Raw genomic sequence first — 57,671 nt, forward strand, 5'->3', positions numbered from 1 at the left:
GTAGGTTGGGCCCTTGGCCTGAGGGATCGACTCGTTTTAAAAAAACTGGACTTGCATCCCATAACGTGATCTCATTGATTCCGACGAAAGACTCAAAGAGGAAATGTGATGCAAGCAAGCGCTATTTTACATGAATTGTTGTCATCATCAATTCATAAAACACGTTTAAAAAGCCTAATTTCTATAGTCAATGCAGTAATAATGAGTAAGACACTTCAATTAAGTAAATTAGGTAGAAGTTTGAATGGTAAAGCGAAGGAGCGCTCAGGCATACGATTAATAGACAGGTTTTTAAGTAATAAATTTTATCAAAGTAAATCTATCTTAATATATCAACACATAAGCAGTCGTGTCCTTAAAAATAATAAAAGCCCTGATATGGTTGTTGATTGGTCAAGTATTCCAAACAGTCAATATCATTGTAAGGGTAAAGAACATTGCATACTTCGTGCAGTACTTCCGACGACAGGACGTGGTATTACTCTGTATGAGGAAGTTCATCCGAAGGCAAAAGAAAATAACCCTAAAATACATCGCGATTTTCTAAAAAATCTAAAATCAGTATTGCCTTCAGGGACTCAACCTTGCCTTATTACTGATGCCGGGTTTAAAAATCCATGGTTTAAAGCGGTATTAGACATGGGTTGGGATTATGTAGGCCGTGTACGAGGGAGCACTCAATATGACCAAGGAAATGGATTTCACCCTATTAAAACGTTATTTCAGAAGGCTACCAACAAAGCACGCTATTTAGGATTTTGGGCTATCGCGAAAACCAATGCGTTATTTCATCATGTGGTTCTATACAAAGGAATATCTAAAGGACGTCATAAAACGACCAAAACAAAAAAACGGGATCAAAGCAAAGATTCTAAGAAGCATCGTGCTGGATGGAAAGAACCTTGGCTTCTGGTCACTTCATTAGCAGAGGCTAGAGAGAATCCTGATATCGTACGTATTAAATATAAACGAAGAATGACTATTGAAGAAAATTTTAGGGACACCAAGTCGACTAAATTTGGTTTAAGTTTCGATAAAAACATCACTATAAAACCAGAGCGTTACGTCGTTTGGTTCATGCTTGGTGCTTTAGCCAGCCTCGTCGCTTGGCTCACTGGTTCCACCGCAGAACGGTTAAACTTGCATTATGATTTTCAAGCAAACTCTTATAAACACCGGCGTGTCTTGTCTTTCTTTTATCTTGGATGCCAGATTATTAGGAAAAAAATAAACTTTGATATTGATTGGGCATTAATTTTAAAGGAGCAATAAACATGCTCCTTATTAAAATGAGTCGATCCCTCAGGCCCTTGGCCCATAGCCGTCAGGCTAAGAAGTAATGATATCCCCTCTCCCCCGCGCGCAGCGTGGGGGAGAGGGTAGGGTGAGGGTTAAAAAATTTATCACGTTAGTGATTCCATTTTGTTGTGGTAATAAAACATCGCCACAGAAATATGATTAATGAATCGCAACGCGACCTTGTTTATAGCCCCTCACCCTAACCCTCACTGCCATTAAGTTAAAGGACTTCTGTCATTCCCGCGAAAGGCGGGAATCTATTTCCTCAATCGGCATTGTGGCTAGCTCATAGATGGATCCCCGCCTTTCGCGGGGATGACAGTTTAATATACAATTGAGCTTAACTTAATGGCAGTGATCCTAACCCTCTCCCCCGCTGCGCGCGGTGGAGAGGGGATCTGATATTCTTAACCTGACCGCTATGGGCCAAGGGCCCAACCTATACGTATTGCAGAGCTCTTAACCTAATGGCAGTGGTTCCTGGCCTCAATAAAGCCAGAGAAGGCCAGGAATTTGTCGGAAATATTAGAGCATTGAATGAAACACACTAACCCGGACGCATGCCTACTTTAATCGGAGCCATTATTTTTTCCATGGATTCATTCTTGGACAAAGCGTCTCGAATCACTCTAAAATTGATATGCCCCGGTTGACTGAATACATTAATAATTTCCTGAGTATTGTTACTATGATTCCTTTCCTTGGAATTATTTATTCTATCTTTTATATGAATAATAGCCGCAGCAATTTCTTTATCATCTGAACAATCAAGATCCTCCATTATATTGCGTATTTCCAGAATGATGTCAGGGATCTTCCCATCTTGTCCTTTCATTAGATCATCATCATGCAATACCGCGTTAACAGCGAAAATGTTTTCTTCTCGCTCGCTGGCAGGAATCTTAATAATATTGCTTCTAACTTTTAACTTATTGGGTAGAGCAGTGGCTACAGCCGGACGGGTAATTTCAATTTGCTCAAGGCTGTTAATGCCTTCTTCAATCTCCTCTAAGTCCCGTGAAAGGTCTGGTAAGTCAACGAATTCTTCTCTTGCTACAATTTGTTCCAGGTTGTTAATTCCCTCTTCTATTTCGGCTAAATCCCGAGAGAGATCTGACAGGTCAACTAATGCTTCTTCGCTTAATTTCTCAGGCGGCTCCATGTCTTTACAAATTTGGGCAATATCTGAAAATCTGGAAGACACTTTGTGGGTATCGATTTTCAAAAATCTGTCCTCAGGCTTTCTGATTTCATCATTATAGTCTTCAAATTCCTTAATAATCTGATCGATGACAAGAGGATTCTGATTAATGTATTGCCTGAATTCAGGAATAGCGATTAGTGTATTTTTTAATAAAGCGGTTCTTTCAATTTTATGTGCAACAAGTTCTTTTCTTAAGCTTTCGGAAGTAATGGTTGCTTTTGCTATTCCAGTGTAATTATCGTCATCAATAAGAATGCGTTTCAGAAAGCTATAGTATTTCTGTGAAATAAACTCTTTATTATGAACTAATTTATCAACATCCAGTAATCGGGGGGGATATATATGGACAAAGCTATCCGGACTTGCATTTTGTAATCTTGGGAAATTAATTATATCATCAGCAGTAATAATGAATTGATTCTGGGCAGAAAAGCCTTTTTTCCGGGCTATAACAGGATAGGTACTTTCGCCATGATCTATTTTAACTGAAATTATTTCATCTTCCTTATTGCGTCCAAACCCGAAATTTTCTGCGTTTAAATCATTTTCTTCTTCGCAATAAGCGGCAACTAAAATTTGCGGAAACCTGAGTTTGATAAACTCCTCTGCACTTATCCCTGTCTTGTTATTTTGTCTATAAAAACTGTGAAAAGAGAGGTATTTAGGTATAAGTTTTGAAATCACCCCAATGGTGACATTTGACTCATCATGAACTCCCCTCACTTTTGCAGCCTGCTCTCCGAGCAACATGCGATAACAGAGGCCATTAAAAGCCTCTATTTCACTCAATCCGGGACCGAGGCCTGCTTTTTTGTATACATAGGAACGATCAGGATGTGCGTTATCCTCTTTTCGCTTCACAAGAGATGCTTCAGAAGTAGATTCTTCTATCTGATCCGATTCCTGTTTCTTTGTGAATAAATTTCCACTCTTGCTTTTGTAAGGCCTCTTTTCATGTGTCATTTTATTCGCACTATCAGCTCTCCATATCTAATTATATTAGCTAATGTTCCCGGGAAAGGATCATACACTCCAGGTCACTGAATAATCGCAATCCAGACGCGGTTCATGGACAACCTCATTCCGTTTGTCAGAGCAGGTGAATAAACTGCTGTGTACCTGCCAGCTTGAGACCGCTGCGCAATTTTTTTGCCAGACCATTTCAATTGAATCTCCCTCAGAACCAGACGCAGGGCGTTTTATTGCTTCAAGTGCAGGTTTAAAAACCAGGCTGGCATAGGCGTGGGTATTATTTTGCCATTGCCCTTTAGCTGTCCATTGGCTTTCCTTCTTCGTTTCACTGATCCTATCCGGTAGTAAGGCCTCGCGGCTTCCCGGCGAAAAATAGGCGGTGACCCTTGAGCCCTCGTACAGGGAGGCGTCAAAGCCTTCTCCTTTGGGTAGTAATGGAGGACGTCCAGGAGAATTGATGCACTGTAATTCTTCATCTGAAACGTATTGTTTACTGCCTCCCAGAGTACCTACCAGATGCTGATGAACCACCCAGGGCTCATCATCCTGATGAGCGCGGACATGGAGTTCACTGCAACTGTAATTATGAGAGTCAGCGGTTAGAATGGTCGCGATGCGATGGTTTCGGCAAAGCTGTATTAATCGCTGCCACTCCTGCCAGTGCGCACGATAATCCTCTGCTGGATCCTTGCCCATTACCAGCGGTAGCGGCGAGATAAGCACTTTATTACTGGCTTTGGAGTTGGCGAGCGACTGTTCCAGCCATTGCCATTGCTCTTCACCTAACAACCAGGCATCAGCATTATTTGTACTGTTGGTATAGCGGTTATGCAGAAAGAAAAACTCGCTTTGGCCGACGCGCTTCTTATAATACGGGCCTGCTCTGCCAATGGGCCCGTCGGGATTATTGTCATCGCGAGGCTGAGATAAAAAGCCTGGCATAAGCAGCATTTCATGGAAAGCTTTCTCCATATTTTCTCTTCGGCGATATTCGCTTGGAGTTACAGGAGGTTTGGCCTTATTTTGCCCGGTATCATGATCATCGGCTACCGCGTAAACACCATAGGCGAGGTGCGCAAGACCATTGCCAGCCGGTTTGCCAAAATCACTGGCCAGATGCTGCCGAAACGCTTTCAATGAGTCGACCCCCACTTCAAAAACGCTTCTTCCTCGACGAAACAGATTACGCCAGGAGAAGAAAAACTCACCATTAAACAGGTCTCCGAGATGAATCATCATTTGATAGGGTTGTGACTCAATCTCATCTTCTGCACTGGCTTCAAAATTACCTTCATCCGCAATATGCTGATACAGCAACTGAGTATGCGACGCATTGTCGAGATCAAAACAGCGGCCTAGTGCCCCGAATTGCTCGTGCCGCTCCTGATCGCCGCCCACGGCGATTTTGACAGGCTGGGGATCTTGCCGGGCCGGTGGTGTTCTGATGACAATTTCCCGGCGAGCCGCCGTTCCTGCGGTGCCATTAATCGCCAGAGGGGTTCCTTTATATAAAAGCTCATATCGATAGTTGGTTTTACAGGTCAGCTCATCAAGGTGAAAATGGAGAAATTTTCCTTTTTTCCTGTCCAGGGAAATACTATCGGCATTATGAGCGGAGAATACTTTCTCTGATTCTTCGGAGAAGGGATTAGTGGGAGTCAGTCGAATTTGAAAATCATCGCAAGGGTATTTTTTGTTCAGACGAATTGCAATGCTGCAGGAGACACGATCATCCTCAATTGCCGGTTCCTCTGGGCCCAGGTCTATATACTCCAGTTCGCCAAATAAAAGATTTTTTATCTGCGGTACTCGCGGTTCTCCCATATCAGTCACACTTCAGGTTAAATAATATCTGAGAGAGATTATATTCCTGGTTGAAGTGGTTTCAATACATTAAGATTAATGGCGAGTGAGTTAATTTATTTGATAATTATTTTATTGCCCCCCTGCAGTTTGCCCTCCTGCAAGGCATGCGCCGCTTCGGTCAGCAGATTGACCGTGTTAAGATGAATTTTTGGATTAAAAAAGACTACTCCAATTGTTGCTGTGGTTCGCACTCGCCCCACACGAGTCAGATGCTGCTCGCTGGCAATATTTTTGCGGATGCGGTTGGCAACCGCGAGTACATCCGGTTGTTCTTCACAGGGAAGCACAATAACAAACTCCTTGCCGCCCCAATACCCAATCGAGTCTTCGCAGCCGCATGAGTTAATCAACGTCTGGGTAATTGCCTTCAATAAATCATTGCCAGCTTCATGCCCGTATTCCGTGACAAAGGCCTGCAGACTATCCACCGATAGCTGAATAATCCCAAATTCACTTTTATTGAATTTGCTTAATTTCCTTTGGTATTCGATTACCTGGGTTATACCTGTTTTATTCCAAAGACGTGTAAGGGGATCCAGTAGTTCTTTTCTTTTTTCTGCGTTTAATTCATGAAGTTTTTTTTCTGGCGGATGAATATGCTGGTGATTTCTTATCTCTGTATCTACTAATGAGGCAATGTCTTTAAGGATTATTTTATCGTGGGAGGAAATTTGTCTGGGACGAGTATCAATAATACATAATGCGCCAATTCGATGCTCATTGACGGTGTGAATGGGACAACCGGCATAAAAGCGAATCGACGGCGACTCGGTCACCAGAGGATTGTCTGAAAAGCGCGGATCTAATTGAGCATCATCGACCACCAGAACATCATCTTTAAGAATGGTATGTCCACAAAAAGAGATATCCCTTGGGGTACTATTGGCATCCAGGCCGATTACCGATTTAAACCACTGAGTTTCCTTGTCAATAAGGCTTATTGCGACAATAGGAACATCAAAAATTTTTTTCGTAAGCCGAGTGATTCGCTCGAAGCCCTGTTCAATAGGAGTATGGAATAAATGGCTGTCGTAAAGGGATTTTAGCCGTTCCGGTTCGTTTTCCGGCATGCCAGGCACTATCATATATCCTCCATTACTATACTTTAATTTTAGAGAACAAAGCCTGATAAAGCAAAATACACACTTAGAAAAAACTGGATTTACACCACACCCTGTGTTAGTCTCATGTGAACGAGGTCTGTTGACATTTGTTTTGACTTCGATTGCTTCGTGTTTTATTTGAAACAAATGTCAACAATCCTCGGCTTAAGTTATATTCAGTAGGCCTATTTACCATTTATGTCAGACAGGATGAGATATTCTTCACAAATGGTATTAAAATAAGTAAACTGATAATATAGCCTGAGTGGCAACAGCTTTCTCAAGCTGACCTTCCGTTTAAATAACCCCGGACATCCAATTCTTTTAACCAATACATCAAGTGAGAAGTATGAATCTTAGAGAACTCAAGCAATTGCCCATTGCCGACCTTGTCAATATCGCTCAAAAAAAGGGAGTCGAAAACGTTTCCAGCAAACGCAAACAGGATATTTTATTCGCTATTTTAAAAGCGCATGCCGGTGAGGGTGAAGATATTCTGGGCGGCGGTGTCCTTGAAGTGTTACCTGATGGTTTCGGTTTCTTGCGTTCTGAAGATGACTCTTACCTGGCGGGGCCGGACGATACCTATGTTTCCCCAAGCCAGATTCGCCGTTTTGGCCTGCGTACAGGCGATACCGTGTATGGAAAAATACGTCCGCCGAAAGATAACGAGCGTTATTTTGCCTTACTGAAAGTAGATCAGATTAACTTTGACGCTCCCGACAGCGCCAAGCGAAAAATTCTGTTTGAAAACCTTACTCCTCTGTTTGCGACCGAACGTCTTGTTATGGAGCAAGGGAATGGTAGTACTGAAGATCTCACGGCTCGTGTTGTCGACCTCTGTGCTCCTTTCGGGCGTGGCCAGCGGGGTCTTATTGTTTCTCCACCCAAAGCTGGAAAAACACTGATGTTACAGAACATCGCCCATTCAATAGCAAAAAGCTATCCAGAATGTTACCTCATTGTATTATTAATCGACGAGCGTCCTGAGGAAGTAACCGAAATGCAGCGCTCTGTTAAGGGTGAAGTGGTTGCCAGTACCTTTGACGAACCAGCTAACCGCCATGTTCAGGTTGCTGAAATGGTTATCGAGAAGGCCAAACGTCTGGTTGAGCACAAGCGCGACGTGGTTATTCTGCTGGACTCTATTACCCGTCTTGCCCGTGCGTATAACACCGTGGTTCCTTCATCAGGCAAAGTACTTACCGGAGGAGTTGATGCCAACGCGCTTCAACGTCCAAAACGTCTCTACGGTGCTGCGCGTAACATCGAAGAAGGCGGCAGCCTGACGATCATCGCCACTGCGCTGGTCGATACAGGCTCAAAGATGGATGAGGTCATTTACGAAGAGTTCAAGGGAACCGGTAATATGGAAATTCATCTTAGCCGAAGCATTGCCGAGCGCCGAACCTTCCCTGCGATTAATATCAATCGCTCTGGTACTCGTCGTGAAGATCTGCTGCTGTCTCCTGAAGATTTGCACCGTACCTGGATTCTGCGTAAAATATTACAATCAATGGATGAATGCGATGCGATTGAGTTTCTGATCGAGCGCATGAAAAACCATAAGACGAATGCGGAATTCTTTGATGCGATGAAGCGTCAGGAATAAAAATTACTCAGGATGCCTTGTGCCTGGGGCACGCTGCTAACCTGCCGTCTTTGCGAACGAAGTAAAGCAATCCAGATCGAAAGTAAGGAACTGGATTGCTTCGCTAACGCTCGCAAAGACAGTTTTTGGTGCACATAACACCGCGCAGGAATGACAAAATTTCCAACCACTACTTCCTGTTAATCGCCTGTGCAATTGCCATAATATTCTCAAGCTGCATTGCAATCTGCTTTGTATTCAACTGTTGTTTAATCTCTTCCCAGACAGTATCCGAGCGAATATATTCCAAAAGATCATATCCAGCCCAGGTGAGCCGTAATAAATGAAAGCCGTGTGGTGAACCCCCCGGTGTTTTGTGAATTTTTCCCTGCAATAGACCGGCTTCTTGCAATATTTCGAGGTGACAGGAAATTTCACTCTGCTTATCTGCATCGAAACTGTCCAGAGTCAGTAAAGCATTCGGGGCAAGTTGTTCGATTTTCAGGAGAATCTCCCGAATCATATCCCAATCTCGTTTCATCCAATTCTTCCGCCTGTTGTTTATAGTCTTGAGTATAAGCGGAATTTAATAAATATCTATAACAATAAACCCATAGCGGTTTAGTTAGCAGTTCTTCGTTCGTATTGCCAATAGGATACTGCATGATTGAGCAGCACTGTGAAAACTGCCACAACAAATGGAACGCCGAATAAATAGCGCCAGGGCATGATAAACGATAGACCCAGTATATTGTTCGCCACGTAGAAATTGATAGCAATGGCGGTGCACACCGCTAAAAGACCCGCATAAAAACCGGTAAAAAAGGCCTCGCTGCTTTTGATCCATAACAGCTGTTTTCTGCGCATCCCCAGGGTTTTTAAAAGCCAGGTTTCCTGCTTTTTGCTCCCGCTTTGGGATAACATGGCCAGAGCGGTTATAATCAGCCCTGTCAGTAAGCCAAAAAACGAGATAAGACTTATCGCCTTACCGACATTATCAAAAATGGATCGCACCCGTTCAAGAGTGGTTGCGATGTCAATTACCGTAATATTCGGGAACTGCTTTACCAGGCTCATTAAAAACTCACGATTTTCCGGAGGTAAATAAAGGCTGGTAATATAGGTTTTGGGGAAGCTGTCAAGAACTCCGGGTTTAAAGAGAATAAAAAAGTTGGGCTTAAAACTGGACCAGTTAAGACGGCGAATGCTGCTTATTTTCCCGCTTATGATTTGATCAGCTATCCTGAAACCGAGCTGGTCGCCGATCTGAACACCTAAGCGATTGGCCAGATCTTCTTCAATGGATATCCCGCTATTCCACTGGCCTGCAATCAGTCGATTCTCATCAGGAAGGGCCTCGGTCCAGGAAAGATTAAGTTCTCTCTGTAAGGCATTAATTTCCTGAGTTTTGTCTCCCAGCACCTGTTCTACAGGCTGTTCATTAATGCGAATCAGGCGGCCGCGAACCATAGGATAAATCGCGGCACTTTTGATTGCGTGCTGCTTTAAAAGCTGCTGTAAGGGTGGAATTTGCTGCGCTTCAATGTTGATGAGAAAATAATTGGCTGCATCAGCCGGTAATTGACGCTGCCAGTCAGAAAGCAATTGCGTTCTAAGCAGGAAGAGACTCAAGAGTGCGGTAAGCGCTAATCCCATACCAATAATCTGCAGCGCACTATTCCCTAAATTACGTGAAATACTGATAAAACCAAAACGCCAGTTTAAATGAATTTGTTTGGCGCTGGCTAACAGGCCAAACCCCACATAGAGAGTGAAGATTACCAGTAGAATAAAAAAGAGACAGCAAAGGACAACCACCAGGGTAACCGTCCATGAACGAGTGTAAAGATAAGCGAGGCCGGCAGAAAGAATAAATGCCAGAATATAACCCTCCAGCATACTGCCCTGTGCCTGGGTGCTTTGTCTTCGGAAGATACTGGCAGGACTCACGTTTTTTAATTTGAGTAAATGAGTAAGACTAAACGCGCCTAGAATCAGGATGCCGGTTGCAAAGCTTAGAAAGGCAGGCCTTAAGCTGAAAGGAGCCTGCATTTCTGGAGTGATTCCGCGCAGCCAGCTCACCAACAGCGGCTGCAGAGCATAGCCCAGGATTATGCCCAAAATACTGGCGAGACTGCCCAGAAAAAGAATGCTTAAAAAATACCAGATGAGAATATGCTTTTGCGACGCCCCAAAACATCGAAGAACGGCCACGTGCTGCTGGTGGCGCTGACTGAAGCGCAGGCTGGCCATACTGATGGCAACGCCTGCAAGAACCAGGCTCATTAAGGTGCCGAGGTTAAGATAAGCCAGGGTGCGGCTGGTGTTTCTTTCCACCGCCCGATTGCCCGATTTGCTGTCAAACCATTGCTGTTGCTCATTTAATTGCGGCCTGAGATACTCATATAACTGTTCCAGAAGAATTGGCTCGCCACTGATAAGCCACTGATAACGGATATTGCTGCCGGTCTGTATCACTGCGGTTTTGTCTATGTCGCTCTGATTCATCAGAATATGAGGAGAAATATTGAACCAGTCACCCACCTGACCGGGCTCCTCAAGAATAATTCCATCGACTACGAATTCAGCGGCCCCAATCTGTACTGTATCCCCTATTTGCACTGCTAAAGTGCTAAAAAGACGCCAGCCCATCCAGATATGGCCGGCTGAGGGTGCGCTATTACTGGTAAATACCTGCGAGTTATCAATGGATTTACTAATCGTCAGGTGGCCATTTAATGGATAGGGGGTCTGTATTGCTTTGACTTGAGCAAGCTGTAAATTCTCGCCATGACTGACCATTGACAGAAAGCTTTGCGCCTCGCTTTGTCTGAGACCCAATGAAGAGGCTTTGGTGAACCATTCTTTTTTCAGCACCATAGCACTGCTAAGCTGGCGATCTGCACCCAGCAACTGGGCGGCTTGACGATCTAGCTGATAATTAATCAGCTCGCCAAGATTATTTAAAGCACTGACACAGGCCATTGAAAAAAATAAGGCAAAAGCCAGAAGGCTCAACTCCCCGCTTTTCCATTCTCGTATAAAGCTTCGGAAAAATGCAGGCAGGGCTAGCATTTCAACTGTCCTTCTGCAAGCGGCCAATGCGTATGGCAGCGTGCCGCAAGAGACTCATCATGAGTTACAATCACCAGCGTACTCCGATGCGCTGAATTCAGCTCGAAAAGTAAGTCAATGATGTGCTGCCCCGTTTTTTTATCCAGATTACCAGTTGGCTCATCAGCAAACAGAATCGAAGGGGTGATTGCAAATGCCCGAGCGATAGCAATGCGCTGCTGTTCTCCCCCGGAAAGCTGGGAAGGAAAATGATGGGCGCGCCTGGCTAATCCGACCTGATCCAGCCATTGCAGAGCAACGGCCATTGCATTTTTTCGATTAGTAATTTCCAGCGGTAACATAATATTTTCGAGAGCAGAAAAATTCGGTAATAATTGAAAGGATTGAAAAATAAAGCCAATGCGTTCAGCTCTCAAACTGGCCCGACTGTCCTCGTCTAATTGGGTGATATCGGTTTCATTATAATAAACCTGCCCAGAGGTGGGTAATTCGAGGCCGGCCATGATATTTAAAAGCGATGTTTTGCCAGATCCTGACACTCCGGTGATAGCAATTGTCATCCCGGAATTGATTCGCAGGTTAATATCCCTGAGAATAAGCAATTGCTCATTTCCACTTTGAACCTGATAATTCAGGTGGTGTAAACTAATCGATTGAATAGGAGATACCATGCCAGGGAAAGTCCTCGCTCTTATATTTTCACTTTTTATGATAGCACCTTTACGAGCCGATACAGTGTTAATTTTAGGTGACAGCCTCAGTGCCGGCTATGGTATTGCCGATCAGAAAAACTGGGTGGCGCTGCTTGATCAGAAATTGCGGGAATATCCTGGTAATTGGCAAACGGTTAATCTTAGTACCAGTGGGGATACGACCAGCAACGGGCTGGCCAAGCTGCCGGCTGCATTAAAAAAATATAAACCCGAGATTGTTGTGATTGAACTGGGGGCGAATGATGGTTTGCGAGGTTTGTCTCTTGCGCAAATGAGCAAAAATCTTGAAACAATGATCAATATGTCACGGCAAAGCAATGCCCGCGTGGTGTTACTAGCGACAAAACTGCCTCCCAATTATGGGCAGCAATTCCTGACTCGCTTTGACAAGGCCTATGAGGATCTGGCGCAAAAATATCAGCTCGTTTTTGTCGCGATGTTTTTAGAAGGTGTTGCCGGTCATCGCGAATACATGCAAAATGATAATATTCATCCTAATATGGCGGCGCAGAGTAAAATTCTCGATAATGTCTGGCCGGTTATTGAACCGCTAATTAAAAGTAATAATTAGCCGTTGTGAGGTATTAATTTAAGGCATGGTTCCTGCTTAATACAAAACCATGAAACTCGGGCTTATCGACAGGTGAGCCAGAATCCTATACAAGGGGAAACACATGAAAAAAGTTGGATTAAAAGCACTGGCCTGTTTGTTGGGCGCCATGACCTCAATGTCTTATGCGAATCAGCAGTCCTGGAATAGCTGGGTGGCTGGTGTGAGGCAGGAAGCATTATCTCAGGGCATTCCGGCTTCATTGTTTGATCAGGCCTTTGCGGATATTCATGAACCCAGCAGGCAGGTTAAAAGTCTTGCTCGCTCACAACCTGAGCATCGCCTGACTTTCACTAAGTATTTAAATACTCGTGCGGATGCCTATCGTATTGCCATGGGTAAAAAGAATTATCAGCGAAATAAAGAACTGCTGGATCAGGTAGGACAAAGTTTTGGTGTCGATCCCTGTTTTATTGTCTCATTCTGGGGAATGGAAACCAGTTATGGTACTTACATGGGCGACTTCCCGGTTATCAAATCTTTAGCCACCTTAGCCTATGATTCAAATCGTCAGGACTTTTTCCGTAAGCAATTAATGCTGGCCTTGCACATTGTCAACGATGGCCATGTAAGCCTGAAGGATTTTAAAGGCGAATGGGCCGGGGCTTCGGGACAGCCGCAATTCCTGCCCTCAAGCTGGGTTGAGTACGCGGTGGATTATGATGGCGATGGCCGAAAAGATATCTGGAAAGCCAAGGCGGATGTCTTTGCCTCTATAGCCAATTACATGAAAAAAAATGGCTGGCAAACTGGTGAGCCCTGGGCTATTCATGTACGCCTGCCTGCCAATTTTGACAAAAATCTGGAAGGTAAAACGACGGTGAAGTCAGTCAGCGAATGGAATGCAATGGGCGTTCGCACCACCGACGGTAAACCGCTGCCCTATCAAAATCTCGAGGCCAGTATTGTACAGCCGAATGGTGGTCCGGTATTTCTCGCTTTCCCTAACTATAAGATGATTTTGCGCTACAATAATTCTATCTACTATGCAGGCGCTATTGGTTACATGGCTGATAAAATTTGTGGCAGAGTGAAATAACTGCCAAGCCAGGAAATGTCGCATTTGACTTGCCTTCCACGCAAGTGGAAGGTCCCTGGCGATAGCCTGGTGCTGCTACATGGTTTAAACTTCCCAGCCAGACCATTTCGCCGCTTTTACAAGGTGAATCATGGACCATTATTTAGATAAAACAGCAAGTCTTACCCCCCAGAGCCGACGTATTATTTGCGATAAAGCCACCGAATATCCGCACACCGGGCAATATGTCAAACCGATAAAACAAGGAACTTATCTTTGTCGCCGCTGTGGTTTGGCATTATTTCGCGGCTCAAGCCAGTTTCATTCCGGCTGTGGCTGGCCAAGCTTTGACGACAATATCATTCAGGCTGTTAAACAGGTTCCGGATGCAGATGGTCAGCGGACTGAAATACTTTGTGAACGTTGCGATGCCCATCTTGGACATGTGTTTACTGGCGAGCATTTCACGCATAAAAATCTGCGTCATTGCGTGAATTCGGCCTCGATTGATTTTGTGGAAAGCGATACAGTGCTTGATACAGAAGAAGCTATAGTAGCGGGTGGATGTTTCTGGGGAGTGGATCATTTTCTCAAGTTACTTCCCGGCGTGCTCAAGGTCGAGGTGGGGTATACCGGAGGTCATGCGGCAAATCCCGGTTACGAGCAGGTTTGTCATGGCAATACCGGGCATTATGAGGCTGCAAGAGTCATTTATGATCGAAATAAAATTGATTATTATTCGGTTATCAAGCGCTTTTTTGAAATTCATGATCCCACACAGCGCAGCGGGCAAGGTCCTGATATTGGGCCGCAATATCAAAGTGCTGTTTTTTATTACAATGATGAACAGCTGGAAACGGTGCAAAAGCTGATCCAATTATTACAGGCTAAAGGCCATCAGGTCGTTACAAAAGTATTGGAAGCGCAGGTTTTTTGGCCAGCAGAAGACTATCATCAGGATTATTATCAGAAGCACCACAAGGCGCCTTATTGTCATCGCCCGGTCTCGAGATTTGACTAATATTTCTGCTCGCGGTGAGGTATCCCCCTCATTTTTTCATTCAAAAAATGGTGCCATTTCCGCGTAGGCGGAAATCCATCTAGCAAACAAAGTTAGGAATTATCTTGAGAAATAGATTCCCGCCCTTCCAATTAGCCTTAAGTTTTTTCTTGACATTAAGAATGTATGATGTAGCGCCCCCTCGCCCGCGCAAGAAAAGTGATTAAAATCCAGGTGGTAAGCGCGGGAGAGGGTTGGGGAGAGGGAATAACTCCAATTATTGTTAGAACAGCTTTCAATAGTTCCTATCTATATTAAGTTTCTCGTAATGTATGTGGATTTTATTCCAGCTGAAACCGGTTTTTTACCCTCTCCCCAACCCTCTCCCGCGAGAAACATAAGTATTTTGCTCAAATTTCTTCCGCGGGCGAGGGGGCTACTTACACAATTGATCTACTGGAGTCAAGAAAAACTTAAGGCTAATTGGAAGTTCCCACCTTCGCGATAATTGTGTTATTTTTGCTGTCAACCTGGATTATTCTTTTTCGCGCTGATACACAGAATCGGCTTCTTTTGCCTTGCGTTCGTTTTCTTTTAATTGCTGCTCGTTCATTTGCTGTTGCCAGAATTGAGACGCCTGATCGCGAAAGTGATTAAGTTGGCGAAACAGCTTTCCAAGATGTTCCGCCAGCATAGGCAATTTCCCTGGGCCAAACACAATGACGGCGACAATGGCAATGACCAGTAACTCTGCGCTGTTCATTAGTTCCTGCCGTCTTTGTCATCTGGTTTGTCTTCATCATTCATGGCTTTACGAAAGCTTTTAATAGCGCTGCCCAGGTCACTGCCTATATTTTTGAGTTTGTTAGTGCCAAACAAGGCAAGGATGATGAATAAAATGAGTAGTAATGACAAAGGACTGACGCCGCTTAAGCCCATATTAGCTCCTGTTTGTTCGATGAATTAAAGTAATTAAAGCCCCTCCGCAGGCAACCAGAAAGCTTGATAGCCCCAATTGTCGTGGATCCAGTAAACTAAAATAACTTAAAATGCCGATGGCTGCCAGACTTATAAAAATGCCTGTTCCCAACCCCCTGAACCAGAAACTTCTTTTTTGCGGCGGAGATAAATGATTGATCTGATACAGTGAGCGCATTTTTTCTTCTTTGCTAAGCATTAACACCTCGTGCATGAGACGAGGCAGCTGCGGAAGTTGTTCCGCATAGAAAGGAAGATTGTCTCTTAGTTGCTGCAGGAAGGCCCGCGGCCCCATTTGCTGCTTTATCCACTTTTCCAGAAAAGGTTTGGCTGTTGCCCAGAGATCCAGTTCAGGGTAGAGCTGGCGTCCTAATCCCTCAATTGCCAGTAATGTTTTTTGTAACAATACCAGTTGCGGCTGCACTTCCATTTGAAAACGCCGGGCCACCTGAAACAAACGAAGAACGACCTGGGCGAATGAGATGTCCTTGAGCGGTTTCTCAAAAATAGGCTCGCAAACAGTTCGCACGGCACTTTCAAATTCCTCTACCCGTGTATCTCTGGCAACCCATCCCGACTCCACATGCAACTGCGCAACCCGGCGATAATCGCGATTAAAAAAGGCGACCAGATTTTCAGCAAGATAGCGTTTGTCATTTTCATTCAGAGTGCCAATAATGCCAAAATCAATGCAGATGTACTGTGGATCATGAGGATGCTCATAGGAGACAAAAATATTGCCTGGATGCATATCGGCGTGAAAGAAACAATCTCTGAACACCTGGGTAAAGAAAATTTCAACCCCGCGTTCGGCCAGTTTTTTAATATCAACCTGGCTGGCTTGCAGAGTGGCGATATCAGCTACCGGTATACCGTGAATGCGTTCCATCACCATGATATTTTCACGGGTATAATCCCAGAATACTTCTGGAATATAGAGTAAGGGTGAGTTTTGAAAATTGCGCCGAAGTTGGCCGGCATTGGCGGCTTCGCGCTGCAGATCGAGCTCATCAATAAGATTGTGTTCAAATTCCTGAACGATTTCCCGCGGTTTCAAGCGCTTGCTATCCGCCCAGTAACGCTCAGCAAGATTGGCGATGGTATACATGATGCTCAAATCCTGCTGAATAATTTTCAGCATATTGGGTCTTAGGATTTTAACAACGACTTCTTCACCGGTTTTTAAACGGGCGGCATGGACTTGCGCCATTGAGGCGGATGCCAAAACATTGGTATCGAATTCGGCAAATACTTCAAAGGCGGAGCGCCCATAGGCGGCTTCGATGATCGATAATGCGGTTTTGCTGTCAAAAGGAGGCACATTGTCCTGCAGCTTGCAAAGCTCCAGCGCGATATCCGCTGGTAAAATATCCGGACGAGTTGAAAGCGCCTGACCAAATTTAATAAATATTGGCCCTAACTCCTCAAGGGTTTTGCGAATAGCCTCTCCACGGCTCAGTTTTTCCCTGCGAAACCAGTTCCAGGGGTTTAAATAGACAATAAAGCGGAATGGAGAAAAAAGACGAATGGAGACAATCACGCTGTCTAAACCATTGCGCGCCAGGATCGTATTGATATACAGAAGTCTAATCAGTTGCTTAACGGGTTTCATACACTTTTTTTAATAAATTGAGTTTGGCTTGCAGCCGTTCGACATCCAGATTTAACTGATCAACATCGTGAAAAAAATCATCGATTTCTTCCCGAGGCGGAAACAGACGGGCTTCCTCATGAAGATAATCATTTAAGTTGCTGCGTAAAGAATCCTCTACCCGATTTTTCAAATCCATTCCCTGGCGAAGAAAAGATCCTAACTGATAAGCAATCACATCCCCGGTAAAGCGCGCCAGATGTCCCTCCCAATCAATATCCAGTTCATCAAACAGTTTTTTTACTTTCTCGCCCAGTTCTATGTCGCCTGAAATGTGAATTTTGTCATTGAAAAGTGAGCGTGCCCTGGAGGCAGGAAGAAGGCTTAAACGGATCAGCCCCAGGGGCGAGCTGTGGATTAAAGTATCCGGCTTTTCATCACAATGATCCAATAGCTTAAGACGCCCCTCCTTAAATTCTATAAAAAATTTAATTCCCAGAGTATCTATGGAAATTTCAATGATTTTGCCATTGAGTTCAGCAATTTTACCCGGCATGGTATCATCAAGAGACAGAGCCAGGTTGATGGCTTTTTGTAACACTTTTAATGAATATTTCTTAATCATAAAATGCTCTCAATATTTATGGGCAATGTGCAAAGCAACAATACCTCCGCTCAGATTATGATAATGACAGTCTTCAAAACCGGCTTTTTCAATCTGCGTTTTCAATTCTTCCTGGTTGGGGTGCATGCGGATTGATTCCGCAAGATAGCGGTAGCTGCTGCTATCTTTAGCAAATAACTGGCCCAATTGCGGTAGAACATTAAAAGAATACCAATCATAAATGGATTTTAATCCGGGTAACACAGGCGTTGAAAATTCCAATACCATTAATTTGCCCCCCGGCTTGCAAACTCGAAACATCGATCGCAATGCCTCATCTTTATCGGTTACATTTCTCAAGCCAAAGCCGATACAAATACAGTGAAAACTGTTATCAACAAAGGGCAGCAGCTGGGCATTGGCCTGTGCATACTGTACGTTATGCAGCAATCCTTCGTTAATTAAACGTTTACGGCCTACTTCAAGCATAGCTGAATTAATATCAGCCAGTATGACCAAACCTTTATCGCCTACCTTTTGGCTTAGTAATCGGGTTAAATCGCCGCTTCCGCCCGCCAGATCCAATACCGTTTGTCCAGGCCGGACCTGACTGAGCTCGACAGTAAACCGTTTCCACAAGTGATGAATACCAAAAGACATAAGATTGTTCATGAGATCATAATTTTCAGCGACTGACTGAAAAACTTCCCTGACTTTCTTTTCTTTGTCTTCCCAGGCAACGGATTCAAAGCCGAAATGCGTTTTTTGATGCTTGCTCATGGTTTGTTCGATAAAAAAGAATGCACTATGTTAACCGATTCTGTATATAAATGAGTAGCTTTTTCGCTTCTGCCAAAACTTAAAAACACCCTCTATAAATAAGGATTTAATTCAAGGGGCGGTTACCTGCACAAGGCCAATAGGAAGATTATCTGGCACGATAGAAGAAAAAGTTCGTTTTTTAGTGTAATCTCCTGACTGAAAAATCTAAATCTTTTTGTGTATCTTTATTTATCTATGGAAAATTTTAATACGGTCAATGCGGTATATATTGGCAAGGCTGAGCGCTTGGCAGAGTTAAATAATGAGCTTGGCGGCGAAACCAGAATCATTGAAAATGTCGTGCTATCAACTCGTGCTATTAAGGCTTGTTTCGCTCTCGATACCTGGTTCAAACCGCAGATTCATCAGTTCACATCCATCAGCGAGGCGGTCAGATTATTAAAACAGGCAGGAAAATACTGGTACCTGCAACCTGCAAGCCATATCCGGCGCTCTCACTTGATTGCCGACCAATTGCGAAAGCTCCCTCCTTTACTGCGTTCCTTCCCTCTACAGGAGGAGATTCCATCAATCGGAGGTTTTTGTCTGCTTGATCAAAATACGCTCCTCTATAGCGTGGATCGTTTAAAACGCTGGCCCGCGGGTCACTGTTATTTCATAGAAGATAAGGTCAACCCTCCCAATCGTGCCTATTTGAAACTATGGGAAGCTTTGAGCCTGCTAGACCGATATCCAAAATCAGGGGAAAGTACTCTTGATTTGGGTTCCTCACCTGGAGGCTGGACCTATGTCATGCAATCGCTGGGAACGCAAGTGACGGCTGTAGATAAGGCTCCCCTTGAACCGCGAATTGCTGCCTTGCCAGGTGTCAGCTGCCTGAAGCAGAGTGCGTTTGCGCTTGAGCCTTCAAAACTGGAGAAGACCTACGACTGGGTATTGTCGGATATTGCCTGTTATCCAGACAGAGCATTGACGCTTATCAGAAAGTGGCTGGAGTCTGGTAAAGCGGGTCAAATGATTTTCACAATCAAATTGCAGGGTGAAACGGACTGGGCCACGCTTAAAGAATTGCGCGAGATTGAGGGCTCCTCGCTTATTAATTTGTTTTATAATAAGCATGAGGTGACTTTCTTCTACCCGGGGTTTAATTAAATAGCCCTCTGGCTCACTTCAGACGTTTAAGCGAAAGCAGGTAATGCTCCTCAATATCCTGTGGGGGCATGCCGCGCTGGGCTTGCCACAATGTTTCAGCTAAACATTCCATCATCAGGTGTTCTACCTGTAACTCATCCTGATGCCTGGTCATCAGTTGCTGATAAATAACCAGAATACCGGCTGGGCGATTAGTTGTAACCTGATCACGAATTGCCAGATGCATACCCAGATGCAGGAAAGGATTGCTTTGTCCCATTTCCGGAGTATAAGCTCTGGCCAGATTAGCCTGCGGGTCATCAAGAATGGCATGATATTCAGGATGCGAAAGAATGACATTCACTACTTGCTGCTCTAAAGCAGTCAATGCCTCTTGCTGACGGTATTTTCTCCAGCACTCAAAAAAAACTTGTCGCGTATCCTGAACATTATCCCCATAGAACATGGCATGCCTGCTTTAAGTCAAAATCGCGAGTCTACTGCACATTAGCAATCGGGTCTACGAATAGTGTAAATTACTGTACAGAAATGTTGACAATAGCACATTTGCTGTGAGATATTCCGTTTGCGAGGTTGGACTTGCTATGTGTCATTCCACTGGGTCAATTGGCGACACACTGATTGGCCCTTTCTAAATCAAAATCTTCCCCCCTTGAATAACAAATTTTTGATTATCTGTTGTAATTTTCCGCAATTTGAAATAAAAAAGAAGCTCGACTTGTTTTCAATGGATGGAGATTTATATGTCAGGCTACCCTTTAATAGGTTATTTTTTTTCTCAAGCTGCACCACCATCTCAGGGGCAACCAGCTGCGACCAGCTCTGAAATGATTCTCAGTCGCTTTACAAAGCCAGATCACGCATTCTCAGCTTCTTCAGAAGCAGATCGCAAAATATTAACTGAGCTCACTGACAAATTCAAAAAGCGACTTGAGGAATATCACTCCGCCAATGTCCTGGGCGTTATTTTACTATCGGCAACCGTGGGGCTTTACATTTCCTCGTATCTGTTCATTCCTGTATTTCTTTCCCTGTTTGCGGGAATGGGTGCCGGTTATGAGTTAAAATCAATAGGAGAAAGAGAGAGACTATATAAGCAGGCGCGTGCCGATCTCCTTGATGCTTACCAATGGGCCATGGGGGAAGATACCGGTGATCATTGCAATAAGATGAATTGTGATGAAGTAAGAGAGCTTATTTTTACGTTGGGTAATTATGTCCCTTCAGCAACCATTATCACCTGGAAGAATGCCGAGCCTCGCGGAACAGGCTTAGGCGCAATAGCAGCCGCTGTTTCAGCAGTTACATCGGTATTTACAACTACGGCTGAGCCTGATGAACAGCAGAAAAAACTGCAGGACTTTCTGGTATACCTTGCACAGAACCGCCATGTGGATACCTTGGCCTATCAAATTTATGGAGTGGATGCGAAGGGGATTGGGAAACTGGCCTGGGAAGCCATACAACCGGAACTTCAACGCAGAAAAGATAGCGCTGTCAATTATGCGCAGTCGGTATTTACGCCTAGTTGAATTAAGCCTTACTCCGACGTCCCTCGGCTTGTTCGAGGGATCCAGGAATCTCATGCCCAGGATTGGATCTCCGGATCCCTCGGACAAGCCGAGGAACGTAGGTAAATATCTTAAGTGCCATTAGGCCAAGGGCTCGACCTATTGTATCCTGCGCAAATCTAAGAAGTAATTAACTTCAAACCAATCACAATCATTAGAATGCCGCTGCCAAATTCAATCCGCCGCCATACTTTGGCGCGTGAAAGCACTTCAGAAAAGTAAAAGGTAGTAAAGGTTAATGAGCTGAACCAGATAAAGCTGGCGCTAAGAACCCCGAATAGAAATAGCAGTTTATGTTCCGGGAATTTAGCACTGCCGCCACCAATAATAACCAGGCTGTCGACTATGGCATGCGGGTTCAACAGACTGAAACCTAATGCGAGCAGTAAAATCTGCAGGCGGTTACTGACCTGGCTAACCTCTTGTTGAACCGCCGGAGCAGTCTTTAGCGCCTTTCTTACTGAAGTCAGCCCGTAATAAAACAGAAAAAGAGCGCCAAACCAGGTCACCCATATTCTTAAAGTGGGGTGGAGTTCAAGCGCCTGATTCAAACCAGCGATACTGGCGCAAATGAGAATAACATCACAGAAGAAACAAATGGTTGCCGACAGGACGGCGTGATGGCGCATGGCGCCCTGGCGAATTAAAAAAATATTCTGCGGGCCAAGGGCAGTAATCAGTGATAAGCCTAATAATAATCCATTGAGATAAATGGGCATAGTATTGGTAAAAAATTAAGGAGGGTTAATTATCGCTAATTTTGCACTATTATTAAACTGTTTTTTTGTGTTTTTCTTCGCTGCATCTTTCCCGAAGCTTTTCTGCTAATTTCAGTTGGCCGAACCGGTTTCTACATTATTTAACCAACTTGATCAATCATTATTTAATGGGCGATAGGCTTTGCTCAGATATCGTATTTTAGTGGCATATTTGCTGCGAAACACGATTGCAAGTTATAGTAGGAGAAGTATAAAATGCAAAACTAATTTTTCCTGCCTGAATGAACCCCGGTTAAGTGATTTAAGGAGGGAGCGTGCGCTCTTTGTTGAAGAATAATGCAAAAATAATAAGCTTTATATTGACCGCTGCAGTTTACAGCCCATGGGGTAATGCCGCTGACGTGCAAGCTGCGGCACAGGTGGCCATTCAGGCTGATAAGCCTGCTGCTCAACAAACCAGTTCAGTACCGCAGGAATCTCAACACAAGCAGATTCCAGAGATATTTATTGAAGGCTATTATCCGGAATATCCTCAAACCAAGGCAGCTGAAGGAGCACAGGCGGAATTAATCAAGCGTGGCGAATATCTTGCCAAAATGGGCGACTGCATCGCCTGCCATACCGATGTTAAAGGCAAAACTCCTGCTTTTGCCGGTGGTTTGGAAATTGATACGCCCTTCGGTAAGTTTTACAGCCCTAATATTACGCCGGATAAAGAGACCGGAATTGGAAACTGGACTGAAGCCGATTTTATTCGAGCTCTGAAGGATGGCCGCGATCCACAAGGGCGCAATTACTTCCCAGTATTTCCCTATATTTATTTCTCAAAGATTACCGATGACGATGCCAGGGCTCTTTATGCCTATTTCATGAGCATTCCAGCGGTCAATCAAAAAAATAAATCCCTGCCTTTCCCCTTTAACGTGCCGGGTGCACGCTTCAGCCTCTGGGGATGGAACCTGCTATTTTTCTTCCCTGAAGAAAATGAAATTCCTTATGATCCTGAAAAATCGCCTGCCTGGAATCGCGGACGGTATATCGTTGATGGTCTGGGGCATTGCAGTATGTGCCATACGCCGCTTAATGTCCTTGGCGCGCCTAAAAACCGCTATTATCTTACCGGTGGATTTGTCGATGGTTATTGGGCGCCCAATATCACCCGGCTTGGCCTGCGTTCAGCAAGTCATTATGAAGTCGCTGATGTCTTTAAATCTGGCGAACTGATTAACAAAGCCGGACCTGTAGCGGGTCCTATGGCTGAGGTTAACCATAATAGTCTCGGTTATCTGAACGAAGAGGATACTCTGGCTATTGCGACCTATCTGAAAACTGTTGAAAGTGCTGAAACACTGGGAGTAGCCCCCTCTGATGCCCAGCCATCACTGAAACGAGGCAAACAGGTTTATATTAACTCCTGTATCGTTTGTCATCAGGACGGCAAAATGGGTGCTCCTCTTAATGGCGATGGTAATAACTGGTATCAGCGCCTGAAAAGCAGCGGACTAACTGGGCTATATCGCCATGCTATTCATGGCTACAATAGCATGCCGGTGAAAGGCGCCTGCGTAACCTGCTCTGATAATGATATTATCTCAGCGACAGATTATATCCTCAATCAATCACTTTCCCGTTCACAATGGCAGGATTTAACCAACAGTGGCGGTGCCAAATATCCTTCCAACGGCAAAGATGTATACAATGAGAACTGCAGCGTATGCCATAAAGACGGTATTCAGGGCGCTCCAAAAATCGGGGACAAAGCCCTTTGGAAACCCATCATTCAAAAGAATATGGATGTGTTAATTGCGGAAATCCTCCATGGTGATGCGCATCCGAAGAATGGCGGCTGCAAACAATGTACTACTGATGAAATTATTGAGGCGATTAAGTACATGGTTAGTCAATCCAAAACAGAGGGTAACTACTCGCTCTGGTAGAGATGAGAGAATTTCAGCGGTGAAGTATATATAATCTTCACCGATCCAATTTTATGAATCGTTCATGACCCGGTGTCATGGCTATTAGCTGATGTGAGGAAAGGGGATGCAAAACAGGTTTCTGAATGTGAAACAAATCATTGCTCTGGCTGCAGGTCTTGGAATTGGCAGTAATGCCCTGGCCGCTGCGGATACCTGGCAGCTGAATATGTATAAGGGGGTTACCCCATTAAGCAAGGACATGTACTACCTGCATACCATTGCAATGGTGGTCTGTGCAATCATTGGTGTTGTAGTGTTCGGAGCGATGATTTATTCGCTGGTGCATCACCGTAAATCAAAGGGATATACCCCGGCTTCTTTTCATGACAATACCCGTCTGGAAATTCTATGGTCGATCATTCCCTTTCTAATTCTTGTCGGCCTGGCTATTCCAGCCACCAAAATTCTGATTGATCTGGAAGACTCCAGCGATTCGGATGTCACCATTAAAGTCGTCGGCTATCAGTGGAAATGGCAATATCAGTATCTGGATCAGGGAATCAGCTATTTCAGTAACATCGCCACGCCTTATCAGCAAATCCAGAATCAGGAGAAGAAAGGACAATGGTATTTGCTGGAAGTAGACAAGCCGCTGGTTATTCCAGTCCATAAAAAAGTTCGCTTTCTGGTAACAGCCAATGACGTAATTCATTCCTGGTGGGTTCCTGAATTGGGAATCAAGCGTGATGCCATACCTGGTTTTATGCATGAAGCCTGGGCGCGGGTTGAAAAACCTGGGATTTATCGCGGCCAATGTACGGAGCTTTGTGGGATTAACCATGCCTACATGCCGATCGTAGTGAAGGCAGTCACCGATGAAGAATTTGCCAAATGGGTAGAAGAGCAACCCAAGGTCGTTGATGAATACGCCGAAGGAGCTGGTGCTGCTGTCGAGCAAAAACCAATGACCCGCAAGGAATTGATGGATCTTGGAAAAACCAAATATGAGCAAATTTGTGCGGCTTGCCACAAATCTGACGGTAAAGGTATGCCACCCATGTTCCCACCCCTGAAGGGTAGTTCCGTTGCGGTTGGAAAACCTGTTTCACGGCACATCGGAATAGTGTTGAACGGTGTACCCGGCACTGCAATGCAGGCTTATAAAGACCAGTTAAGCGATGCCGAAATCGCTGCTGTGGTTACTTATGAGCGTAATGCCTGGGAAAATAATACGGATGACGATGTTCAGCCGGCTGATGTAAACAAGGTTCGACATGGCGAAGATCAGGAACCGACCAAGGTCAATAAAGCTCAAGCTGGAGGTTTACAATGAGTGAAGTAACAACACATCAGAATACACATGATGCTCATCTCCATGATCATGAGCACGATCATGGCCCCGAACAGGGCAAGGGCGTTATGGGTTTTATCAAGCGTTGGGTATTTACTACCAACCATAAAGACATTGGAACACTTTACCTGTTTCTGGCATTGATCAGTTTCTTTGTTGCTGGCGCTATGGCATTGGTGATTCGGGCGGAGCTTTTTCAGCCAGGACATCGTTTTGTTGATCCCAACTTCTTCAATCAGATGACTACCCTGCATGGGCTAATCATGCTGTTCGGTGTAGTGATGCCTGCGTTTACCGGCATGGCCAACTGGCAAATTCCGATGATGATTGGAGCACCGGATATGGCCTTACCCCGTTTGAACAACTGGAGTTTCTGGATATTGCCATTTGCCTTCGCATTATTGGGATCCACCATGTTTCATGCAGGCGGAGGTCCTAATTTTGGCTGGACCATGTATGCCCCATTATCCACCAAGTTTGCTCCACCAAGCACGGATTTCATGATTTTCGCCATCCATATGATGGGGCTTTCCTCTATTATGGGTTCAATTAACATCATTGCGACCATCTTCAACATGCGTGCTCCTGGCATGACTCTGATGAAAATGCCTATGTTCGTATGGACCTGGTTAATTACCGCTTTTCTACTAATTGCGATTATGCCGGTACTGGCAGGCGCGGTCACCATGATGCTGGCGGACCGCCATTTTGGCACCAGCTTTTTTGAGGCGGCTGGCGGCGGCGATCCGATTCTGTTCCAGCATGTATTCTGGTTCTTTGGTCATCCGGAAGTGTACGTATTGATTCTTCCTGCCTTTGGGGTTATTTCCGAAATCATTCCAACATTTAGTCGTAAGCCATTGTTTGGTTATCATTTTATGGTTTATGCAACGGTGAGTATTGCTCTCTTGTCATTCATCGTTTGGGTACATCACATGTTCACTACCGGAGTTCCTCTGGGTGCTGAGCTGTTTTTCATGTATACCACGATGCTTATTTCGGTCCCCACTGGAATTAAAGTGTTCAACTGGGTGAGCACCATGTTCAAAGGAGCCATGACCTTTGAAACCCCGATGCTTTTTGCCATTGCCTTCGTCTTTTTATTCACGATTGGCGGCTTTACCGGGTTAATGTTGTCTCTGGTTCCTGCGGATTACCAATATCAGGATACTTATTTCGTGGTAGGCCACTTCCATTACGTACTGGTTCCAGGTGCCATTTTCTCCTTAATGGCCGCTACTTATTATTGGATACCCAAGTGGACAGGCCACATGTATAACGAAACTTTGGGCAAATGGCATTTCTGGCTCTCGGCGATTTCAGTGAACATTGCCTTTTTCCCAATGCATTTCCTGGGCTTGGCTGGTATGCCGCGCCGGATTCCTGACTACGCCTTGCAGTTCACCAATTTTAATATGATTTCAACGATTGGGGCCTTTATTTTTGGCTTCTCTCAATTGCTATTCTTATACAATGTGATCGCGACCGTCAGAGGCGGTAAAAAAGTGGATGGCAAAGTATGGGAGGGGGCTCATGGTCTGGAGTGGACCTTGCCTTCACCGCCGCCCTATCATAGCTTCTCTGTTCCACCAACTATTAGCTAAGCGAATCAGCTGCAGAAGCAGCTGATATGCCGAACGACAACCATGAGGTATTAAATTTGGTTAAAAGTCATTTCAGGCTGGTGATACTGTTAACAGCGGTTGTGTTGTCCATGTTTGCATTCGGTTTTGCCCTGGTACCAATCTATAACAGCTTATGTAAAACTTTGGGAATTAACGGAAAAATCACCGGGCCTTCTGCACGTGTTGAGCCTTCTGAGCTAAAAGTTTCCAGGGAAAGAACGATAACTGTGGAATTTGTAGCCACGAATAATGGCAACTTGCGTTGGAAATTTTATCCGAAAACCACAAAAATCAAGATTCATCCGGGAGAAATTGCAAAGCTGGCGTTCTATGCTGAAAACCAGACCAACCATCGAATGACTGTACAGGCAATACCCAGTATAACACCAGGTATAGCAGCTAAATACCTAAAAAAAACGGAGTGTTTTTGTTTTGCTCAGCAAACCCTGAATGGACATGAGGCGATGGATATGCCCCTTTTATTCCATCTGGATCCAGAGTTGCCGGAGAATGTCAAAACAATCACCCTGGCTTATACATTGTTTGATGTATCAAACCGGGTTATAAATTAGAAAAAGAATTACGTAGAAATTACTAACAGGAGATAAAGAAATATGGGAGCGCACGGCACCTATTACGTCCCCCAACCAAGCCACTGGCCGCTTGTGGGTTCGATTGGCTTAACGACTACACTGGTGGGCGCTGCATCCTGGCTTCATCATGACTGGTATGGCCCTTATTTGTTTACTCTCGGTTTAATCATTATGATCACCATGATGGTTGGCTGGTTTGGTCAGGTAATCTATGAGAATCAGAAAGGATTGTATGATCTGCAAGTGGATCGTTCCTTTCGCTGGGGGATGTGCTGGTTTATTTTTTCCGAGGTCTGCTTTTTCGGGGCATTTTTCGGCGCGTTGTTTTTTACCCGCTTCTGGTCTGTTCCACTGCTTGGCGGTGAAATACATCCGATAACCCATTACACTTTGTGGGCAGATTTCAAAGCGACCTGGCCTTTGCTGCAGAATCCTAATAATCAGATATTTGCTGGTGCTCATGAAGCGATGGGAGCCTGGGGTTTGGCTGCGCTCAATACCCTCATCCTCTTAACTTCCGGGGTAACCATTACCTGGGCGCATTGGGCTTTAAAACTGAATAAGCGTCGTCAGCTGGTTATCGGTATGGCATTGACTGTTGCTTTAGGAATCCTCTTCCTCACGCTGCAGGGCTATGAGTATTATGAAGCCTACACAGAAAAGGGTTTAACCCTTGATGCAGGGATTTACGGCACCACCTTTTTCATGTTAACCGGCTTCCACGGCCTGCATGTAACCATTGGAACCATCATGTTGATTATCATCATGATCCGTTGCATTTATGGGCATTTCACTCCCGAACGTCATTTTGCTTTCGAGGCTGTGGCCTGGTATTGGCACTTTGTGGATGTCGTCTGGTTATTCCTGTTTATCTTTGTCTATTGGCTGTAAAACAGGTCGCCGTCATCTCGAACGCAGTGAGAGATCTCCCAAATTTGGTTTGTACTAGCATCCGGAGATCTCTCACTACGTTCGAGATGACATGGTATGGCACAGTTTGATAGATAATTGCTCGCATGTTATAATGCATGCACCCCTCTCACTGTTAAATCTCTATTATGGGTATCAAAGATCTGCTTAGTCCCATACACTATCCTCGTATAACCCATAAAAACTATGCTGTGTACAGAGATCTGCTAAGACGGGTCGTCGCCCTCATACCTGATGATCAGACAGAACTTGATTGGAGTGGAGAAGATTTATCATCGCTTTCATTAAGCTCCTGCGATTTACTGGTTGAATATCTACCCGCCCGTATTAAATCGCTTGATCTAAGAGAAGTTAACTTAAACCGATTACACCTGTTTAATATCCAGGAGCTGAATAAAATTATCAGCCTTAAGCGCAAGACTGGCGGCCGCTTTGAAGTATTAAAATTTTCACTGGAGGATCTGCAGCGTTTTTTTGCAGATTCCAGTTGGGAAGGAAGACAAAAAATTGCCAGTTTGAATGAAGCAATGGCTGAGGTACATGCAATTCACGTGATATCGGCTTCTAATGCCAAGGTATATCGATCCGCAGGGGAACTGCTCGATTTTCTTAGAACTCAACCGCGTCTACCCTCTGAAGAATTGCCTCGCTTTGAACATCCCCATGAAAACCTGCTCAAATTTATTTGTGAAGTCAGAACAAAAATAGACAGACTCAGACAGGCCAGATATTCGTTTTTCAACAGCGGCAAATTGCATAAGGCAGCAATGATTGAGGCGGCCCTGGAACGGGCAATAGAAAGCGAGATGGTTGATCTTGATCTGTTTGTCCGTGGAAAACATCAAGGTAGTGCCTATAGCCTATTCGATGCGCTTAATTACAACCGGCTTTGGGTTCAACGAGAGCACACCACCACGCTTCAGGAATTGCATGCAAGCAATCCGCTGTTTAACTTAATTCCATCAATCTGATAGTTTTGCAAAGATCACAATTGGGTGTTCACCAGCAAGCCCGGCTGAAAATTAATATTTCCAATCTCTAAAGCATAGGTAAAACGGTAGTGATCATAGGATATTGATTTAATCGATGCTTCGCCGCGGAAATATCTGGATTTAAAAAGAACAACACTATCTTTATCCAGAAATTCAGTGCTGGTTACACTCAGGCTATGTTCAGTCAGTTCAAGAAGATAGCTAGCCACTTTCATTTGACCGCAGCTAAGCAGAACCACCAGCGGCTCTACAGGTTGGATCTGCATAGGACCCCCCTACCATCGTTTGCAGGTTGATGGCAATTTCAAACAGCATATTATGAGTATGGTTGAGGGGCATGCAAAAATAAAATTTACTTCTCGATTATTTGACGAATTACACAGTCGAGGTCATGCAAAGTGTCGTAATGAATAACCAGGCTGCCTTTGCCATTTTTGCCGGGTTTTAATTTGATTCTTGACTTCAGATGCTGGGAAAGGGTTTGAATCTGTATTTGAGTGTGAGCAGGGATTTCCCGATCTTCAGCTTGAGGCGCTTTACCTTCTTTGAGCCGATTAACCAGTTTCTCAGTTTCGCGGACAGAAAGGGATTTCGCAATCACCAGTTTGGCAACCTGAATCTGTTGCTCCGCGTTTAGCATAAGCAGCGCTCGGGCATGGCCCATGTCCAGATCATCATGCTCTACCATACGCATTACTTCTTCAGCCAGGCTTAGCAGGCGCAGATAATTGCTGACTGCAGTCCGTGATTTTGATAATAACTCGGCAATCTGCTGATGCGTCAATTCAAACTCATGGTGCAGCCTGCCCATTGCTCTGGCCTGATCCATTGGATTAAGGTCTTCACGCTGCAGATTCTCAACCAAGGCCATCGCCATCGCTGTTTCATCATCAACTTCTTTAATAATTACCGGCGCTTCGCTTAACCCGGCTAACTGGCAAGCGCGCCAGCGGCGTTCGCCGGCGATAATTTCGTATTTTTGATTCGCTAAAGGCCTAATGACAATTGGCTGCAGCAAACCTTGCTGCTTGATTGATCCTGCTAACTCCTCAAGCGAGACCTCATCAATCGCTTTTCTGGGCTGATATTTACCTGGCTGTAGTAAATCCAGTTTTAATTTACTGGATTCAGACGGTTTGGCAACAGGAATTGCAGTAGCAGGGCTGGTTCCTAATAATGCGGACAGGTTTTTACCCAGGCTGCCTCGTTTAACTGACATATATTGACCTCTAACTGGTTACAGTTTGTTTGCTGATGACTTCGGCGGCCAGTACCATGTAAGCGGCGGCTCCGGGTGATGTTCTGTCGTATTGTAATGCTGGCATTCCGTGGCTGGGCGCTTCGGCCAGTCTGACGTTACGCGGAACGACGGTGCGATAAACCTTATTGCCGAAATGATCAAGCAATTGGCGCGACACTTCAGAGCAGAGGCGATTACGGGAGTCATACATGGTTCTTAAAACCCCCTCAAGCTGCAGGCGGGTGTTGACTGAACTTCTGATTTGTTCGACGGTGTTTAAAAGTGCGGCAAGTCCTTCCAGAGCATAATACTCACATTGCATGGGAATTAATACAGAGTCAGAAGCTACCAGAGCATTGATGGTGAGCGTATTTAATGCCGGCGGGCAATCAATTAATATAAAATCATAATTGTTCTGTATGGGCTGCAGGGCTTTAAAAAGAAAGGTCTCACGGTGGTTTCTCTCCATAAGACTGACTTCTGCAACGGTTAAATCTCCATTGGAGGGAATGATATCGTAACCGCAGGCGGTAACCAGGCAGGCTTGTTCCGCCAGGCAATCACGTAAAATAACTTCATTGCAGGTATGTACGAGTGCGTTTTTATCCACACCGGAACCCATCGTGGCATTACCCTGAGGATCCAAATCAATTAAAAGTACATTCTGGCGGTGTGCAGCTATAGAGGCAGCCAGGTTTATTGCGGTGGTGGTTTTGCCAACGCCGCCTTTCTGATTGGTAATAGCAATAACTTTGGCCATGGTTATTCCTTACTAGTATTAGCAATAATGATGCAGCAACGTTCACCATCGAGACCCGGTACGCTGTAGGGAATAACCTTAAAACCTTGGTCGATAGTGCTTAATTCAATTTCAGGGTAGCGTCCTTTCATTGCCAGCCAGATGCCGTCGCTGGCAAGCAAGTGTTTCGTCCAGCTTATCATCTGCGACAGATCACTGAAAGCCCGACTTATCACTGTATCAAAACCTGTCGCTGGTTTATAGTTTTCAACGCGTGATTCGATAATTTCAATATTGCTTAGATTAAGCTGGCGTTTAACTTCCTGCAGAAAGCGAATTTTTTTGCCATTACTGTCCAGTAAACTGATTTGCAAATGCGGGTGAGCAATGGCGAGCGGAATGCCTGGCAAGCCGGCGCCGGTGCCCACATCAATGAGCCGCGGGCCTTGCAGCCATGGCGAGATGGTCAGGCTGTCCAACAGGTGTTTGCTTAACATTGCGGGCAAATCACGAATGGCGGTCAGATTGTAAGCCTTGTTCCATTTCTGTAAAAGCAGTAAATAATTAAGTAAAGGCTCAGGTGATACGGATAGCCCTAGTTGCTGCAAGCCCTTTTCTAATTCTGGTTCGATAGTCTGCATTATGCGGGCATCCGATGTTTTTTCAAATGAACCAGCAATAAGGATAATGCGGCCGGAGTAACGCCTGAAATGCGGCCCGCCTGCGCCAGAGTTGTTGGTCTGATTTTAGCAAGCTTTTGCACCACTTCATTGGAAAGTCCTGTGACCTGGGCATAATCCAGAGAGGCTGGAAGCTGTGTTGCTTCATGTTTTCGTAAACGTTCAATTTCCAATTGCTGACGCTCAATATACCCTGCGTACTTGCTTTGAATATCGAGCTGTTCCGCGATTCTGTCGCTCAACTCAGGTAACTCCAGACTGTCTAAAGCCTGTAATTGCTGATAGCTGATTTCGGGGCGTTTCAAGAGATCAATAGCTTTGCAATCCTGCTGCAGAGGTTTTTCCAGCAGCTTTTCGAGTACCTCCCGATTATCGGCGCGAATGGCGGTGTTTTGCAGCAGGGTTCTACTGCTCTCAATTGCTTCGCGTTTTTCAGAGAAATGCTGCCAGCGCTTTTCTGTCACAATCCCAAGCTCACGTCCTTTTGCGGTCAAGCGTAAATCGGCATTGTCTTCACGCAGAAGGAGCCGGTATTCAGCGCGCGAAGTAAACATGCGGTAAGGCTCCTGAGTTCCCAGGGTAATCAAATCATCAATCAGTACGCCGATGTAGGCTTCATCACGACGCGGGCACCATAGCTCCTGTTCTTTAACCAGTAAGGCGGCGTTCATTCCGGCGATAATTCCTTGTGCCGCAGCCTCTTCGTAACCAGTTGTGCCATTGATTTGGCCTGCGAAAAACAGATTGCTGATGGCTTTGGTCTGCAAAAAGGAGGTTAATCCGCGGGGATCAAAATAATCATATTCAATCGCATAGCCTGGACGGGTGATGTGGGCATTTTCAAAGCCTTTAATAGAACGGACAAATTGCACCTGAACCTCGAAAGGCAGGCTGGTTGAAATGCCATTAGGATAAATTTCATCACTGGTCAGCCCTTCCGGTTCTACAAAGATCTGATGTGAGGATTTATCAGCAAAGCGCACCACTTTATCTTCAATAGAGGGGCAATAGCGCGGGCCTACGCCTTCAATAACCCCGGCATACATGGGGGACTGGTGAAGGTTAGCCAGAATAATTTCATGAGTTTGGCTGGTGGTATGTGTAATGTAGCAGGGCAGCTGCTGCGGATGCATAGCAAGATTTCCCAGATAGGAAAATACCGGAACCGGCGTGTCCCCGGGTTGAATCGTCATTTGCGAATAATCCAGCGAACGGCTGTCAATCCGCGGCGGAGTGCCTGTTTTTAGTCGGCCAACTGGTAAATCCAGTTCACGGAGTTTATGAGCCAGGGCAATGGCTGGCGGATCACCAGCCCGACCGCCGGCGTATTGGGCCATGCCGACATGAATTTTGCCGCCCAGAAAAGTGCCAACGGTCAGCACCACGGCGCGGGCGCGCAGCTTTAAACCCATTTGCGTGATAACCCCGGCAATCTGTCCATTTTCAATAATGAGATCATCAACTGACTGCTGAAACAGGCTTAAATGAGGTTGATTCTGCAGAAATTGCCTGATCGCCTGACGATAAAGAACCCGGTCAGCCTGTGCGCGGGTAGCGCGTACAGCCGGCCCTTTGGACGCATTAAGAATGCGAAACTGAATTCCTGCCTGATCAGCAGCGAGTGCCATCACTCCATCCAGTGCGTCAATCTCTTTAACCAGGTGCCCTTTGCCAATACCGCCGATGGCCGGATTGCAGGACATTTGACCGAGCAAGTCCATGTTATGGGTTAACAGTAAAGTTTCAGCCCCAAGTCGGGCTGAGGCGAGAGCTGCTTCGGTACCGGCATGGCCGCCACCGACTACAATGACATCGTAATGCTTTTCCAGATTCATGATCGTAAGAAGTTGGACAACAAAAACAAAGGATTATACACATTTTTGACTATTCACCCAAGTTCTATGCGCATTTGTATTCGCCTGTTTAACCAATATCCATTGATTAATTCCAGTAAATATCGTTTCAGGATTGTAAAAATGAAAAAACTAAGCTTGTGTGATAAATACCTGCTATGTTATAAAAAAGAACAGCTTGTGCCTTTTTAAAAAATCACCAGCCCCATATTAACAAATGAGGTGATATCATGTCAGACCGAACAATTCAGAATTCAGAGATGCTTAATCAAATGCTCGGATTTGAATTGGTTCGCCGCTTTGACGATGCAGAGGCGCCTTATGATATAAAAGAGCTCGCCGCGAACCGCGACTGGCTGTCGGTATTTTTAAACTATCATCGAAGCAAACTTAGTCTGACCAAGGGTGCAGAATATCGATTTCTAAATCCTGAGCAGCTTGAAACCGAGAAGAAGAAGCTTAAATTCATCCAGGAATTATTAAGGTATCAGACCTATCTGAATTTTCATGAGAACAGGTTTCAACCTTTAAATGATTTGAATGATGATTATCTGAAATGCGAGCAATTGCTGCTTAAGATCGAGCAGGTTCAGGCACCGGAAGATGAGCTGTCGAAAAAAGCGCAGCTTGATGAAGCGATTGAAGAGAGCCCTGACAAACCTGCCAAATATCTCGGCTTCACCGTTGGGAAATTCATTGCCGATAAAATGGCTGAAATTGCTGATGCCAAAACCGGGACTCTGATCGGCTGGATGAGTGACGTCAATGAGCGGAGACTATACTGGGTGTGGGGCGGCGGCATGCTCAGCTCGGTTATTGAGATGCTGCCTGATGATTTCTACCGCAAGGCGCAGGCGCAAAAAGGCATTGCCGCCCCTGCTCCGATTACCGGTTATATGAGCTGGGTGCTTTACTATACCCGTTTCTCAATCAATTTAAGCTTATTGCTCAAGCACACTATCGCTGGCCCCTGGATGAGCGCTGAAGAGCAGAAAATACCGGCTTGGGAAAGGTTTAAAACCCAATGGAATCAAAGGAAATTCAGCTTGCTGAATGATTCCATCTGGGGCTTGGCCAATATGGCCTGCTTTTTCTGGCTCAAAGGGCCTGGCGCTATGGGCATGGCCGGTAATCTGGCAACTATGGGCTTATTGTTAATGGATTTTAGTCTTTCCATCTGGCGTTTTTATGAGGAAAGTACCGCCTACAATAAAAAAATAACCGCTCTGTATGAAGCTTATGCGCGTTTGGAAGAGCAATTGCTCAAAGCCAAAAAAGCCGCTACGGCTGATCCGGCTCAAATCTCAGCATTAGAGAAGCAAGTGCGCGAAGCAAGGAATTTAATCATGCGCACTGAGCTTGAATGGAAATATAAAAAGCTCGGCATGATTAACGACATGGTTTATGCCGGTGGACTGATGGCAGCCTTTTGTGTGGCCTGCTGTTTTTTCTTTCCGCCAGCGATGCTTGCTCCGGCGACCTTTATGATGATCGGTTTACTCGGTGCCAGCCTTTGTTTTGTGCTAAATGCGGCCTATGCCGGTATTGCTGGGGCTTTGGATGTTTCCAAGTCCAAAGCGCTGAGCAAACAGGATCATTTGGAAGCCCGGGAGTTACTGCAGTTGTTTAGTGCTTCAACGGATGAAAACGAACGCAAGGCATTGTTTCTGGAGATGAAAGGTCTGATGATTGATTCCGATTATCAGGAAAGGATGGTGCGTTTCCAGAAAATCAAACTGGTTCGAGCGATTTTAATTGATGCTCTGATCCCGGCAGTGATCTTTGCTTCCTTAATTTTTATGCCTTTGGGAGCAGGTATTGGCATAATGGCGGCGGGTTTTGCAATAGCGGCTTTATCGCACATTATTCTCAAGCAGTTTGAACCTGCAAGAGATGAACTCCCTGATTTTGATGAGCCGCTGGCTTTGGAATATGATGAATTCTCTGCTAACCCGGCTCGCAAGGTAGAGGATTTAAGCCCGCTGAAAATTAAAAAATCGCCTGTTTTATTTATATCGGGCAAGGGTTCTTCTGAAGTGAAGAAAGCAGAGGACTCTGAAGCCGAGCATTTGCTGACGCCAAAAAGTGATTTGAGCACCCTTAACTGACTCTATTCCTTGTGGCTATCCAGGGTGAGGGGCACTGCCATTAAGTTAATGAGTTTTGTCTTTCCCGCGAAGGCGGGAATCCATCCTCAATCGGCATTATAGCCAGCTTAGAGATGGATCCCCGCCTTCGCGGGGAGGACAATTTATATACAACTGAGCTTAACTTAATGGCAATGAGGCTGAGAAGGTAAGTCGTGTATTCAGGTTCACTATTACATTATCCCACAACTAGGCTACAATCGTCCTGAATTTAGCGTTTGAGACTTACCTATGAGAAAAGCAGTTGTATTATTATCGGGGGGCCTTGATTCAACCACTTGTCTGGCAGTTGCCAAGGCAGCAGGATATCAATGTTTCGCCTTAAGTTTTTCCTATGGCCAGCGTCATAATTTTGAAATTGAGGCTGCAAAGCGCGTGGCGGCTTGTTTCAAGGTTGCTGAACATCGTATTGTGAACCTGGATATTAATCAATTCGGGGGCTCCGCCTTAACTGATGAGACGATAGAAGTACCGGATTACCAGCCCACAGACAGGATTCCGCTGACCTATGTGCCTGCGAGAAATACTATTTTTCTGGCCATCGCCTTAGGCTATGCAGAAGTGATCGGCGCTAATGATATCTTTATTGGAGTCAGTTCAGTTGATTATTCAAACTATCCTGATTGCCGCCCTGAATACATGGACGCCTTCAAAATAATGGCAGGCCTGGCAACCCGGGCTGGGGTAGAGGGAAATCCTCTGGAAATTCATACCCCCCTTATTCATCTGAGTAAAGCCGAAACCGTTCGATTGGGTGCTGGTTTGGGAGTCAATTACGCCTTGACCGTATCCTGTTACCAGGCGGATGGTGAGGGAAGAGCCTGTGGACGATGTGATAGCTGCACTTTCCGGCAAAAAGGGTTTGTTGAGGCTGGTATTGCTGATCCCACCCTGTATCAACATAATTAGCCAGTCCAGACAGTTTTGAGTAGCAGATGGCTTTATCCTGTGCCAATTAATAGCCATTTGTTTTAAAATCACCATGAATTGGTTGTATTTTAGTTCACTTGTGCAAATAAGATTGCTATCATGATTCCGCGTTATTAAATCAGGTTCAATTTAAGGGGCTAACAATGGGTAAATGGTTGCGCAGACATTGGAAATTGCTGACTGCTGTTTTATTGGCTCTGATCGCAGGGGCGGCAGTGGGATGTCTGGTGGCTTTTTTCCCGCCTGCCTTGCCTGCAATTGCAAGTTTTGCGCTGTTTAGCGGCTGGCAGCCTTTTGCGTTCCTCTTCTCTTTGAATATGGTACCTGCCGCCTTCGCCTGCGCTGCTATCGCCTCTACCGCAGTATTATTTTTTTCAGCTGCCGCCAATTTTTTACATTGGGTGATTCAGAGTCTGGATCAATTAATTAATCCTCCCGATCTGGATGAAGTGCCCGATCTGACTGAGAGCGATTACGAGGATTTTTACGGGAAGACCAAGCCAGATGCCTATCTTCAGATATTGAAAGATCTTGATTTTGAGCCGGGTTCCAATCCGGAAACTGCTCCTGGTAAAAGTTGCTTTAGCCGCGGTAAAGATAACCTCTGGCAAAGCCAGCCTGTGACCAGAGAGCAGGAGCTGCTGCGCAAGCCCTTGATTCCCTAGCAAGGCAGAGTGCAAAACTGTTAATTAATTCATGTCATTTCTATAGCACAATAGATTATACTTGATAATTTTTTATGATGAGTGAAACGATGACAAAAGTGCGGAAACTTTTGGTAACCAGCGCGTTGCCCTATGCTAATGGACATTTACATCTGGGGCATTTGGTAGAGCATATTCAAATGGATATCTGGGTGCGTACTCAAAAAATGCTGGGACACCAGTGTATCAGCGTCTGTGGCGATGATGCGCATGGTACACCGATCATGCTAAAGGCTGAGCAACTGGGAATTACACCGGTCGAATTAACAAGCATGATTCGTGAAAGCCATGAGCAGGACTTTAAAGCCTTTGCCGTTGACTACGATTGTTATCACACCACACACTCGGATGAGAATCAGGCACTTGCCAACAGCATCTATGAGCGTTTGCAGGCGAATGGCGATATCGTTAAAAAAACAATTCGCCAGTCCTATGATCCTGTGAAAGGAATGTTTCTGCCGGATCGCTACGTCAAGGGAACTTGCCCAAAATGTAAAACGCCTGATCAATACGGGGATAACTGCGAAGCCTGCGGAGCTACCTACTCGCCAACCGAACTGCTTGACGCAGTGTCAGCCATTTCAGGTGTCAAGCCGATAGAAAAAGATTCAGAGCATTATTTCTTTGATTTGCCGCGTTATGAAACGTTGCTGAAGGAATGGACCCGAAAAGGCCACCTGCAAGCGGAAGTGGCCAATAAGCTTGATGAGTGGTTTGCTGCTGGTCTTAAGCAATGGGATATTTCTCGCGATGCTCCTTATTTCGGGTTCCCAATTCCTGGCGCACCGGACAAGTTTTTCTATGTCTGGCTGGATGCGCCAGTGGGTTATATGGCCAGCTTCAAAAAATACTGCAATGAAAGCGGCTTGTCTTTTGATGAATTTTGGAATAAAGATTCGACAACCGAGCTGTATCATTTTGTGGGTAAAGATATTGTTTATTTTCATGCCTTATTTTGGCCGGCGATGCTCGCTGGCAGTCAGCACCGCTTGCCGACAGCGGTTTATACTCATGGATTTCTGACCGTAAACGGGCAGAAAATGTCGAAGTCGCGGGGTACTTTTATCGAGGCGCGTAATTACCTCAAGCATTTGCATCCTGAATATCTGCGCTATTATTTTGCTGCCAAGTTAAACGGCCGTGTGGATGATTTGGATTTGAATTTTGATGATTTCATTAATCGCGTTAATGCGGATTTGGTTGGCAAAATAGTGAATATTGCCAGCCGCTGCGCCGGTTTCATCAATAAGCGCTTCGACAACCGTCTGGCAGATCACTTAAGCGATCCTGCTTTGTACCAGGAATTACTAAGCGTTAAACCAGCGATTATCGAAGCCTATGTCCAAAGAGATTATGCCAAAGCAATCCGTCAGATTATGGAGTGTGCCGATAAAGTCAATCAGTATATCGATAACAACAAGCCCTGGGTGCTAGCCAAAGATCCCGAGCAAAATGCGCAGGTGCAGGCGATTTGTACAATGGGATTAAATTTATTCCGTGTATTGATAACTTATCTGAAACCGGTGTTGCCGATGATGGCAAAAGACGCTGAACAGTTTTTGAATAGCTCTGCCGAGCACTGGGATGCGATTGACACTCCCTTGACAGAACATCAAATTCAGCCGTTTAAACCTTTGATTACGCGAGTTGAAAAAGAAAAAATCGATGCCTTGCTGGAAGAAGGCAAGCAGGAACCCCCTGCAGTAGCCAAGCCGGCAAAGGAAAATGAAGCAGCCCGGATTTCCATAGAGGACTTCAGTAAAATTGACTTGCGGGTAGCGCGCATTATTGCTGCGGAAGCAGTAGAAGGTGCTGATAAATTACTCAAACTGAAGCTGGATTTGGGCACGGGAGAACGGCAGGTTTTTGCCGGAATTAAGTCAGCTTATCAGCCAGATGATCTGATTGGCCGCCTGACAGTAATGGTTGCCAATCTGGAGCCTCGCACCATGCGTTTTGGTGTTTCCGAAGGGATGGTATTGGCAGCCGGTGATGGAAAAGGGATTTATCTGCTTAACCCTGATGAAGGCGCTTTGCCGGGTATGAAAGTAAAATGAAATCGCTTGTAGACGCTATTGATACTATTTTGCCGCAGACCCAATGCGGCGAATGTGGTTTTGCGGGTTGTATGCCTTATGCAGAAGCGCTTGCGCAAGGTGGAGCTGCGATTAATTTATGCCCACCTGGCGGTGTAGAAACGGTTAAGGCTCTCGGTAGTCTGCTGAATCAGGACGCGTCGCCCTACCTCGAAGGCGCGCTTAAGAATACCCGGCAGCCGGCAATTGCCGCCATTCGCGAGCCAGAATGTATCGGCTGCACCAAATGTATTCAGGCGTGTCCTGTGGATGCTATTGTCGGGGCGGCAAAACTGATGCACAGTGTTATTCAAACAGAATGCACTGGCTGTGGATTGTGCGTGGAGCCCTGCCCTGTTGATTGCATTGAAATGACCCCTGTACCCGCAGCAGAGTTTGATCGGAAACTGGCAAGGCAGCATTTCAATGCGCGCAAAGTCCGTTTATTGCGTCAGGAACATGAGCAGCAGCAAGCCTATCGCCAGAAAAAACAATTAGCCATTGCGGCAAAGAATAACCAGGCTGATGTTATCGCCAAACAGGATTATATTTTGCAGGCTTTGGCGAGGGTTAAAGAAAAGAAGGGCGTATAGAGAGGGCACTGCCATTAAGTTAAGCTCAAATGTATATTAAACTGTCCTCCCCGCGAAGGCGGGGATCCATCTCTGAGCGAGCTATAATGCCAATTGAGGAATGGATTCCCGCCTTCGCGGGAATGACTAAATTCCTTAACTTAATGGCAGTGAGGGCCAGGTTGAGGGTTGATTTAAACCCCTCTCTCGCTACGAAGCACGTTGCTTAAATCCTGGGCCACTAAATATAAATCCTTCCCGGCAGTATAATGGCTGATATTAATCGTCAGAATCACATCACTCTCTTTCAGCCAAATCATCATTGCACTAAACCCAAGGGTTCCGCCGCTATGCCACCAGGCGTCTTCCCCAAAGGTTTCTGAATCATGAATAATGCCCAGCCCATACTCAACGTTTTTAGCCAGAGGAAGGGAGGCTTCAACGGTTGTCGTCAGCTCTTGCATTTGCTGAGGAGCCAGCAGCTCCCCTTGTGTCAGCGCCTTTAGCCAAAGTGCCATATCATGCGAATTTGAAATCATTGCGCCGGCGGCATTGGCCCAGGAGTGATTGGAAAGTGTGATGTCTTTGGGTTCGTCTGGAAAATAACCGCGGTCGGAATAGCCATGTGCCATGCGTTGCAGAATTTCTTCAGTGTAGCTGCTGGGAATATAAAAACTATTATTTAGTCTTAATGGGTCTAGCAGACGCGTCTGTATTTGTTCGTTTAGCGTCATTCCAGCGACCTGCTCAATGATAAGGCCGGCTAACACATAATTGGTATTCGAGTAATGCCATCCTTCTCCCGGTGCAAAATAAAGAGGCTCCTCTTTTACCAGGTCTAATAATTCAGAAGCAGTTCATTGATAATCAAAATCGAAGCCCTTGTCGCGGCCTTTTTTATCGAGAACATCAGTATAATTCGGGATGCCGCTGCTATGATTTAAAAGCTCCTGAATGCTTACCTTCTGCCAGGCAAGCGGTAAATCCGGCAAATAGCCCTGTAAGGGATCACTGATCGATAATTTTCCCTCGGCTTCCAGCAGCAGGATCAACGTGGCGATAAATGATTTGGTTTCGCTGCCAATTTGAAACAAATGTGCCGGGGTGATTGGTATTTGCTGAGTCAGGGTGGAAGATCCATTAACAAAATCCTCCGGTGCATCTTTGCCCGGGCAAATAACACTCACCTCAATACCTGGAATATCAAATTGTTCGCTCTCGCGCTCAATAAGAGCCTGTATCGTTAAAGACATAGACTCATCACACTGAGCATGAAGGGGGGAAAGTGTAAATAGAGCGATTAATCCTGAGGTTAAGCTCCATTTTTTTAAATTAAGCATATTGTTCTTTAGCAAGCAATTCGGCCGGACTATAACAATATCCATAATATTTGGCCATAGATTATATCCGAAGGAATTGCAGGAGGCTTAAGAAATCACGAAAGAGGTAAAGGTATTCTTGCTGCGGTTCTAGGTTCCAATGTGGTCGCCCTATTAGATGCTTCAGGCTTCTTAATTCAAGTTAAGCTTGCACACCGCATCTAGGTTCTGGCTCCAAAAGTAGGTTGTTAGCCGAGCAAGAATACCTTTGTTATATTCAGAATATGCTTTGAATGGGATTAATGCAAATCTGGTTTTGTTAATTAATTGCAAAGTTCACATTTAAACCAGATCTTTTCCAAAGGGGTCGATGCGTATAATTTTTCTGGCCATGCGAATCATGGCTGCATTGTAAACAATATTAATGCCAATATAACAAATAATAGCGCCGTCAAGGCCCAGCCAATTGATTAATATCAGGCAGCAAAACAGCTGGAAAACTAATAAATCAATGGTCAGTTTTGCTCCCACTTCACTGCCTTCATGGGAATATTGAATCATCTTGGACAGGGGCATGGAAATCGCGTAAGTCACTACATTAATTAAACAGAAGTAGGTGTAAGGAAGCGCATCGATAAAATCAGATTTATACCATAAAAGAATTTGTCGGGCAGAAAGGCCTAAGATGGCAACCACGACTAGGGAAATGGCAAAACAAATCCACAGGTATTTACGCATCACTTTTTTCAGATGCTCACGGCTTTGCGCGAAGGCGGCGGAAATGTCAGGGCCAATGAGAATTCCAATCGGTGCAATGGCAATAAATCCTAATGAGACAATGGAGCTTACCGCAGAAAATAATCCCACTGAGCGTTCATGCTGTCCCAGCCATTCAATGATCATTAAAGGAATTGCGGTAAAAATATATTTATTCAAGTTCTGAACGGTATAACCGTAAATTTTTCCTTTCCATTCCTGGCGAAGCTCTGCTGATTTTTTGTAGCGTTTGAGCGCGCTGCGATTTTGGATAGCAATTGACAGCAGCACAATGACTAAGTAACTGGCGATAAAACCAATCAGCATGATATGCGGAAAATAGCGGCGTTCATGCTGAAAGAAATAAGGATAGATATAAAAGTAAATAAGCAGACTGAAAATAAAATAACACAGGGTCTGCAGTAAACTCATGATAACTGCTGTGCGCATGTAATCGATGGCGCGAAAAAACTGCAGATAAATGTTGTATAAGGACAGTGCGACCGTTCCCCATATAAATAAAAACAGCGGATGACTAATATCAAAAAGCGTCAGGCTACTGATCACCTGGCTTAATACGGTCAAGGTCAGAGCCATCAAAAGACCAATCACCAGAACAGTGATATACACCGGTTTTAAAAAACCCTTCATAGAGAAAGTTAAGGTTTGAATTTCGCTGTATTTTCGATGAATGAATAGTTTGGGTACGTAATAGGCAATGATTGAGTCTATACCCAAAGTAATTAGAGTGGCCAGTAACAGCAAGGCATTGGTAGCGACTGTAAAATCGCCGAATAACTCTTCTCCGGCATGGCGGGCAACCAGCATGTTAACCACAAACAGCATGAACTGATCAGCAATGATGATGAATAAATTTAAGCCAAAACCCATAAGCTGAGAGAATGATTTACCTGAAGGTACTCTACTGATCAAGGCTGCTAAATTCAAGTCATCTGCGCCGTCAAGCGATCAATCAGTTGGGCCATACGATAAAAGACGAAGTCCTATTCACTCAGAATTCCTTTTAAAATAAGGGAGTTTAAAAGCTCCCTTATCCAAGAACCGTAATTATTTAAAAGGGTTCATATTAGCAAATGATGACCACAAGTCTGAGACGTTGCCTACCGCGCTCTCAATTGAACTGGTTGGCAATTTATATTCTTTACTATTAATGTAACCTTTAAGAACGTCAAATGAATCGTCAAATATTATAGATGCCGATTCAAATTTCACCGCTCTTTTAGCTACGATCCCAACAGTACGTTGTTCCTCTTTAAAATCGATATTATGCAGCGCTTGTGTACCTTTGAGTTTAACTTCAAAAACGACTTGTCTTAATACGGACGATGTAGGATCGTCATCTGAGGAATAGGCTGCGAGCTCTGCTTCTTCCCGGGTACGAAATAGCTTCACCTGATTGTTTGGTTTAGGTGTAGCCTTGATTATTTCATTCAGGGTTACTTCTTGTGGAGCCGAATAATAGATGCTGGTAAGCTTGCGCCTGGTAATCTCAACACATCCACCAAGGATGAAATAAGTATTATCAGAAGAAATAGCTTTTAAATCACGATTTTCTTTTTCAATATCAACCAGCGCCCTGGTTTTCTTATCCAGGGTGGCGGCCTTCAGCAAATCTTTATTGCCAAGAAAAGATAGAATTCGCAATTGCGCATCATTGGGTATATCTGCATAGCTTGTCTTGTTAACGCCGGCTTCTGTGGAGGTTTCTGAAGGTTCTACTGTAGCTTCAGTCACTGGATCAAAATTTTTCATGTCATTGTCCTCTGATTAAATTCAAAACCAATGATATCTGGGCAAAATTAACTCAAAGTTATTGTCTTATGAAAAATTGGAATCCTGGCTTTTATAACATGGACTAGGCTATGGTTTGACAATATAAGGCTTGGTTATTACGATTAAAATGCGTACTCCATTACCAATAGACTTGCTGGCTCATTTTTACGAACTACCTTGGATAAGGCACTGGAATAAAGATGAATAGTAATGAATTGAAATCATTTCTGATGGTCTATGAGTACCGCTCCTATTCCTTAGCGGCCAAACGGCTGTTTGTCACCCAATCGACTATCAGCAAACGAATTAATAATCTTGAAAATGAATTCAGAACAAAGCTTTTTGAAATGAAATCAAATATGGTAATGCCTACTATAGAAGGAAAATTATTAATTCCCTATGCGCGTCTCATTTTGCATACCATGCTGGATGCTGCTGCCAATTTAAAAGAGCCTGATTTTAATTCCGTTCCAATTTATCTTGGTGTTTCTATTTATCCTGCACTCCATTTCCTGCCGAATTTTATTGAGTTTTTAAAAACAAAAGGAAGGCATTATCCTCAGTTCCATATTAAGCAGATGGCGAAACAGGAATTAATTCCAGCATTACAAAATGGAATTATTGATTTGGCGCTGACAACTGAAGACTTGTCGATTGATCATTCAATTAAAAGCACAGGTCTTCAGGAGGAGCCAATTGCTATTGTTGTCGCGTCTGATCATCCTTTGGCGAAAAAAAAGAGAATTAATCTTCAAACGCTGTCAAAGTATGGTTGCATACTCACAGAGCCTGGTTTTTCCATACGAGATAAATTAGAACGTCTTTTTGCAAAGCATGGAATATCCTTGTTAATCGACCACGAACTATTTTCAATTGATTCAATCCAAAAATTGGTTAAAACAGGTATTGCCTGGACTGCTCTTCCTGGCTCTTATTGTGACCATGAATTAATCAAACTGGATCTGGAAAATTTTTCTGAAAATATTACAACCTGTTGGTATTGCCCCAGAAGCCGCAGCGATTCAAAGATAATCCAATACATTGCGAAATTATTCCAGGAATCACTTCCTTCTGACAAGATGAATCTATAAAAAACCCGTTTGGACTGTTGCAAGTGTATCCAGCTTCACTCCGCTTGAGGATTTACCTCATCTCTTAAGACAGCATGATTTTGCGAATGTAAGACCTGAATCAAATTTTATTTGAAGCTGCTATGTCAGGACAATGTGACTCGCTTCGCTATGTGAGAGCGATTGAGTTATTATCTGTTTCTTGACTCAGAATGTGTTTAAATTCAATCAATGAGCTACAATTTAAGTCAAGAATTAACAAAAATGAGTTTAATCATGAGTTATAAGGATACGAAATATCATCGTCTTGATAGTAAAATTCTAATTCTCGGTTTTGGCAGTGTTGGGCAGGCTATTGTGCCCCTCTTACTGCATCATTTGGAGATGTCGCCTTCACAAATCGTTGTTTTAACACAGGATACAATCGGGGAAGCCATTGCCAAAGAGCAAGGCCTAAGCTTCGTTAGAGAGCTGATTACCCGAAATAATTACCTTAATGTGCTCAATGAATTAATGAATCCCGGTGATTTTCTGATTAATCTGTCTACTGGTATTTCCAGCCATGATTTAATTAAATATTGCCAGCAAAAACACATTCTTTATCTCGATGCCTGCACCGAACCGTGGCTGGATGTTAAACCTAAGCAACATTCTTTTCATACCCGTTATGATTTACGTCAGGGAGTTCTTAAGTTAAAGGAAGAGCAAGGGCCTACTGCCATCCTGACCCACGGCGCCAATCCGGGTCTGGTATCGCATTTCATCAGGCAAGCCTTGTGGAATATGGCTCAGGATAATGAATTATCCTGCTCGTTGCCGGCCACTCAGGCTGAATGGGCAAAACTGGCTCATACCCTGGGTATTAAGGTGATTCATATTGCGGAACGGGATACGCAAGTGAGTAATCGTTTCAGAATACCGGGGGAGTTTGTCAACACATGGTCGGCGGAGGGCCTGATTGCGGAGGCCAGCCAACCCGCCGAGTTAAGTTGGGGAACGCACGAACGTCACTGGCCGGAGGATGCAATTCATCACACCTTTACCAATGATGGGGCAATTTATCTTAAGCGTACAGGGGCAAGCACCCGCGTACGGACATGGACTCCTACTCACGGCCCTTTTTATGGCTTTTTAATCACGCATGCGGAATCCTTAACCATTGCAGATTTCCTAACGATAAAAAATGATAGGGAAGTCAGTTATCGGCCTACTGTTCATTACGCATATTATCCTTGCCCGGATGCTACTTTGTCGCTCCAGGAATACGAGGCAAGCAACTGGACGCTAGAGCATCGCAACCGCTTAATCATTCAGGATGTGGTGGAAGGTACCGATGAACTGGGTGTATTGCTTATGGGGAATAAAAAAGGAGCCTACTGGTATGGTTCACAATTATCAATCCATGAAGCCAGAAAACTGGTTCCCTATAATAATGCGACCAGTTTGCAAGTCGCTGCCGGAGTATTGGCCGGAGTTATCTGGGCTTTAAAAAATCCAGGCAAAAGCATTGTAGAACCCGAAGACATCGATTTTCAGTTTGCCTTGCAGATTGCCTGGCCCTATCTGGGTAAAGTGGCAGGTTATTATACTCGATGGACGCCTCTTGAAAACCGCCAGCGCTTATTCCCTGAAAAATTGGATATGAGCGATCCCTGGCAATTTCTGAATATTCGAGTGGAGTGAGATCTTTTTTTCCAGATACTTGCTTTTTTCTGCACTCGGTTTAAAGTTGCTGCATCACAATAGGGGAGCAGCAATGATTAAACTGAAACAGGCGCTAAGCCAGCTGATTTTTATGGGACGCTGGCTTCAGGCGCCCTTATACTTGGGCCTGTTATGTATTTTGGGGGCCTATGTTTATCGATATATTATTGAGTTATTTCATCTGATTTCACACATCAATGGACTTGATGACACCGAAATTATGCTAGGGGTACTTGATCTAATTGATGTGGTGATGATAGCCAATTTGTTAATTATGGTGATCATGGGGGGCTATGAGACCTTTGTATCTCATTTGCAGCTTCATGCCCATCCCGATCAGCCGGAATGGCTGGGCGAACTGGATGCGGGCGCAATGAAAATTAAACTGGCCTTGTCACTGGTGGGAATTTCATCTATTCATTTATTGCGCACATTTATTGATCCGACCAAACATGGAAATGATACCATCATGTGGCAGGTTGTTATTCATCTGACCCTGCTCGTGTCGGTTCTGGGAATTGCCTTTACCAATCGTCTCCTGTTTAAAAGCAGGTGACCCCAAATCCTCTCTCCCTCAGGGAGAGAGTTAGAGAGAGGGATTTAATGGGAGAGTGAATCTTCTCTTAAGAAAGATTAGGCAAGCGCTACATCCTGACGGAAGGGGTCGGCAATCACCGTGTTGGTGTCCACTTGCTCCAGGGCATGGCAGTAATTCTGGCGTTTAACGGGATCCTGTTCTTTGGCACAACGTTCCTGGTAAACAGTAATCATGGCATCATCTTTGGGTGCAGCAAAAGAAACTACAGGAAGTAAACATAAGATTAATGCGATCTTTTTCATAAAGAAATACCCTTTGGCTGGTTGCTAAAACCCGTCTATAATAACAGGTTAAATTCATTCCCGATAGATGTAATTTAATAAATATTGTAAGATATTCTTACAGCTCTATGGCCTTTGCATATTGTTTCGTATGCAATGAAGCACTTCCTGGATGTCACTGTCCAAAGGAATGACATGGGCTGAATTTTTTAGCCAGTGAATCTGAATATGGGGTTGTCCGGCAAATCGAGCTGCCACTTTATGAGAGGAAATCACTTTATCATGGCAGCCAAGAAAAACATCCGTCGGGCAGCATGGCAGGCTAAAATTGAAGTTACGGATAAGACTTAAAATTTCAACAATCGTATTAAGCGGCAACTGGCGATAGGCAATTTCACAGCTCGAAGGCTTCAATATATTACCAGCGGCACTTCGCAGGCGGATAAATCCCATCTTCCGTAAAACTCTGGCAAGATGAAGGGTTTTCGACAAAGTGTAGGGTAAATCAAGTGCTGGCGCCAATAAATAAAGATGGTGGAGTTTGAATTCAAAACCCAGATGACAGGCTAGCAATCCGCCGAGAGAAAGTCCTAACACATCAACCTGCTCGTATTCATCTATCAGTTTTGCACAAACGTCCTTGACGTACTCCAGCCAATCGGCTGCCTTTATGCCGCCAAACTCGGCTAGATTGCTGGCATGTCCAGGGAGAATGGGGATGACTATGGCATCATAGCCTTCAAAACCGGCTGACAATTCCCTGAATACGGCCGGAGAAGAAGAAAAGCCGTGAAGAACCAGCAAGGCTTTCTGTTTGTGTCCAGTTCGTCGATCAACGGCTTTTAATAATGAGGCTTGCTCTGGTTTCAATACCGATAACTGCACCCCCTGCCGCATACAACGAAAATCATCGAGATTCATAATAGACCTTGCTCAAAATTTGAAAAGAAAGTGTAAACACTGTTCTTTGTCGATTTTTTTAATGAATAGTTTGGTATAGTGAATCATACAAGTTTTACCCGCTTTCTCAAAGCGACGCAAGCTTGGGGTAGCTGCCTCTTGCGGCAGTTTATGCTATCTTTAGAAAGAAATGATTTTATTATAGGTGCTGATATGTCTGGTATGATCCCTTCAGGTGGTGCATCTTCTTCTGCGAATCAGCTGGATGGAATGATGGACCAAATGTCTCCCAGTGACGACAAAAATAAAGAGAAAAAAGAGCCCTGGCAGCAAATGATGGATGACATGAATGATATGGTTCAACAGTTTAACGGTATGCTCACTGATACCGTGACAGGCGCTTTGAGCAGCCTGACGGGCGACAATAGCTTTGACAAGATGGCCTCGTCGTTTAATTTAAGTCAGTCTAATGGCTCTTCATTCGGTAACGACGCTACGGCTGATGCTTCACTGGAATCCACCGCGGGGATGGCTGCAGGTATGATTTGATTAATTAGTAACTTCTCAGGTACGTCATTCTGAGCGTAGCGAAGGATCTTAAACGACTTGGAACTGAGCCGGCTTCAGGAGATCCTTCACTGCGTTCAGGATGACGTTGAGAATCAGGCTTACAACCCGCCCTTGCAAGTTAATCTGTTTGTGGGTCCAAATCGAGATTCCCGTTTACAACCTGATTGATTCGGGTTTCCAGTGAGTTGATAAACTGCGTGACCTGATGACGCTGCTGCTCCTGCTGCTGTTGGCAGGTAATGAGTTCATGGCTAATATGAATGGCGGCCAGCAACAGATTCTGAAATTCATCCAATTGTCTGAACTTTTTCTTGTTAGCAAGCAACTGCTCATTTAATTTCTGGCCGGCACGCTGTAAATTATCCACTTCGTGATCAGGACATTTTATTTCATAAGTCTTATTTAACAATCGAATTGAACAGGCTTTTGATGTAGTCATAGCAGATGCCTTGGCAATATTTCAGCGACATTCGGACAGTTTAACAATTTTGGTTTGTTCCAGCAAATCAGTTATTATAATCAGAATAAGAAGTAGAATATAATTCAATCTTTTTTAATATTTATCTTCAGAGTTTAATTATGTCCAATGAATTTACCCACTTACGCCTCCCTGCCTATCAGACTTTTGACGAAAAAGTGTCCGTACTGAATTTACCGATTTCCAGCAGTGAGTTACATGGCGTTTTATGCGGTTATTTATGCGCTGGAGCGATTAGTGAAGGAGAAACCTACGTTCGGGCACTAATGATCGATTACCGGAAAAACGAGGAAACCAAGCTGGCGGCGATGGCAATGTTTGATGTTTACTCAGTCAGTCATCATCAAATCAACAATATGGATTTTGATTTTCAGTTGCTGCTTCCAGATGAACATATTCCGCTAATCGATAGAGCGAAAGCATTTAGTGAGTGGTGTGAGGGATTTACCCAGGGCTTGACTATGGCTGGCATTGGATTAATGGAGCTAAAGGAAGAAGAGTCACAGGAAGCTTTGCAGCATCTTCAGGAGTTTGCCGAACTGGATTATCAGTCGCTGGAAGTGGATGAGGATGATGAAAAAGCCTTAATGGAAGTCAGCGAATATGCCAGAATGGCTGTGCTTCGTCTTCATGGCGATTTAAATGAAAATCAATCGAATCGAGGATCCTCGACTAGTACGCATTAAGGATAGAGACGCATGATAAGCCAACAAGAATATCAGCAAAGACGCTGCCGCCTTGCGCAGGCATTACCGGCCAATAGCCTGGCTATTATCCCGGCTGCCGATGAATTATTGCGAAATGGTGACAGTCACTACCGTTTTCGGCAGGACAGCCATTTTTATTATCTGACCGGCTTTCAGGAGCCACAAGCCCTTCTGGTCATTATGGCAGGCAATGAAGGCGATACGCTGTTATTCAACCGCCCGCGCAACGCTGCTATGGAACAATGGACCGGCAAACGTCTGGGGCAGGAAGAGGCTGGCAGGGTTTTAGGGGTGAAACAGGCATTTGCTATTGAGGATTTAGAGCAGCGTCTGCCGGAGTTACTGCTGGGTCAAACGGCGGTCTATTATACTCTGGGGCGAAACCGGCATTATGATGAAATTATTCTAGGGGTGATTGATCGCCTGAAGAAGCAAATCAGACGCGGCATCGCTGCGCCTGAGGCCATTATTGATGTGGACTCGCTGATCAGTGAGCTTCGCTTGTTCAAAAGCGAGGCAGAAATCAGCCTGATGCGCCGAGCGGCTGACATTTCGGTAGCAGCTCATAAAAAAGCCATGCAAAAATGCCGGCAGTTTGCTTATGAGTATGAGTTGGAAGCGGAGTTAATGCAGGAATTTATCAGCCAGGGATGCCGCAGTGTCGCCTACGATCCCATCGTGGGCTGCGGAGAAAATACTTGTATCCTTCATTATAACGATAACAATCAACCGCTTAAGCAGGGCGAACTGGTTTTAATTGATGCCGGCGGCGAATACCAGAACTATGCGGCCGATATTACAAGAACATTCCCTGTCAGCGGTCATTTTTCTTTAGAACAGCGAGCGGTTTACGAACTGGTATTAAAAGCACAGAAAGCTGGCGCGGCTTGCATTCGACCAGGATTGCCCTGGGTGGAAGTTCAGCAGATTATGGTTAGAATCTTAACGACCGGTCTGGTTGAACTGGGATTACTGGCGGGCGATGTCGACATATTGATTAAAGCTGAAGCTTATAAGCCTTTCTACATGCATAACTCCGGGCATTGGCTAGGTCTTGACGTTCATGACTGCGGTGCATACAAAATCAATAATGACTGGCGTTTGCTGGAGCCAGGCATGGTATTAACGGTTGAGCCTGGAATTTACATAAGCGCCGGGATGCCCGGTGTGGATGAGAAATGGTGGAATATTGGCGTCAGGATTGAGGACGACATTCTAGTGACCGCCACAGGCCATGAAAATCTTACGGCCGCATTACCGGTTGAGGTAGATGAAATTGAACGCCTCATGCAAAGCTGAACAAGAGACTGACATTCTAATCGTTGGCGGCGGTCTGGCCGGCGCCGCTTTATTGCTGGCTTTGGCCAATTCGGGATATCGTTGTCTTCTGATTGAAACCCAGTGCTTTTCTGACAGAATTAGTCCCGAGTTTGATGCGCGAACGCTGGCCTTATCGCCAGCCAGCATCCGTATCCTGCAAATGCTTCAGGTCTGGCCGCGCCTGCAGGAGCATGCCACCGCGATAGAGGCTATTTATGTGTCCGAGCAGTCGCATTTTGGTGGTACACGACTTTTTAAAAACAGTGAGGAGTCGCTTGGTTCTGTGATTGAAATGCAGCACATTAATCAGGCATTACACGCCATGCTCGACAAGCAAAGCATTCTTGCACCTGCCAGGCTGATTGACTGGGATAAGGAAAAGCAGATAGCTCGAATTCAGCAGGGCGAGCAAACTCGAATGATTAAAACCAGCTTGCTGGTGGCAGCCGATGGAATTAATTCGTCTGTACGGCGGCTTTTAAATCTGCCAGCAGAGGTCAAAGACTACCACCAGGTTGCTGTGGCCGCGAATATTGGCCTGGCGCGATCGCATGCCCATTGCGCCTATGAGCGTTTTACTGCTACCGGCCCAATGGCCATGCTGCCAATGAGCGGGCAGCGCTCGTCTCTGATTTGGGCTATGCCGCCAGCCGCAGGGCAGGAGCTAATGGCGCTCGATGACAAGGCGTTTCTTTTGCGCCTGCAAAAAACATTTGGTTATAAGCTTGGCCGTTTCATCAAGGCGGGCAAACGTCATTTATTCCCGCTGCAGCAGGCCATTATGCCGTTACAAATCCAGTGGCCGGTAGTTTTTGTTGGTAATGCTGCGCATACCTTGCATCCTGTGGCAGGCCAAGGCTTTAATCTGGGATTGCGGGATGTGGCGACTTTAGCACAGTTAATTATCGAAAAGGGCCTTAATCCCCCCATGCTTGCAGCTTATCAATCCATGCGCCGTTATGATCAGAATGCGATAAGCTGGTTCACTGATGGCCTGGTTGAGTTGTTCACCAGTGGGTTGCCGGGAGTTGGTCTGGCCCGACGCATAGGGTTGCTGGCAATGGATAACTCCCCTATCCTGCAAAAATTACTCACTTATCATGCGCGAGGCTTTTCAGGCCAGGTTCCTGATTTGGCCTGTGGGATTGCTTTAAATCACGAGAAAAATAATGACAGAATCGGTTGATGTATTGGTTGCCGGAGGCGGCGTTGTCGGATTGACCGCCGCTTTGGCAATGGCCAGGCGCCAATATCGGGTGGCTTTGCTTGATGCCAGAGAATTAAAGGCCTCTGAGGCGCCTGATCTGAGGGTCTACGCGGTTAATCAGGCATCTGAGCAGTTATTCAGGGCACTTGGTGTCTGGAACGACATTCAGCTATCCCGGCACTCTCCTTATGAAGCCATGCATGTCTGGGAAGCCAAAGGGGCGGCCATTGATTTCAACTCTCGACTGGTGGGTGCCGATAAGTTAGGAACTATCATCGAAGAGGCGGTAATTAAAAATGCGCTGCTTAAGGCATTGCAACAATTAACCAATGTGCAATGCAACCCAGTCACTGAAATCATCGCTCTTGAACCTTCACCAGAAAAGATTTTAATTCACAGTAAAGCGAAAAGCTGGGAAAGCCAATTGTTAATCGTCGCCGATGGCGCTGAATCACCCTGCCGCAAACTCTTAAACGTAGACATTCACAATTGGTCCTATCATCAGCATGCATTGGTTGCCAGTGTACAAACCGAGCTGTCGCATCAGAAAACAGCCTATCAGATTTTTAACAGCGACGGTCCTCTGGCGTTTTTGCCGCTCAATACACCTCAGCAGTGTTCTATTGTCTGGTCAACGACTCCTGCAAGAGCCCGGCAACTGAAAGAATTGCCAGAAGCTGAATTTAATCAGCAGTTAACCGCTGCCTTTCAGAACAAGCTAGGAAAGGTGGAGGTTATTAGCCAGCGATTTCAATTTCCCTTGCATATGCGCCATGTCAAACAATACGCAGGCGCGCATTGGATGCTGACTGGTGATGCTGCTCACACGATTCATCCATTGGCAGGACTTGGCCTGAATGTGGGATTACAGGATATCGCTGAATGGATAGCTATTGTTGATCGAAGCGGGAAAAAGGACTTCAGTAAGACAATGCTTGCCGAATATCAGCGGGCGCGCAAAGCCAGCGTCTGGCAGACTATTTTGCTGATGCAGGCACTAAAAAGCGGTTTTGCCAACCCTTTGCCGCCATTTCGTTTATTACGGGAAGTTGGCCTGAAGTTTTGCAATCAGTTGACTCCGTTGAAGCGCTTGTTTATTGAACATGCCAACGGTAAGTGAAGCCTTCATGCCTTGACCTCAGTCACTGCCATTTATATTAAAGCATTATTGTAGGTTGGGCCCTTGGCCCAACAAAGGCTTGAACCACTCCAGAAGTCAATGTTGGGCCAAGGGCCCAACCTACACGCAATTGCAGAGTTTCCTTAACTTAATTGCAGTGAGGCATGCAAGGCGTATAGCCAATGAGGGGTAATTCAGCTCTTTTTTCTGTATTGCTAGTAAATCATTCGGGAATGTGGTTTAATTTTAAACATGAATCAGGCTAAGAGGATCAATGTTGAAGGTTTGGCAAGTATTGTCTGTCAGGTTATTACTGGCCCTTTTGCCCTGGAGTTCTTGCCACGCAGAAGCTACCCCGCCTCAAAGCCCGATTGATGACGTTTCTTTATATCGCTGGACAGCCAATCCCAATCAGGAAGCCTTACAGGTCAATGAGGCGAAAGCAAGGCTCGAGCAGGCGATTAATGATCCCGAATACATGCTCAGTCACTGGATTGAGTTGCCGCTCTCTCCCGATGCCAAAAACAAAAAAGTACAGCATCTCAGTTTAGGAGAGGCTATTTTGCTGGCGCTTCGCTACAATCCCAATATCCAGAGTGCGGAGCTGGATCGCATCATTCAGCGCTATCAATTACGTCTGGCCCATAATGAGTTTGAATTACAATATGCCCTTGCCGGTACCGCATCCATTGAAAAAAGCCGCTATGAAAGCGTGGGTTCTGCGGTTAATAAAAATCTCATGGCCTCGCCGGAACTCGATTTAAAAACTAAACTGGGCACGCAATTATCTCTGGGCATTGACAATAATGTTTCCAATTATAATAGCTATAGCCCGGTTCTGAATTTCTCAGTCACTCAACCCTTATTGCAGGGTTTTGGCAAGGCTGTGAATGAAGCGGGCCTGCTGGACGCTGTTGACGCCGAGCAGCTCAATAAAATAAACCTTCGACAATCCGTTATTGAGCAAATTACTCAGGTGATTACCGCGTACCGCAGTCTGATTGTCAGCGGGAATAATCTTGAAAATCAGCGCTATCAACTGGAGGAAGCGCGTAAAACCTTTGAAATGAATGAAAAGAAAATTAAAGCCGGGCAATTGGAGCCGACTGCCAATATTCAGCAGTCTTATCAGATAGAGTCTTTGAATTTAATGGTTGAGCAGGCTATTAATGAGTTTGAAAATGCCAGCCAGGATTTGCTACAGGCGATCGGTCTGGATCCGGCCATGCGTTTAGCGGTTCCCAATGATATTAAAGTGGATAAAATTATAGTTCCTGACTTACAGGAATCCATTCGTCTGGCTTTGGAAAATAACAGCAATTATATTGCGCAACAAATGCAGGTCAGGGCGGATGAGCGGGCTTACAAGGTGGCGCAAAATCAGCAGTTATGGCAGCTGGATGTGGGCGCTAATGTTCAGTCGGGCATGGTGACCGATGTGGATGGCAATAATGGTTTTCGCGGCATTTATAACGGGCGCAACATTAATCAATCAGCGCGGGTGAGTTTAACGGTTCCCCTAAATGACATCAGTCGCCGCAGCCAGCTGGTTAATGCCAAAGTGAAGCTGGAGAAAGATCGTTTGAACCTGGTAGCGAGCAGAAGGGCTTTGATTACGACTATCACCAATACAATAACCACCATCCAAAGTCTGGCAAAACGCTATAAACTGGCTGAAAAGCAGGTGAAACTGGCTGCGCAATCCTATGCTTTGGAAAAAAAGAAATTGCAGGCGGGCATTGCCAGTGCTCTGGACGTCAGCAACACTCAAAATCAACTTATTCTGGCTCAATCCGGTTTAATTAGTGCTAAAATCGCTTACTTGAATCAATTGTCTACTTTGCAGCGTTTATTGGGCACGACATTAACGGACTGGAATATTCAACTCAGGTTTGGCGAATGAGATTTTTTAAATTAATAGTTTGTTGTTTTTTTCTGTCCTTGTTAGGTGGATGCAAAGAGAACTCGTCCGCGGTTCAGCACTTGCAAAAGTTTGTAGTAAAATCGGAGCCCTTAAACAAAACCCTGGCGTTTACCGGCACCATTCAGCCTTTGAAGGAAAATACCCTGAGCAGTTCTATGGACGCCATTATTGAAACCATGAATTTTCATTATGGCCAATTGGTTCACAAAGGAGACGTCGTTATAGTTTTAAATTCCAGCGAGCTGCAAAAGCAATACAATGACATTCTGACCGACTATCTGAAAGCCAAAGACAGTTATAACGTTGCTAAAGCCAAATTCACCGGCACACAAGAGCTTTGGGATGCAGGATTGTTGTCAAAAAATAACTATCTCAGTGAAAAATCCAGTCTCGATACGGCACGCATCACATTAATGCAGTCAACACGAAAGTTAAGTGAAATGCTGGAAAAAATGGATGACGGAGCCGATTTATCCAGTTTAAGTCTTGCCGAATTTGATAAAGTCAGGCAGGCATTAAGCACGAATCACAATTTAATCCGCATAAAGGCGCCGGCCACCGGTATTCTGCTGTATCCGCCGAAAAGCGGTGATGACAAAAGCGGGCGTTTATCGGTAGGTTCTGCTGTCAAATCAGGGCAGGCCATCGGTTTGATTGGTGACATGAGCGGCATCAGCGTGGAAATTGATGTTCCGGAAGTCGATATTGATAAAATACATCCCGGCATGAAAGCCAGTGTTTCCGGCGTGGCATTAGGGCAGGAAGTGCTGCATGGCGAATTGGTTGCTGTCAATGCACAGGCAACAGCAAATGGCGGCGCCCTTCCTTCTTTTAGCGCGATTGTGGAAGTCAAAAATTTAAGCAAAGAACAACAGGCTTTGATCAAAGTGGGAATGAGCGCTTCCATTGAACTGGCTGTGGATGAAGAAAAACAATTACTGATTCCGATCGCCGCGGTATCACGGGAAAATGGCCGCAGCGTGGTTCAATTGCATAAGCCGGATGGGATAATCAGCAAGCAGCCGATAGCAACCGGGGCGACCCAAATGGATAAAGTAAGCGTCATTGCTGGTTTAAAGGAAGGGGATGTGATCGTCTATGACTAGCCCTGTTCTCATGCGGATGGTGAATTTAAGTAAGCAATATACCATTGGCGGGATTAGTAGCCGCGTGCTTAAATCGATCTCGCTTACGGTAAAGCACGGTGAGCTGCTGGCTGTGGTGGGCGCCTCAGGCTCCGGTAAATCAACGCTAATGAACATTATGGGTTTACTGGATAAAGCGGACGAAGGGGATTATTATCTCAATCAGCAATCGGTAGCGGAGTTATCGGAAAATGATTTGGCCATTCACCGCAACCGCAATATAGGGTTTGTCTTCCAGCAGTTTAATTTATTGCCTCGTTTCACCGCCCGGCAGAATGTCGCGTTACCGCTAAGTTATCGCGCAGTTGCAGCGGCCGAATCACAGGAGCTGGTGACCGCGGCCCTGGCACGCGTTAGTATGGAGAAATTTGCCCATCATAAGCCCGGCCAGTTGTCCGGCGGTCAACAGCAGCGAGTCGCCATTGCCAGGGCTTTAGTTACTGAACCGGAGGTTATTTTAGCGGATGAGCCAACCGGCGCACTGGATTCCAAAACAGGAATGGAAGTGATGAATTTGTTTCTGGCGCTTCATGCAGAAGGCAGAACGATTATCATGGTGACCCACGATGAGCATATCGCAGCCCAGTGCCAGCGGCGTATTGTTCTTTCCGATGGTGAGATTGTTGGATGAACTGGTTT

At 45.1% G+C, this 57,671-nt stretch carries 53 protein-coding genes and 1 pseudogene (1 of these 54 running past the window's edge); 30 read left to right on the forward strand and 24 right to left on the reverse strand.

The window, feature by feature from the left end; translation table 11 throughout:
- Positions 1-108 precede the first annotated feature (108 nt).
- Entirely contained in the window at positions 109-1,272 is a 1,164-nt protein-coding gene (locus tag E1O89_RS13330; protein WP_133140577.1) for an IS4 family transposase, read from the forward strand.
- Between the two features lie 574 nt (positions 1,273-1,846).
- On the opposite strand, the gene E1O89_RS13335 is transcribed toward E1O89_RS13330, so the two are convergent.
- The 3 genes from E1O89_RS13335 to E1O89_RS13345 all read right to left on the reverse strand — a co-directional run bounded on the left by E1O89_RS13335 (position 1,847) and on the right by E1O89_RS13345 (position 6,426).
- A complete protein-coding gene (locus E1O89_RS13335; protein WP_133140578.1) occupies positions 1,847-3,187 on the reverse strand; it encodes a hypothetical protein in 1,341 nt (446 codons plus the stop codon).
- A 339-nt stretch (positions 3,188-3,526) separates the two neighbouring features.
- Complete coding sequence (locus E1O89_RS13340) at positions 3,527-5,299, reverse strand: alkaline phosphatase D family protein (RefSeq protein ID WP_133140579.1); 1,773 nt, start codon at positions 5,297-5,299, stop codon at positions 3,527-3,529.
- Positions 5,300-5,394: 95 nt separating this feature from the next.
- Positions 5,395-6,426, reverse strand: coding sequence for a sensor domain-containing diguanylate cyclase (locus E1O89_RS13345; protein WP_112218758.1), 1,032 nt, complete (start codon positions 6,424-6,426; stop codon positions 5,395-5,397).
- Between the two features lie 367 nt (positions 6,427-6,793).
- Between E1O89_RS13345 and rho the strand changes: the two genes are divergently transcribed.
- Positions 6,794-8,056 (forward strand): transcription termination factor Rho, encoded by a 1,263-nt coding sequence (gene rho / locus E1O89_RS13350; RefSeq protein ID WP_058506960.1) that lies wholly within the window; start codon positions 6,794-6,796, stop codon positions 8,054-8,056.
- Positions 8,057-8,225: 169 nt separating this feature from the next.
- Here rho and E1O89_RS13355 read toward each other — a convergent pair whose 3' ends face one another.
- The 3 genes from E1O89_RS13355 to E1O89_RS13365 form a co-directional block, all read right to left on the reverse strand.
- Positions 8,226-8,576: a DUF2513 domain-containing protein gene (locus E1O89_RS13355; protein WP_133140580.1), complete on the reverse strand. Its 351-nt coding sequence runs from the start codon at positions 8,574-8,576 to the stop codon at positions 8,226-8,228.
- An 80-nt stretch (positions 8,577-8,656) separates the two neighbouring features.
- Positions 8,657-11,110, reverse strand: a complete 2,454-nt coding sequence (locus E1O89_RS13360; RefSeq protein WP_133140581.1) for an ABC transporter permease — start codon at positions 11,108-11,110, stop codon at positions 8,657-8,659.
- The gene (locus E1O89_RS13365) at positions 11,104-11,781 is read right to left on the reverse strand and encodes an ABC transporter ATP-binding protein (RefSeq protein ID WP_133140582.1); all 678 of its coding nucleotides are present in this window, start codon (positions 11,779-11,781) and stop codon (positions 11,104-11,106) included. The genes E1O89_RS13360 and E1O89_RS13365 overlap by 7 nt, the downstream gene beginning before the upstream one ends.
- Between E1O89_RS13365 and E1O89_RS13370 the strand changes: the two genes are divergently transcribed.
- The 3 genes from E1O89_RS13370 to E1O89_RS13380 all read left to right on the forward strand — a co-directional run bounded on the left by E1O89_RS13370 (position 11,780) and on the right by E1O89_RS13380 (position 14,472).
- A complete protein-coding gene (locus E1O89_RS13370; protein ID WP_133140583.1) occupies positions 11,780-12,394 on the forward strand; it encodes an arylesterase in 615 nt (204 codons plus the stop codon). The genes E1O89_RS13365 and E1O89_RS13370 overlap by 2 nt on opposite strands.
- A gap of 103 nt (positions 12,395-12,497) precedes the next feature.
- Positions 12,498-13,472, forward strand: a complete 975-nt coding sequence (locus tag E1O89_RS13375; protein WP_133140584.1) for a lytic transglycosylase domain-containing protein — start codon at positions 12,498-12,500, stop codon at positions 13,470-13,472.
- 130 nt (positions 13,473-13,602) lie between these two features.
- Entirely contained in the window at positions 13,603-14,472 is an 870-nt protein-coding gene (locus E1O89_RS13380) for a bifunctional methionine sulfoxide reductase B/A protein (protein WP_133140585.1), read from the forward strand.
- A 514-nt stretch (positions 14,473-14,986) separates the two neighbouring features.
- On the opposite strand, the gene E1O89_RS13385 is transcribed toward E1O89_RS13380, so the two are convergent.
- From E1O89_RS13385 to ubiE, 5 genes are read right to left on the reverse strand one after another with little or no spacing between them, the layout of a single operon-like run.
- Positions 14,987-15,214, reverse strand: coding sequence for a twin-arginine translocase TatA/TatE family subunit (locus E1O89_RS13385; RefSeq protein ID WP_133140586.1), 228 nt, complete (start codon positions 15,212-15,214; stop codon positions 14,987-14,989).
- Entirely contained in the window at positions 15,214-15,390 is a 177-nt protein-coding gene (gene tatA / locus E1O89_RS13390) for a twin-arginine translocase TatA/TatE family subunit (protein ID WP_133140587.1), read from the reverse strand. The genes E1O89_RS13385 and tatA overlap by 1 nt, the downstream gene beginning before the upstream one ends.
- Before the next feature lies 1 nt (position 15,391).
- Positions 15,392-17,041: a ubiquinone biosynthesis regulatory protein kinase UbiB gene (gene ubiB / locus E1O89_RS13395; RefSeq protein WP_133140588.1), complete on the reverse strand. Its 1,650-nt coding sequence runs from the start codon at positions 17,039-17,041 to the stop codon at positions 15,392-15,394.
- Positions 17,028-17,645: an SCP2 domain-containing protein gene (locus tag E1O89_RS13400; RefSeq protein WP_133140589.1), complete on the reverse strand. Its 618-nt coding sequence runs from the start codon at positions 17,643-17,645 to the stop codon at positions 17,028-17,030. The genes ubiB and E1O89_RS13400 overlap by 14 nt, the downstream gene beginning before the upstream one ends.
- Before the next feature lie 9 nt (positions 17,646-17,654).
- Positions 17,655-18,404, reverse strand: coding sequence for a bifunctional demethylmenaquinone methyltransferase/2-methoxy-6-polyprenyl-1,4-benzoquinol methylase UbiE (gene ubiE, locus E1O89_RS13405; RefSeq protein WP_133140590.1), 750 nt, complete (start codon positions 18,402-18,404; stop codon positions 17,655-17,657).
- 237 nt (positions 18,405-18,641) lie between these two features.
- On the opposite strand from ubiE, the gene E1O89_RS13410 reads away from it, so the two are divergent.
- Positions 18,642-19,559 carry an SAM-dependent methyltransferase gene (locus E1O89_RS13410; protein ID WP_133140591.1) on the forward strand — a complete coding sequence of 306 codons (918 nt, stop codon included), beginning with the start codon at positions 18,642-18,644 and terminating at the stop codon, positions 19,557-19,559.
- A 13-nt stretch (positions 19,560-19,572) separates the two neighbouring features.
- Here the strand turns inward: E1O89_RS13410 and E1O89_RS13415 are convergent, their stop codons facing one another.
- The gene (locus tag E1O89_RS13415) at positions 19,573-20,004 is read right to left on the reverse strand and encodes a DUF1841 family protein (RefSeq protein WP_133140592.1); all 432 of its coding nucleotides are present in this window, start codon (positions 20,002-20,004) and stop codon (positions 19,573-19,575) included.
- A 298-nt stretch (positions 20,005-20,302) separates the two neighbouring features.
- Here E1O89_RS13415 and E1O89_RS13420 point away from each other — a divergent pair, with 298 nt between their 5' ends.
- Positions 20,303-21,091: a hypothetical protein gene (locus E1O89_RS13420; protein WP_133140593.1), complete on the forward strand. Its 789-nt coding sequence runs from the start codon at positions 20,303-20,305 to the stop codon at positions 21,089-21,091.
- Between the two features lie 158 nt (positions 21,092-21,249).
- Here the strand turns inward: E1O89_RS13420 and E1O89_RS13425 are convergent, their stop codons facing one another.
- The gene (locus tag E1O89_RS13425) at positions 21,250-21,849 is read right to left on the reverse strand and encodes a LysE/ArgO family amino acid transporter (RefSeq protein WP_133140594.1); all 600 of its coding nucleotides are present in this window, start codon (positions 21,847-21,849) and stop codon (positions 21,250-21,252) included.
- 491 nt (positions 21,850-22,340) lie between these two features.
- Between E1O89_RS13425 and E1O89_RS13430 the strand changes: the two genes are divergently transcribed.
- The 6 genes from E1O89_RS13430 to E1O89_RS13455 all read left to right on the forward strand — a co-directional run bounded on the left by E1O89_RS13430 (position 22,341) and on the right by E1O89_RS13455 (position 29,238).
- On the forward strand, positions 22,341-23,786 hold the full coding sequence (locus E1O89_RS13430) for a c-type cytochrome (RefSeq protein WP_133140640.1): 1,446 nt from the start codon (positions 22,341-22,343) through the stop codon (positions 23,784-23,786).
- Positions 23,787-23,892: 106 nt separating this feature from the next.
- The gene (coxB, locus tag E1O89_RS13435; RefSeq protein ID WP_133140595.1) at positions 23,893-25,101 is read left to right on the forward strand and encodes a cytochrome c oxidase subunit II; all 1,209 of its coding nucleotides are present in this window, start codon (positions 23,893-23,895) and stop codon (positions 25,099-25,101) included.
- The gene (gene ctaD / locus E1O89_RS13440) at positions 25,098-26,723 is read left to right on the forward strand and encodes a cytochrome c oxidase subunit I (protein WP_133140596.1); all 1,626 of its coding nucleotides are present in this window, start codon (positions 25,098-25,100) and stop codon (positions 26,721-26,723) included. Before coxB ends, ctaD begins: the two co-directional genes overlap by 4 nt.
- Positions 26,724-26,749: 26 nt before the next feature.
- Positions 26,750-27,316, forward strand: coding sequence for a cytochrome c oxidase assembly protein (locus E1O89_RS13445; RefSeq protein WP_112218741.1), 567 nt, complete (start codon positions 26,750-26,752; stop codon positions 27,314-27,316).
- Positions 27,317-27,358: 42 nt separating this feature from the next.
- Positions 27,359-28,228, forward strand: coding sequence for a cytochrome c oxidase subunit 3 (locus tag E1O89_RS13450; RefSeq protein WP_112218740.1), 870 nt, complete (start codon positions 27,359-27,361; stop codon positions 28,226-28,228).
- A gap of 167 nt (positions 28,229-28,395) precedes the next feature.
- The gene (locus tag E1O89_RS13455; protein ID WP_133140597.1) at positions 28,396-29,238 is read left to right on the forward strand and encodes a hypothetical protein; all 843 of its coding nucleotides are present in this window, start codon (positions 28,396-28,398) and stop codon (positions 29,236-29,238) included.
- Positions 29,239-29,252: 14 nt separating this feature from the next.
- On the opposite strand, the gene E1O89_RS13460 is transcribed toward E1O89_RS13455, so the two are convergent.
- The 5 genes from E1O89_RS13460 to mnmG all read right to left on the reverse strand — a co-directional run bounded on the left by E1O89_RS13460 (position 29,253) and on the right by mnmG (position 33,753).
- A complete protein-coding gene (locus tag E1O89_RS13460; RefSeq protein ID WP_133140598.1) occupies positions 29,253-29,525 on the reverse strand; it encodes a hypothetical protein in 273 nt (90 codons plus the stop codon).
- Positions 29,526-29,611: 86 nt separating this feature from the next.
- Entirely contained in the window at positions 29,612-30,478 is an 867-nt protein-coding gene (locus E1O89_RS13465) for a ParB/RepB/Spo0J family partition protein (protein ID WP_133140599.1), read from the reverse strand.
- A gap of 10 nt (positions 30,479-30,488) precedes the next feature.
- On the reverse strand, positions 30,489-31,259 hold the full coding sequence (locus E1O89_RS13470; protein ID WP_058506983.1) for a ParA family protein: 771 nt from the start codon (positions 31,257-31,259) through the stop codon (positions 30,489-30,491).
- A gap of 2 nt (positions 31,260-31,261) precedes the next feature.
- Positions 31,262-31,879 carry a 16S rRNA (guanine(527)-N(7))-methyltransferase RsmG gene (rsmG, locus tag E1O89_RS13475; protein ID WP_133140600.1) on the reverse strand — a complete coding sequence of 206 codons (618 nt, stop codon included), beginning with the start codon at positions 31,877-31,879 and terminating at the stop codon, positions 31,262-31,264.
- On the reverse strand, positions 31,879-33,753 hold the full coding sequence (gene mnmG, locus E1O89_RS13480) for a tRNA uridine-5-carboxymethylaminomethyl(34) synthesis enzyme MnmG (RefSeq protein WP_133140601.1): 1,875 nt from the start codon (positions 33,751-33,753) through the stop codon (positions 31,879-31,881). Before mnmG ends, rsmG begins: the two co-directional genes overlap by 1 nt.
- 248 nt (positions 33,754-34,001) lie before the next feature.
- On the opposite strand from mnmG, the gene E1O89_RS13485 reads away from it, so the two are divergent.
- The 5 genes from E1O89_RS13485 (at position 34,002) to E1O89_RS13505 (ending at position 40,220) form a co-directional block, all read left to right on the forward strand.
- Positions 34,002-35,879 (forward strand): hypothetical protein, encoded by a 1,878-nt coding sequence (locus tag E1O89_RS13485; protein ID WP_133140602.1) that lies wholly within the window; start codon positions 34,002-34,004, stop codon positions 35,877-35,879.
- A 270-nt stretch (positions 35,880-36,149) separates the two neighbouring features.
- Entirely contained in the window at positions 36,150-36,827 is a 678-nt protein-coding gene (gene queC / locus E1O89_RS13490) for a 7-cyano-7-deazaguanine synthase QueC (protein ID WP_133140603.1), read from the forward strand.
- Positions 36,828-36,991: 164 nt separating this feature from the next.
- Entirely contained in the window at positions 36,992-37,513 is a 522-nt protein-coding gene (locus E1O89_RS13495; protein WP_133140604.1) for a hypothetical protein, read from the forward strand.
- 89 nt (positions 37,514-37,602) lie between these two features.
- Positions 37,603-39,609, forward strand: coding sequence for a methionine--tRNA ligase (gene metG, locus E1O89_RS13500; protein ID WP_133140605.1), 2,007 nt, complete (start codon positions 37,603-37,605; stop codon positions 39,607-39,609).
- Positions 39,606-40,220, forward strand: a complete 615-nt coding sequence (locus E1O89_RS13505; protein WP_133140606.1) for an RnfABCDGE type electron transport complex subunit B — start codon at positions 39,606-39,608, stop codon at positions 40,218-40,220. The genes metG and E1O89_RS13505 overlap by 4 nt, the downstream gene beginning before the upstream one ends.
- A gap of 173 nt (positions 40,221-40,393) precedes the next feature.
- Here E1O89_RS13505 and E1O89_RS15700 read toward each other — a convergent pair.
- The 3 genes and pseudogenes from E1O89_RS15700 to E1O89_RS13530 all read right to left on the reverse strand — a co-directional run bounded on the left by E1O89_RS15700 (position 40,394) and on the right by E1O89_RS13530 (position 44,047).
- A pseudogene (locus E1O89_RS15700) lies at positions 40,394-41,584 on the reverse strand (serine hydrolase domain-containing protein).
- Positions 41,585-41,860: 276 nt separating this feature from the next.
- Positions 41,861-43,222, reverse strand: a complete 1,362-nt coding sequence (locus E1O89_RS13525) for a hypothetical protein (protein WP_133140610.1) — start codon at positions 43,220-43,222, stop codon at positions 41,861-41,863.
- 120 nt (positions 43,223-43,342) lie between these two features.
- Positions 43,343-44,047: an F-box domain-containing protein gene (locus E1O89_RS13530; RefSeq protein ID WP_133140611.1), complete on the reverse strand. Its 705-nt coding sequence runs from the start codon at positions 44,045-44,047 to the stop codon at positions 43,343-43,345.
- Positions 44,048-44,268: 221 nt separating this feature from the next.
- Here E1O89_RS13530 and E1O89_RS13535 point away from each other — a divergent pair, with 221 nt between their 5' ends.
- From E1O89_RS13535 to E1O89_RS13545, 3 genes are all read left to right on the forward strand, one after another.
- Complete coding sequence (locus E1O89_RS13535) at positions 44,269-45,159, forward strand: LysR family transcriptional regulator (protein ID WP_133140612.1); 891 nt, start codon at positions 44,269-44,271, stop codon at positions 45,157-45,159.
- A gap of 255 nt (positions 45,160-45,414) precedes the next feature.
- Positions 45,415-46,821, forward strand: a complete 1,407-nt coding sequence (locus E1O89_RS13540; protein ID WP_133140613.1) for a saccharopine dehydrogenase C-terminal domain-containing protein — start codon at positions 45,415-45,417, stop codon at positions 46,819-46,821.
- A 73-nt stretch (positions 46,822-46,894) separates the two neighbouring features.
- A complete protein-coding gene (locus E1O89_RS13545) occupies positions 46,895-47,398 on the forward strand; it encodes a TIGR00645 family protein (protein ID WP_058506996.1) in 504 nt (167 codons plus the stop codon).
- Between the two features lie 77 nt (positions 47,399-47,475).
- Here the strand turns inward: E1O89_RS13545 and E1O89_RS13550 are convergent, their stop codons facing one another.
- Both E1O89_RS13550 and E1O89_RS13555 read right to left on the reverse strand, forming a co-directional pair.
- Positions 47,476-47,682 (reverse strand): hypothetical protein, encoded by a 207-nt coding sequence (locus E1O89_RS13550; protein ID WP_112218724.1) that lies wholly within the window; start codon positions 47,680-47,682, stop codon positions 47,476-47,478.
- Positions 47,683-47,787: 105 nt separating this feature from the next.
- A complete protein-coding gene (locus E1O89_RS13555; protein ID WP_133140614.1) occupies positions 47,788-48,582 on the reverse strand; it encodes an alpha/beta hydrolase in 795 nt (264 codons plus the stop codon).
- A gap of 192 nt (positions 48,583-48,774) precedes the next feature.
- Between E1O89_RS13555 and E1O89_RS13560 the strand changes: the two genes are divergently transcribed.
- Complete coding sequence (locus E1O89_RS13560; protein ID WP_133140615.1) at positions 48,775-49,110, forward strand: hypothetical protein; 336 nt, start codon at positions 48,775-48,777, stop codon at positions 49,108-49,110.
- Between the two features lie 139 nt (positions 49,111-49,249).
- Here the strand turns inward: E1O89_RS13560 and E1O89_RS13565 are convergent, their stop codons facing one another.
- Positions 49,250-49,570 (reverse strand): cell division protein ZapA, encoded by a 321-nt coding sequence (locus E1O89_RS13565; RefSeq protein WP_133140616.1) that lies wholly within the window; start codon positions 49,568-49,570, stop codon positions 49,250-49,252.
- 140 nt (positions 49,571-49,710) lie between these two features.
- Here E1O89_RS13565 and E1O89_RS13570 point away from each other — a divergent pair, with 140 nt between their 5' ends.
- The 8 genes from E1O89_RS13570 to E1O89_RS13605 all read left to right on the forward strand — a co-directional run.
- Complete coding sequence (locus E1O89_RS13570) at positions 49,711-50,295, forward strand: UPF0149 family protein (RefSeq protein WP_112218721.1); 585 nt, start codon at positions 49,711-49,713, stop codon at positions 50,293-50,295.
- A 12-nt stretch (positions 50,296-50,307) separates the two neighbouring features.
- Positions 50,308-51,615 carry a Xaa-Pro aminopeptidase gene (gene pepP, locus E1O89_RS13575; protein ID WP_133140617.1) on the forward strand — a complete coding sequence of 436 codons (1,308 nt, stop codon included), beginning with the start codon at positions 50,308-50,310 and terminating at the stop codon, positions 51,613-51,615.
- Positions 51,587-52,822, forward strand: a complete 1,236-nt coding sequence (locus E1O89_RS13580; RefSeq protein ID WP_133140618.1) for an FAD-dependent monooxygenase — start codon at positions 51,587-51,589, stop codon at positions 52,820-52,822. The genes pepP and E1O89_RS13580 overlap by 29 nt, the downstream gene beginning before the upstream one ends.
- Positions 52,806-53,963 carry an FAD-dependent oxidoreductase gene (locus E1O89_RS13585; RefSeq protein WP_133140619.1) on the forward strand — a complete coding sequence of 386 codons (1,158 nt, stop codon included), beginning with the start codon at positions 52,806-52,808 and terminating at the stop codon, positions 53,961-53,963. The genes E1O89_RS13580 and E1O89_RS13585 overlap by 17 nt, the downstream gene beginning before the upstream one ends.
- Positions 53,964-54,237: 274 nt before the next feature.
- Positions 54,238-55,866 (forward strand): TolC family protein, encoded by a 1,629-nt coding sequence (locus tag E1O89_RS13590; protein WP_133140620.1) that lies wholly within the window; start codon positions 54,238-54,240, stop codon positions 55,864-55,866.
- Positions 55,863-56,993 carry an efflux RND transporter periplasmic adaptor subunit gene (locus tag E1O89_RS13595; RefSeq protein ID WP_133140621.1) on the forward strand — a complete coding sequence of 377 codons (1,131 nt, stop codon included), beginning with the start codon at positions 55,863-55,865 and terminating at the stop codon, positions 56,991-56,993. The genes E1O89_RS13590 and E1O89_RS13595 overlap by 4 nt, the downstream gene beginning before the upstream one ends.
- A complete protein-coding gene (locus E1O89_RS13600; RefSeq protein ID WP_133140622.1) occupies positions 56,986-57,663 on the forward strand; it encodes an ABC transporter ATP-binding protein in 678 nt (225 codons plus the stop codon). The genes E1O89_RS13595 and E1O89_RS13600 overlap by 8 nt, the downstream gene beginning before the upstream one ends.
- Positions 57,660-57,671, forward strand: the 5' end (the start) of a protein-coding gene (locus E1O89_RS13605) for an ABC transporter permease (protein WP_133140623.1). 1,179 nt of this gene lie beyond the right edge of the window; only the first 12 of its 1,191 coding nucleotides appear in the window; the start codon lies at positions 57,660-57,662; its stop codon lies off the right edge, out of view. Before E1O89_RS13600 ends, E1O89_RS13605 begins: the two co-directional genes overlap by 4 nt.

The sequence above is a fragment of the Legionella genomosp. 1 genome, from assembly GCF_900640215.1.
In the GTDB taxonomy this organism is placed as follows: Bacteria; Pseudomonadota; Gammaproteobacteria; order Legionellales; family Legionellaceae; genus Legionella_C; species Legionella_C quinlivanii_A.

Coding starts and splice junctions, on each gene's coding strand:
- E1O89_RS13445 (WP_112218741.1), top strand. CDS start 26,750: ATGCCGAACGACAACCATGAGGTATTAAATTTGGTTAAAAGTCATTTC.
- E1O89_RS13600 (WP_133140622.1), top strand. CDS start 56,986: ATGACTAGCCCTGTTCTCATGCGGATGGTGAATTTAAGTAAGCAATAT.
- E1O89_RS13375 (WP_133140584.1), top strand. CDS start 12,498: ATGAAAAAAGTTGGATTAAAAGCACTGGCCTGTTTGTTGGGCGCCATG.
- rsmG (WP_133140600.1), bottom strand. CDS start 31,879: ATGCAGACTATCGAACCAGAATTAGAAAAGGGCTTGCAGCAACTAGGG.
- E1O89_RS13570 (WP_112218721.1), top strand. CDS start 49,711: ATGTCCAATGAATTTACCCACTTACGCCTCCCTGCCTATCAGACTTTT.
- E1O89_RS13340 (WP_133140579.1), bottom strand. CDS start 5,299: ATGGGAGAACCGCGAGTACCGCAGATAAAAAATCTTTTATTTGGCGAA.
- E1O89_RS13380 (WP_133140585.1), top strand. CDS start 13,603: ATGGACCATTATTTAGATAAAACAGCAAGTCTTACCCCCCAGAGCCGA.
- E1O89_RS13360 (WP_133140581.1), bottom strand. CDS start 11,110: ATGCTAGCCCTGCCTGCATTTTTCCGAAGCTTTATACGAGAATGGAAA.
- E1O89_RS13530 (WP_133140611.1), bottom strand. CDS start 44,047: ATGAAAAATTTTGATCCAGTGACTGAAGCTACAGTAGAACCTTCAGAA.
- E1O89_RS13345 (WP_112218758.1), bottom strand. CDS start 6,426: ATGATAGTGCCTGGCATGCCGGAAAACGAACCGGAACGGCTAAAATCC.
- E1O89_RS13505 (WP_133140606.1), top strand. CDS start 39,606: ATGAAATCGCTTGTAGACGCTATTGATACTATTTTGCCGCAGACCCAA.
- E1O89_RS13580 (WP_133140618.1), top strand. CDS start 51,587: ATGAAATTGAACGCCTCATGCAAAGCTGAACAAGAGACTGACATTCTA.
- E1O89_RS13560 (WP_133140615.1), top strand. CDS start 48,775: ATGTCTGGTATGATCCCTTCAGGTGGTGCATCTTCTTCTGCGAATCAG.
- E1O89_RS13450 (WP_112218740.1), top strand. CDS start 27,359: ATGGGAGCGCACGGCACCTATTACGTCCCCCAACCAAGCCACTGGCCG.
- E1O89_RS13590 (WP_133140620.1), top strand. CDS start 54,238: ATGTTGAAGGTTTGGCAAGTATTGTCTGTCAGGTTATTACTGGCCCTT.
- tatA (WP_133140587.1), bottom strand. CDS start 15,390: ATGGGCTTAAGCGGCGTCAGTCCTTTGTCATTACTACTCATTTTATTC.
- E1O89_RS13460 (WP_133140598.1), bottom strand. CDS start 29,525: ATGCAGATCCAACCTGTAGAGCCGCTGGTGGTTCTGCTTAGCTGCGGT.
- E1O89_RS13330 (WP_133140577.1), top strand. CDS start 109: ATGCAAGCAAGCGCTATTTTACATGAATTGTTGTCATCATCAATTCAT.
- queC (WP_133140603.1), top strand. CDS start 36,150: ATGAGAAAAGCAGTTGTATTATTATCGGGGGGCCTTGATTCAACCACT.
- ubiE (WP_133140590.1), bottom strand. CDS start 18,404: ATGAGCAAGCATCAAAAAACGCATTTCGGCTTTGAATCCGTTGCCTGG.
- E1O89_RS13455 (WP_133140597.1), top strand. CDS start 28,396: ATGGGTATCAAAGATCTGCTTAGTCCCATACACTATCCTCGTATAACC.
- E1O89_RS13595 (WP_133140621.1), top strand. CDS start 55,863: ATGAGATTTTTTAAATTAATAGTTTGTTGTTTTTTTCTGTCCTTGTTA.
- E1O89_RS13485 (WP_133140602.1), top strand. CDS start 34,002: ATGTCAGACCGAACAATTCAGAATTCAGAGATGCTTAATCAAATGCTC.
- rho (WP_058506960.1), top strand. CDS start 6,794: ATGAATCTTAGAGAACTCAAGCAATTGCCCATTGCCGACCTTGTCAAT.
- E1O89_RS13385 (WP_133140586.1), bottom strand. CDS start 15,214: ATGAACAGCGCAGAGTTACTGGTCATTGCCATTGTCGCCGTCATTGTG.
- mnmG (WP_133140601.1), bottom strand. CDS start 33,753: ATGAATCTGGAAAAGCATTACGATGTCATTGTAGTCGGTGGCGGCCAT.
- E1O89_RS13365 (WP_133140582.1), bottom strand. CDS start 11,781: ATGGTATCTCCTATTCAATCGATTAGTTTACACCACCTGAATTATCAG.
- E1O89_RS13465 (WP_133140599.1), bottom strand. CDS start 30,478: ATGTCAGTTAAACGAGGCAGCCTGGGTAAAAACCTGTCCGCATTATTA.
- ubiB (WP_133140588.1), bottom strand. CDS start 17,041: ATGAAACCCGTTAAGCAACTGATTAGACTTCTGTATATCAATACGATC.
- E1O89_RS13565 (WP_133140616.1), bottom strand. CDS start 49,570: ATGACTACATCAAAAGCCTGTTCAATTCGATTGTTAAATAAGACTTAT.
- E1O89_RS13425 (WP_133140594.1), bottom strand. CDS start 21,849: ATGCCCATTTATCTCAATGGATTATTATTAGGCTTATCACTGATTACT.
- E1O89_RS13545 (WP_058506996.1), top strand. CDS start 46,895: ATGATTAAACTGAAACAGGCGCTAAGCCAGCTGATTTTTATGGGACGC.
- ctaD (WP_133140596.1), top strand. CDS start 25,098: ATGAGTGAAGTAACAACACATCAGAATACACATGATGCTCATCTCCAT.
- E1O89_RS13470 (WP_058506983.1), bottom strand. CDS start 31,259: ATGGCCAAAGTTATTGCTATTACCAATCAGAAAGGCGGCGTTGGCAAA.
- E1O89_RS13400 (WP_133140589.1), bottom strand. CDS start 17,645: ATGATTAAGAAATATTCATTAAAAGTGTTACAAAAAGCCATCAACCTG.
- E1O89_RS13420 (WP_133140593.1), top strand. CDS start 20,303: ATGTCAGGCTACCCTTTAATAGGTTATTTTTTTTCTCAAGCTGCACCA.
- metG (WP_133140605.1), top strand. CDS start 37,603: ATGACAAAAGTGCGGAAACTTTTGGTAACCAGCGCGTTGCCCTATGCT.
- E1O89_RS13550 (WP_112218724.1), bottom strand. CDS start 47,682: ATGAAAAAGATCGCATTAATCTTATGTTTACTTCCTGTAGTTTCTTTT.
- E1O89_RS13410 (WP_133140591.1), top strand. CDS start 18,642: ATGGAAAATTTTAATACGGTCAATGCGGTATATATTGGCAAGGCTGAG.
- E1O89_RS13540 (WP_133140613.1), top strand. CDS start 45,415: ATGAGTTATAAGGATACGAAATATCATCGTCTTGATAGTAAAATTCTA.
- E1O89_RS13355 (WP_133140580.1), bottom strand. CDS start 8,576: ATGAAACGAGATTGGGATATGATTCGGGAGATTCTCCTGAAAATCGAA.
- E1O89_RS13555 (WP_133140614.1), bottom strand. CDS start 48,582: ATGAATCTCGATGATTTTCGTTGTATGCGGCAGGGGGTGCAGTTATCG.
- E1O89_RS13585 (WP_133140619.1), top strand. CDS start 52,806: ATGACAGAATCGGTTGATGTATTGGTTGCCGGAGGCGGCGTTGTCGGA.
- E1O89_RS13370 (WP_133140583.1), top strand. CDS start 11,780: ATGCCAGGGAAAGTCCTCGCTCTTATATTTTCACTTTTTATGATAGCA.
- pepP (WP_133140617.1), top strand. CDS start 50,308: ATGATAAGCCAACAAGAATATCAGCAAAGACGCTGCCGCCTTGCGCAG.
- E1O89_RS13415 (WP_133140592.1), bottom strand. CDS start 20,004: ATGTTCTATGGGGATAATGTTCAGGATACGCGACAAGTTTTTTTTGAG.
- coxB (WP_133140595.1), top strand. CDS start 23,893: ATGCAAAACAGGTTTCTGAATGTGAAACAAATCATTGCTCTGGCTGCA.
- E1O89_RS13495 (WP_133140604.1), top strand. CDS start 36,992: ATGGGTAAATGGTTGCGCAGACATTGGAAATTGCTGACTGCTGTTTTA.
- E1O89_RS13535 (WP_133140612.1), top strand. CDS start 44,269: ATGAATAGTAATGAATTGAAATCATTTCTGATGGTCTATGAGTACCGC.